The sequence below is a fragment of the Phocaeicola vulgatus ATCC 8482 genome, from assembly GCF_000012825.1.
Taxonomy (GTDB): Bacteria; Bacteroidota; Bacteroidia; order Bacteroidales; family Bacteroidaceae; genus Phocaeicola; species Phocaeicola vulgatus.
Window position 1 is genome coordinate 57,672 of record NC_009614.1, and the last position, 57,671, is coordinate 115,342.

The window sequence follows — 57,671 nt, forward strand, 5'->3', positions numbered from 1 at the left end:
GAATCACATTTCAAAGTGAGATAACCCGGAGTCTGGGAAAGCGAGTAAAGTCCGGTAGCAGGAGCACGCAAAGTCATCCATTCCATACCCAATGTTTGTCCGTCGAAACCGTCATTCATTTCAAAGTTTCCGAAGGTGGCAGATTCGTCACGCTTCACTCCTTCGCGGCGAACAATGACTGGCACCAGATCATCCCCCTGCGTCATATAGGGGAAACCATCCTCACTCCACTTAACGGGCATCATAAAAGTCTCACGTCCTAAATTCTCGAACGTGTTGTTTATGGGACGGCAAGCCAGAAAGACTGCCCACCAATCCCCTTCCCGGGTTTGAACCAAGTCGGCATGTCCAGCGCACGTCACCGGATTAGGACGCTCCGCATCCAACTGACGCTGGGTCAGAATAGGGTTGTTCTTCCACGGTGTGAATTTGCCCGTCGGAGAATCACCACGGAAAATCACTTCCGAATGCCATCCGGCTGTTCCACCCTCGGCAGACATCAAGAAGTAGTTCCCGTTTATTTTATAAAGGTGCGGACCTTCAATCCAGATGGGCTTGTCCTCCGGACGAGCTCCCTTGTTCACCAGAATCTTGCGCGGCCCCACCGTCTTGTCCGCATTCACATCAAATTCCTGCACACGGATGGTACGATGTCCGCTGTATTCAGGCTTGTTGTCCGGCGCGTCATCATTATTGACAAGGTAGGCCTTCCCATCTTCATCGAAAAAGAAAGAGGGATCAATGCCTGTCACTTCGGGCAACATAATAGGATCAGACCATTCGCCAAAAGGATCTTGTGTCTTCACAAAGAAGTTTCCAACCCCTACATTGGTAGTAACCATATAATAAGTCTTGTTATGCGGGTTGTAGGATATGGCCGGGGCAAAAATCCCTCCACTTACGTGTTGCCCCTCCATGTTGACTAATTGAGAAGGACGATTCAAGATATGCCCCACCTGCTTCCAGTTCACCAAGTCCTTGCTGTGGAAAAGAGGCACACCCGGATAATAAGTAAAGGTGGAAACAGCCAGAAAATAATCACCTTCACCATTGGTGCAAATGCTGGGATCGGAATACCATCCCGGCAGAATGGGATTATAAAAATAATCATCTCCCGGAAGCGGATTGGAAATATAGACATCATCCTCACCTTTATAATTAAAGTAATCGAAAAGAGCGACAGACTTTCCTACAACTGGCAAATCATTTCCTTTCTTGATCGAACTACATGAGGTAAAAGAGGAGCCCAGCACCCCTAAAGCGATCAGCACGCCCGACCATCTTTTCAGCTTTTGTTTTTGTTTCATTGTCTTTCTAGTATTATAATTGACCAATTCCTTTACGGATTTCAGACGCAAATATAGAAAGTGTCGCCGAATATAAATTCTCTGCATGATACACGCATCTTTCGTAGAGTTACATCTTGCTTCAAACGTGTTACATGAATCTTTACTTGCGTTACAATACACACATAACACATTATATTACAACAAATTACATTCACACCACCAGACATTATATTTGAAGAGCACAGATATAAACAGACCGTTTGCAAGTTCCGGACAATGAACATAATTTCTGCAAACGGTCTGTTTGGACAATGCCCGGCAAAGTAACCGGTCCAATCTGTCCGAATGATGTATCACTGATTTATTTTCAGACAGATTCTATGGTCTTTATTTTCCCTTCCGCATCATACTCCAATTCGCATACCTTTAGGCTACGCAACCAAGTGGTTCCCCCCGAAGGGACACAATCGTGATGAAACAGATACCATTTTCCTTTGTATTCTACAATGGCATGATGAGTAGTCCAACCTACCACAGGCTGCAAAATAACCCCTTGATAAGTGAACGGACCATACGGATTATCTCCTGTGGCATAGCAAAGCAGATGAGTGTCTCCCGTAGAATAAGAAAAATAATATTTCCCGTTGTACTTGTGCATCCATGAAGCCTCGAAAAAGCGACGCGCATTGTCACCGGCACTCAACGGATGTCCGTGTTCATCCAGAATAACCAAAGGCCGCGGCTCTTCGGCAAACTGAAGCATATCGTCCGAAAGTTTTACCACACGTGAAGGCAAAGCCGGTTCACCATCAGCCGGAAAAGCCGCCCACTCCAATGCCTTGTTGTTGCGATAACGCTGAAGCTGTCCACCCCATAAACCGCCGAAATACATATAATAGTTCCCATTACCATCATCAAATACCGCCGGATCTATACTGTAGCTTCCACGCATGGGATCGGGCTGGGGAATGAACGGCCCTTCGGGGCAATCGCTCACCGCCACGCCGATACGGAAGATGTCGTTCCGGTCTTTCAATGGAAAATACATATAATAGTTCCCGTTTTTACAGGCCACATCACAATCCCACAACTGACGCCCGGCCCAAGGGACATCCGAAACTTTCAGTACGACTCCGTGATCAGTCACTGTTCCGTTCATCACATCTTCTGTAGAAAAGACATGATAGTCACACATGTCAAAATGATCACCATTGTCATTCTCCTCCACTCCGCTCTCGCGATCATGAGAAGGATAAATGTAAAGCTTTCCGTCAAAAACATGTACAGCAGGATCTGCCATATAGTCTCCGGGCACCAAGTATCTGAATTTCTTTTCCATATCGTTACGTTATTAAATGTTATGTTTTCCTATCAGTTCTTCCACAAAAGGTTTCGGCTGGCAATCACGGTCGAACAATAAAGGGTAATCCACACGTCCGGGCACAGGGAAATTATTCTTCCATGAGTCACCGTCCGTCACCCCCCACACTGTCACACGGGTAATGATATCCGAATGTTTCAGGAAAAGACCGAAAAATTCCTTCATCCGGTTATTCCATGCCACAGACACAGAGTCGGGCAAACCGTCGGGATAGGGATTCAAGGATTGTTTATAAGACACCGTATCCGAAATATTGGCTCCCATCCGTGCCGTGGGCAATGCACTCATATCCCATTCGGTTACCATCACCTTTACTCCGGTAGCTGCAAATGCCAGTATACTGGCTTCAAATTCGGACACTGACGGATAATCCATTCCCATGTGTCCCTGCATACCTACCGCGTCGATGCGCAGTCCACGGTCTTTCAGCATCTTTACCAATTCGACTACTTTGTCACGCTTAGCCTTCCCGTCCATGCCATAATCATTATAGTAAAGTTCGGCTTCCGGATCCGCTTCATGAGCATACTGAAAAATAAGCGGGATGTACTCTTCGCCTAATATCTCGTAAAAAGGAGATTTACGCCAGGAGCCGTCCGATTCAATGGCTTCATTCAATACATCCCAGCCCTTTATACGCCCTTTATAGTGCGTCACAATAGTCTGGATATGTTTTTTTATACGCTCCTTCAAGATGTCGGCACTTACTGTTTTTCCTTGTTCGTCCACACAGAACCAAGGTGCCAGCTGTGAATGCCAGATAAGGCAATGCCCGATAACAGCCATATCGTTCTCCTCGCCAAAACGAACCAACCGGTCCGCTTCCGTAAAATCAAAACGGTCTTCCTCCGGATGAATCACTTCGCATTTCATGCAATTCTCGGCCACAATGGAATTAAAATGACGTTTTACCACTTTCGAGGCGTAAGTATCCTGACCTGCTGCCTGACGTACATTCAACGCTACCCCCATCAGAAACTTGCCCGAAGCTGCTTCCTTCAGCGAAGGACCCGGCTCGACCTTCCGGTCATTGCCGCAAGCGGCCATTAATCCGGCAATGGCAGCCAATAATGTCACATATCTTATTTTCATTGTATAATTTTTAATTATTATATTTTTGCATAAACATTCAACATCAAAGTGTGGAATAAGGCTGAGTTTTCATTAGTCAAAAAGACCGTGTAGTATGTTTTACCCCACACTTTATACATCAGAAACCGGATAGTTCAATGGGCTTTTGAGACCCCGCATTCGCAATGATGGCTCACGATGTACAGATGTTGTTTTAATAAATCATTCAGACTATGACTTACGTTGGTATTGATGTCAGCAAGGTGACTTTCGTTGTTGCCTATTCGTCTGTAAAGACAAACAAGACGAGAACATTCAAGAATACCGTAAATGGCGTTCACGAGTTCGTCCAAACTATTTCAGCATCCGAACATAATTGCGTGCTGGAAGCTACGGGCAATTACAGCGCGTTACTCGTTTACCTGCTTTCAGAGGCAGGCATTACCATCAGCCTTGAAAATCCGTTGAAGATAAAGAACTTCGCCCGTGTCATGCTCACCGTTACCAAAACGGATGAGATTGATGCACGCCTGATAGCACTTTACGGAGAGAAGATGCAACCTGCGCCATACAAACTTCGCAGTGATGCAATCCTTGTCCTCAAGCAGAAACGGACGGTGCTGCGCCAACTCAAGAAGCAACTTGTAGCCACACGCAACCTCAAAGGCTCGATGGAGGTCCTTCCATTCTTTGACCCCAAATGCAAGAAAACCATCGAAAAGACGATTACATTTCTTGAAAAGCAAATCAAAGAGATGGAAGAGGAACTCGCTTCATTGGCACAAGGTGAATACAAGAAACAGATGGACCTGCTCACCTCCATCAAAGGCATCGGTGTCACGCTGGCAGCTCCGCTTATTGTAGCCACCGGCAGATTCTCTTACTTTGATAATGCCAAGCAACTGACCCGCTACTTGGGCTTGTCACCTACTTACCAACAATCCGGTACGTCAGTCAATGTCAAAGGCCACATCAACCGAAACGGGGATTCAAGCCTCAGAAGCCAACTTTATGTAGCCGCATTCTCATCGCTCAGGTGCAATACCGAGTGTAAGGCATGTTTCGACCGTCTCAGATCTAACGGCAAGCCCGGCAAGGTGGTGGTTATTGCGGTCGCCAACAAACTTGTGAGGCAAGCCTTCGCTGTCGTCACGCAAGGGAAACCCTATGTCGATGGATTCAAATCCGAAAAGCCATAACAGCTCCTGCGGAGGGAACGCCATGCGGCAAGGGACTGAGCACACAGCCCCGACGAGCTTTTCATGCACGATAACTTGCATGATTATGCTAATTATCGTTAACCGTATTCAGTTTTTATATTATAGTTCATATTACAAAGTTTTTAAGGTAAATAACTTGTTCTTTTTCATTAATAACCGGCCTTACTGCGACGGTCAGCAAGTTCCGCCTGCATCTGTTCGTTGTATTTTTTTGTAATAGGATAGAAGCATAAGGCAGCTACTCCCATTCCAAATATCATAGCCGGAATCAGACTGGAGGAAAGTACAATCCCCCTTATAGCCGTACCGCTTTGCTCTGCCCCGATACCGGACACATACCCAAATCCTGAAAGCAGAAACCCTAGGATGGCCCCACCGATACCCAGCCCGGCCTTCAAGGCAAAAACTACACCAGCAAACACAAAACCTGTGGCGCGACGGTAATTTTTATATTCTGAATAGTCGGCTACATCGGCAATCATCGCCCACAACAAAGGTACAGTCGGCGCGTATGCCAGACTCTTCAGGAAATTCAATACAAACATCGTTTCCACATCCGCTTTTCCCGGAAAATAGAACAAAGCTGTAAAAATGGCAGTAAGTGAGAGGCAAACAATAAAAACGCGTTTCTTACCATAACGGTTTGCCAAAAAGCCGGACAAGAAAATCACCCCAAAGAACTGGACAAGTGCTCCCAACATATTAAATACTCCAAATCCTACCTCGTATGCCTTATCGGAAGAATTGACTACCAGCCCGAAAGCATTCAACACAGCATACCCCGCGCTGCCATCTGTTTCCATTGCCACTAATCCCAGACGGTCAAGAAAGGCATACAATGCTCCGGCATCCACATAATTCTCAAAATAATAGTTCATGGCACTACCCCACATGGCAAGCGTAATAAAAATGAAAAGCGTAAGTATGAACATAGCCCGCCAAGGAGCACTTCCAAATACATCCTTTATATCCTGAAGCGTATCTGTCTTTTGACTGGCAGGCGGCTCTATGCGCTCACGAGTTGAAAAGAAAGTAATGACCAGAAAAACGAACCCGATACAAGCGAACAAAGAGATAGTACATAACCAGCCATGCGCTTTGTCTCCACCATCCGAAAACTTGCTTACCAAAGGGAGCGTAAGTCCCTGCACCACAAACTGGGCAATGGTAGCCGCCACAAAACGAATGGAAGTGATACTGGTACGTTCCTTTATATCACCGGACATCACTCCGCCCAAAGAAGCATACGGCGTATTGTTAAAAGAATAAAGGCTCATCAGCAAGGTATAAGACAACGTAGCATACAATGCTACCAGCCCTTTATCTTCAATGCCCGGATTATAGAAAGCCAACACATAGAAAACCATGAAAGGCAACGCAGTCCAAAGCACCCACGGACGATATTTCCCGAAACGTGTCTTGGTGCGGTCACTCAATAATCCCACTGTAGGATCGACAAAGGCATCCGTGATACGCGCCACCAACATCACCGTACCGGCAATGGCACCTTCCAGACCGAATATGTCCGTATAAAACTTTGTCTGATAAATCATCATCATCTGGAAGACCAGATTAGCCGAGCAATCCCCCAGGCTGTAACCGATTTTCTCGGCCATCGAAACTTTTTGACTTTGTGTATTCATGGTTATTACATTAAAATATCTTCCATAAAAAGTAATTCCATCCATTGGCTAGAATTACTTTACGCCTATTGAAAACAAAAATGAGCTAAACAAAATGTTGTCCCTGCTCCAATCTTTAGAATCTTATTCCAGACGAAACAAAAGTACACAAAGCTTTATGATTCCTGTAATCACAATGATACACGCATCTTTACAGGCAGAACAGACGTGCTCCGCCTGTAACATTTTTCTTTGATGATGTTACATCAAGGTCTATTTACCTGATAATTAAACAGAACGGGGGGCTGCCCAACATTGAACAGCCCCCCGTTTCCCGACAAACAGCATTCAGCGTTTCTCGTAATACTTCACCCAGTCCACCCACATTTCCACAGGCAACTCTTTCGGATCCACAGCACCAACCCATGAGCCACCCAACTGCATATCTATCAATAAATAGTAAGGTTGATAGAAAGGGAACTGCCCTTCCTTGTCCGTATCAATGCGCGGATAAGTATAGGTATGACGATGATTGACAGCAAACACCAGACTATCCGGATAAATATCTACCGAATAGATATTGTATTCCTCAGGATTTATCTTATTGATGCCTCCGTGAGGCGGATTATCCTTTATACCTAATATATGCGTATAATATGAATGAGTAGTCTGATAAGCAATACGATCATGGTTCAACCGTTCCATAATATCAATCTCTCCTCCTTTGGGCCACTCCGCTTTTTCGGGAAGCATCCATATAGCCGGCCATGCCCCCTTAGCGGCTTGCAATCTGGCACATACTTCTACTCTTCCGCCCGTAAACAGTTTCTTTCCTTTGGTATATACACCACCGGTCAGATAAGGAGCCGTATCATTTTTCTGAGTATGATTGGCTATTCCACGAAGTATCAGATTCCCATCCTGCATAGCATAACATGAATCATAATAAGACATATAGTTGTTCCAATCGGATGTTCCGCGAGGTATCTTAGTCCATACCGATTCGTCAAAACTGTTTTTTTGATCAAAGTCCTCCACCCATACCAGCTTCCATTCTTTACTTTTAACCGATGTCTTACAAGCACTCATCAAACAAACCAGCCCCATGCAGGCCCAAACAAATAAAAGGCTTTTTCTCATAGTATTTAACGTGAGTTCGAAATAAGAATAAATATATTTCACTTATAATTAGAAACATAGCGATAAAAGTATTAAATTTATAGTGCTGAATTATAACATTTAAACGATTACCACTATGTTTCCAGAGTCTAAAGTTACAGAGATTTATTGTATGGCCGATGATTTTTGCAAGGAATTTACATTGCAACAGGAAAAATATATGATTAAGGATATGAAGACCATGCATCGTAACAAACCCAACCGTATGAGTGATGCAGAGATTATGGTTATTCTAATCCTGTTTCACTCCGGTGGTTTCCGTTGTTTCAAGCATTACTACAAGGAGTATGTCTGTAAACATCTGAAACACCTTTTTCCTCGTCAGGTTTCTTATAACCGTTTTGTGGAACTGGAGAAGGAAGTATTGCTTCCCATGACCATATTCATCAAAAGAGTACTGCTGGGAACTTGTACCGGCATCAGTTTCGTTGATTCCACTCCCTTATGTGTATGTCGTAACCAAAGAATCTTGATTCATAAGACATTTGAAGGGCTTGCCGAGCGTGGAAGATGTTCTATGGGATGGTTCTTCGGATTCAAGCTGCATCTGATAATCAATGACAAGGGTGAAATCCTCAATTTCATGTTCACGCCTGGAAACGTGGATGACCGGGAACCGTTGAAACAGGGTAGGTTTCTGGAAAACATCAAAGGAAAACTATGTGCAGACAAGGGATATATAGGTCAGGCTCTGTTTGAAAACCTTTTCCTTAATGGCATACAACTTGTTACTAAAGTTAAAAATAATATGAGGAACTCACTGATGAGTATTGCCGACAAGATTTTGCTAAGAAAAAGAGCCTTGATTGAAACGGTCAATGACGAACTGAAGAACATCGCACAGATTGAACACTCAAGACATCGTTCATTCAGTAACTTTATAGCCAACTCCTTGTCGGCTATCGCGGCATACTGCTTTTTTGAAAAGAAGCCCGCCATTGACGTAAAGTTTGTCAATGACGGACAACTTGCTATTTTTTGATTTTATTTCGAACTCACGTTATTTATTTCTATCTGATTAAAAAACAATGCCGTATCAAACGAAATATAATCTCATTCAATACGGCTAATTATCTATTAATAATGTATTTATTTCGCCAGGCTATAAACCACATCCATTATCTTCTGGCCTATTTCATCTGCCGCCTCCATGGTTGCAGCCTCAGAATACACACGGATAATAGGTTCGGTATTACTCTTACGCAAATGTACCCACTTGTCCGGGAAATCTATTTTCACACCGTCTATGTCGTTTATCTCTTCATCCTTATACAGTTCCTTCACCTTGGCCAGAATAGCGTCCACATCCGTTTCCGGAGTCAGATCAATGCGATTCTTGGCAATGAAATAAGGAGGATAAGTAGCACGCAGTTCACTGACTTTCTTCCCTTCATGCGCCAAATGGCTCAGGAATAAAGCAATTCCCACCAATGCATCACGTCCGTAATGACTTTCAGGATAGATTACTCCACCATTTCCTTCACCTCCAATCACAGCATGAGTCGCTTTCATCTTGGTAACCACATTCACTTCCCCTACAGCCGAAGCATTGTATTCACAGCCATATTTACGGGTCACATCGCGCAAAGCACGGGTAGAACTCAAGTTAGAAACGGTATTTCCGGGAGTATGTTTCAATACATAGTCTGCCACGGTCACCAATGTATATTCTTCGCCATACATTTTTCCATCCTCACAGATCATAGCCAGACGGTCAACATCCGGGTCTACAACGAAAGCCACGTCACAACCGCCTTTGGCCATCAATCCCATAATGTCCCCCAGGTTCTTTTCCAAAGGTTCCGGGTTATGCTGAAAATCACCGGTCGCTTCACAATAAAGCTTTTCTACATGCTTCACTCCCAACCTTTCCAACAATTCAGGAAGAATAATACCGCCAACTGAATTAACGCAATCTATAGCTACACGGAAATTGGCCTTACGGATAGCATCCACGTCTACCAGTTTCAAAGCCAAAACACTATCTATATGTTTCTGATTGTAGGTATTGTCTTCGCGATAACTTCCGATGTGGTCTATATCGGCAAACTCAAACGCTTCCGCTTCTGCTATACGCAGCACTTCATTTCCTTCTTCCTTATTCAGGAATTCTCCATGCTCATTCAGCAACTTCAAAGCGTTCCATTGTCTGGGATTGTGGCTGGCAGTCAAAATAATGCCACCGCACGCTCCTTCCATGGTTACAGCCAGTTCTGTAGTCGGTGTAGATGCCAGTCCGATATTCACCACATCAAACCCCATTCCCATTAAAGTACCGCATACCACGTTCTTCACCATCTCACCGGAGATACGTGCGTCACGTCCTACTACAATTTTATTACTCTTTACTGTGGTTGTTTTACGTATCAGCGTTGCATAAGCTGATGTAAATTTCACTATATCCAGCGGGTTCAAACCTTCCCCCACGTGCCCACCAATGGTTCCACGAATTCCGGATATTGATTTAATTAATGTCATCGTGCTAATTGATAAGTTATTTCATAGTAACAAGGATAGACAGAAGCAGAAGCGTCAGACTGTCCTTCACTGTGAGGTACAATCAGTCTGATCTTAGAACGACCGGAAATCTCCCTGCCGACCTTTATGTAATTGAATGGAATCAACCATCCTGAAGGTACATAAGGTGTACCCCAAACTGTATACATTATACCGGAGGTGAATGTAGCTGAAAAAGATTTTCCGCTTTTTGTCAGCATCATAGCATCCGGATAAACCATTTGAGAATTCCCATAGTCTGTATTCCAAGACAAAGAATCTATTCCATCCGAAGTAATCTGTTCCTCCACATACCGGACCAGAATCTCATAACGACCGTCTTTCAAACGCTCTCCGTTTCCCTCTTCCACAATCTGCATATAAACACCTGTTTCCGAGAAAAGGACAAACTGGTTTTCATCCACATTGGTCGTAGAATCCTGTTCCTGGAACTGTTCAAAGCTGATCACATTGATATCTTCCCGTTCAATAAATCGTTTGATAGCTTCTCTCTCTTCTTCTTTCATTTCAGCATAGGTCTTTCCATTATTGCAAGACTGGAAGACCAGCCCTAAAAGAAACACAGATGCGAACAATATACCTAATTTCTTCATTCTAAGTTCTGTTATTTTCGGGCAAAATTAATAAATAAGCCCCTAACTTTTATATTGTTTGTATGCAATTATACTAAAATAACTATTTTTTTGCCAGAAGCAGTTCCTCGTACTTCACCAAAGCCTGTTTAAACAGGTCGATGGCTTCATCCATTGTTCCATAAAACTCCCCACCGGATGCATTCAGATGACCACCTCCATTAAAAAACTCGGCAGCCACTTTATTACAAGGGAAAGCACCTACAGAACGCAGAGATACCTTTATCATATTCTTTTCCGTATCCTCACGCAAGAATACGGAGAAAATAATATTCTTTATGGAAAGTGGAATATTCACAAACCCTTCCGTATCTCCTTTTACATACTGGAATTTACTTTGCTCCTCTTTTGTCAGCCAAACCAATGCCGAATTGAACTGAGGAAATACTTGCATCTTGTCGTACAGCACATATCCCATCAGGCGTAAACGCCCTTCAGAATACGTATTATAAACTTTACGATAAATCTCATCCTTATCAATGCCTTTCGAAAGCAGTTCGCTGATAATGAAATAAATCTCACGGTCATTAGAATTATAAGTAAAGCCACCTGTATCGGTCATCATCCCCGTATAAATACATTCAGCACCTTCCTTGGTGATATCCTCAAAATACCCCAGACGGCATATCAACCGGAAAACCAATTCCGATGTAGAAGATATTTCAGGATGAGAAATAATGATTCTACAAAAGGCTTCCGGATTAAGGTGATGGTCAATCATCATTTTGCGTGCCGGCGACTGAGCCACAGCATCCGCCATCGCATCAATACGAGACAATGCATTGAAATCCAGACAGCAGATCACATCCGCCTCATTCAGCAGCTTATTGGCAAATTCAGTATATTTATCGTACCGGATTATATCCTTGGCTCCCGGCATCCATCTCAGAAAATCCGGAAAAGCATTGGGAACAATGACATTCACCGTCTTTTCCTGTGATTCCAAAAAATGCCATAATCCTAACGAGGAGCCAATGGCATCACCATCCGGTGACACATGGGTAACAATAACTATTTTATCAGCTCTTTCAAACCATTTTTCGGCATGGTCTATATTAGCCTGTGCAATTACTTTTGATAACATATTCAATCTTTTTCTTTTGAAATGGCAAATTTACAAATTAATTCTTTATTCACAGAAGAATACGGTAAGAACCTTTCGGAGACATATCAATATAATCCAATCCCAAACCTCTACACTCGTCCTTTAACAAATTCAATCTATACCCACCGAGCGAAGCATCCAGTATAACCTTCCTTATTTTAAATATTTTTTGTAATGGAGCAATTTTTCCTTTAAAACCTTTACACAAGTACATATAATCAATATCCAACAAACTATCAACCGATCTGCTCCGCCAGCGGTTATCCACCAAAACACATATATTCATACCTTTATAATGATAAATGCTATCCTGTTGCCAAACATCTTTTTGAGGGGAAACTTTTACTTGCGAATGGGCCAGGATTAACTGAAAAGACTCCTCTTTCATATAATATAGACAACCTGAAAATCCTATAAAAAGATTGATTCCACACAAAACAGTAATCAACGATTTCCGTGAAGGAGATAACAGATAAGATAATACCACAAACAATAATACATAAAGAATACCAACCTGAAGCAAAGACAAATGTATATCGCCGGAATGTGATACAGGCAAATCCCCCACCCATTGCATACTGTCATTCAGCAACCGCAACACCCCGTTCAATCCTTTTACCACCCATATATGCAATACCGTAAAAGGAGACAAGACAAAACTTGCTACCGTTCCATAAATTATAACAAGCACTAAAGGTGCCACTATCAGATTGGCCGGTAAAAAATAAACAGGAAAATAAGCGAATTTATAAATAACCACGGGAGCTGTCCCTAACTGTGCCGCCAGCGAAACTGCCACTATCCCCCAAATATAACGAGGTACAGGGTGACGCACCCGCCAATACCGGGAAATGACAGGATAAATAAACAAAATTGAAAGTACAGCCAGAAATGACAACTGGAACCCGGTATCAAAAAGATAAAAAGGATTGTAAAGCAGCATAAAGAATGCCGCTACAGACAAGGTATTCAATGACAAAGTCCGTTCTCCTGCCGCACGCGCCGCTGTCATTAACATACACATCACCACCGCCCGTATAACCGAGGGAGGCAAGCCCACTAAAAAAGCAAATGTCCATAACAACAACACAATAATGCCACACTTTACCCATCGCAGCAGGCAACTTCTATCCAGCGGACGCAATATCCAACACAATAATCCCCACAAAACAGCTATATGCATTCCTGACAAAGCCAAGATATGGCTCACTCCCGCCACTTGATAAGTTTCACGTAAATCCTCACTCAGTTCCTCTTTATAGCCAACAGTCAAAGCCGACAATACGGCAAATTCATCTCCCGAGAATCCCCACTTCCGATAACTGTCCAGTATTTTCTCTCTCCATACACCTGCCCGCTGTTTCCATGTCAATGCCGATTTCTTGCCTGTCCATTGCCAATACCCCGGAAAGATTACGGCCGTTCCGCTAATTTGCTGTCTGAAAAGATAAGCCGCATAATCAAATTCTCCCGGAATCACCTCTCTTTCAGGAGTCGAGATACGTGTATAAAAGTTCAAATGGTCTCCACATCGTAAATTTACAGAAAGACTATCTTTCATAATATAAACTAGTATCATACGATTAACAGGAACCATCCCCCTCTCAGACATTTCTTTATCTATCCGCAATTTACAGAGATATGTTTTGGCCTTTTCTTGCGGAACATCCACTATCACCCCTTGATACATATTCTTCCCTGATGACCATTCATAGTCCACCCGTTGCCATTTTTGCTGTAGCAACAATGCCCCTACACAAAATAGAAACATAAAAACCATGCCTCCAAATAACCATCGGGAAAGGTAGCCTTGCCATTTCATCAATACAATCAAGCCAATCAAGCACCCCAATATTCCCGTGCCAGAAACAAGCACAGGCAAGGCGCCTTGAAAAAAATGATCGGATACAAAAATTCCGGCGACTAGAGGTATAGTCAACCGGAACATGGAACAAAGCTTTACAGCCGCTATATTTCGCACTTTGTTTTTAAGCTCAAAGAGATTTCAACCGATGTATCATGTCTGACATATCAGGAGCTTTGAACACAGCATTTCCTGCCACCAGCACGTCCGCTCCAGCCTCTACAAGCTGTCTGCCGGTTTCCAGGTTCACTCCCCCGTCAACCTCTATCAATGCCTGCGAACCTGTATTCGTTATCAATTCACGTAATTCCCTCACCTTATCCAGGGTATGTACAATAAATTTCTGACCACCAAAACCGGGATTCACACTCATCAGCAACACCATATCCACGTCACGGATAATATCGGCCAACATAGCTACAGGAGTAGAAGGATTCAATGTGACAGCCGCTTTCATTCCGGCATCCTTTATCTGTTGCACCACTCTATGCAAGTGTACACAGGCTTCATAATGCACATTCATCATCATTGTTCCCAAATCTTTCACTTCTTTAATGAATTTCTCGGGATTAACAATCATCAAATGTACATCCAAAGGTTTTTCAGACAACTCGGCTACATATTTCAATACAGGAAAACCAAAAGAAATATTCGGTACAAACACACCATCCATTATATCAATATGCAGCCAGTCGGCATCACTACGATTTATTTGTTCTATATCTGCCTGTAGATTAGCAAAATTGGCAGACAACAAAGAAGGGGATATCAGAGGTCTATTCATGGTTCACTGTTCTTATTCTTTTTATACAGAACAAAGATAACCATATTTTATATAAGAACAGTGAAAAAGTTCATTTTATTTCGGCAAAGTAAACCGCACACCCAACTGTATATTAAAATTAAAAGGATGTTCCTTGCGAATCGTATTTACATTACTGCCGTCATCAAAGTAATAAACAACTCCCGGCTCCGCATAAATACCCAATTTCTCCGTAATCTTAAACTGCGCACCTGCCGCTGCGGACAAAGACCATTGCAAAGGTTTCACTTTGACATTTTCCTCCCCTCCCGAAAACTGTTCATCTTTTCCTGCATTTGATGTAGAAACACTGCCGATAATGCTCCGCTTTCCAGACACACATTTTTCTACCGCTCCACCTGCCGAGGCATACACTTCAAACCGCTTGTTACTCCATATATTCCGGTTCACTTTCAGAGGAATACCCACATAATGCAGTTTCTCTTCCCAACCATAATTGTTTTTTTCGGTTCCCGAACGTGTTTCGGATGAAAGCTGGGTATAAGTCACCCCGGTTTCTACAGCCCAATCATCACTTAAATCAAAACGAAGGGAAGCTCCAAAAGTAACAGGCATACGATATTTTATATCAGACTGCGCATCCTTTCCTTCCGACAAGTTATTGAACTGAACCAGCTTATCAATTTCAGCCCTTGTTTCCACTCCATAAGCGCTATTCATTGTTGCATTCCTTGTGCCATTAGGCAAAGGCAAATATCCATCCATACTAGTCGAGGATGAAAAGGTTCCATTACCGGTAGAAAGTCCTACCGACCAGTTTCTGTCCTTCTTTCTATGAGGAGCCACGTAAGCGTAATTCGTTTTGGCAGCCGAATAGGAAGATCTGCCGGCCTGTTTCTGCTGTTTTTGTTCCACTATAACAGATTCCTCTTTCTGCTCTTCAATATAATTTTCCTCTATTTGTATCTCTTCCACCTCTTTATTTAGCAAAACCTCCTGTTCGGCAGCCAATGCCTCTGCCTTAGCAACCCCACCAACTTTTACATGTTGTTTTTTCCCAGAGCGGGCAGCAGGAACTACCAAGGCCATAGGTTGCTCAGGAGTGATTGATCCCGGCACCAACTCATCGGGTTCGTGCATTACATTCAACTCTGCCGACTGTTTCTCCAAATAGTTTGCAGAAGGTGACTGCCAAAACCATACGGTCAATGAAGACACAACCACTAACAAGGCAACAGCTGCTACAGCCTGCCAGCGGCGCCACATCGGAATTACTTTCGGAACCGTATCCAGTTCCTTTTCCAACTGTTCCCAAAGATCAGCAGGAGCCGGTTCCGAATAGCCCTCCATCCGGGTGCGGAAATTTTTTATCCATTTATCTTTTTCTTTCATTCCTATATCCTCTTTCTATAATCATTTATTTTTTTCATCAATAAGGTTTTGGCTCTGTATAATTGAGATGATGAAGTATGTTCTGTAATTCCTAGCATTTCAGCAATCTCCTTATGTCCCTTTTCTTCTAATACATATAAATTAAAGACCGTTCTATATCCATCCGGAAGCTCTTTAATGAATTGCATTAAAACAGATTGGGGTATTTGCTCAAAATCATCCTCATCTCCATCTATCACATCGGGCAACTCTTCGACTATCACTTCCTGATTTGTAGAAGCTTTCTTGCGAAGATAGCCCAGTGCTTCATTTACCATAATACGTGTCAGCCATGCTTTCAATGACCCCTCTCCTTTATAAGTAAACTGACTGAATGAACGAAATATATTCAAAAATCCATCATGTAAGACATCCTGTGCCACTTCCCTATCACCTGTATAACGAACACAAACGGCCATCAATTGCCCGGCATAACGCTCATACAATTGCTTGCGTGCAAGGTTATCACCCTTGCCGCAACGTTCCACCAATTCTGTTTCATTCATTGTTTGTGACACTTCTTTATTGGATAAATGATAAGACTGCAAAAATACTGCATCCGGAAGAATAAAATTTTTGCTTAAGCAGATTTAACATTTTTACAAGCAGTAAACTTACTATCTTCGCATTTAAGCCATAGAAACAATTCTAGAAACAGAGAATATGAGAAAATATAAAGCGACAGTTATTGTTATAATTATGGTAATGCTGATTCCATTTATACAATCTTGCCTGGATGACTATGATGATGACATCTACGACATGCAGGCAGGAATGCCTTTTAACGCCGCTTTAGCAACCGTAGTGACCCCCAGCGAAATACCCGGTGAAGCAATGATAGAAAGCGATAATGATGGAGTAGCATACGTAGTGAATCCCGATAAATTAACACGTTTTGAAACAAATAATCCGGGGCAACGTATTTTTTATACCTATATAAATGCAGACAATCCGACCGGAGATGCAAGTAAGAAAGGACCTTTTATTTCTATAGATTACTTGCAGAAGATTTTAACCAAACGAATGGATACATTAAAAGAAAATGAGGAAGATATTTACGGACATGATGGAATCAACCTCATCACTCCCATTATGGGTAAGACACACCTGACCCTTATGTTCCAAATATTAGGTTTCAACTCTAATATCAAACATCGGATCAGCCTTGTAGCCACAGAAGGAACTGTTCCTGACGCAAACGGATATATGGCCGTAGAATTACGCCACAATGCCGAAGGTGACAGACAGGAATATCCGAGTTCCGGTTATGTATCCTTCCCTTTATTGGATGTTCCCGGATATAAAGAGGGTAAGCTACAAGGATTTAAAATAAAAATGAATACCATTAACAATGGCGAAGAAACCGTTACAGTAAGTTATAATAAAAGTAAATCTACAAACTTTCCGTTCATACAGAAAGGTATATCCAACACAAAAATTAAATGATTCTTAACAACTCCTTGTCTTATTGTAACGAAAAGGCTGTATCCGAAAATCTTTCGATACAGCCTTTATCATTTATTCTACCTTATTATTATCCGAAGTTCTGTAGCCTCTCAAAAAATCAGCCACATTCATACGTTTCTTTCCTGCCAGCTGCAAAGTAAGCACATTAATAAAACCATCTTTTACAGCCACCTGAAAATAGGTCTTCATATCCGTACGGATATCGCCTATATTCATCTCATGGGAAGCAAAAACTTTCTCCGTTTCATATATTTTTAAAACCTGACGTGTTCCATCAGCCACACACAGTTCGGTCCATGCAGCCGGATAAGGAGACAGCCCGCGAATAAAGTCATAAATCTGCTTCACACCTTTATTCCAGTCTATACGGCAAGTTTCTTTAAATATTTTCGGTGCCGGACGCAACTCCGTTTCCTGCCGGATCAAACTTTCCTGAGGAACAGGTTTCACACTTCCATTCAAAATAGCATCCACGGTTTCCAAAACCAAATCTCCCCCCAAATACATCAGCTTATCATGTACTATTTCCACATTATCCGTATCAGCAATAGGAACGCGCACCTGTTGGATAATCTCACCGGTATCTATCTCATGTTTCAAGAAAAAAGTCGTAATACCAGTTTCCGTATCTCCGTTTATCACCGCCCAATTTATAGGAGCAGCTCCTCTATATTGAGGTAATAAAGATGCATGCAAGTTAAATGTGCCCAAACGCGGCATATTCCATACTATTTCGGGAAGCATACGGAAAGCAACTACAATTTGTAAATCGGCTTGTAAAGACCGGAGTTCCTCTATAAAAGCCTCATCCTTCAATTTCTCCGGCTGAAGTATCCTCAGACCTTGAGAAACAGCATATTCTTTCACCGGACTAGGTTGCAGCACACTGCCATGTCGTCCCATCGGTTTGTCGGGCATAGTTATCACACCTACTACATTATAGCCTCCTTCAACCAATCTTTTCAGGCTCTCCACCGCAAAATCGGGAGTACCCATATATACGATCCGCAAATCTTTCTTTTCCATATACTTACATTATTTAATCTTCAGAGAAATCAACCAACACCTGCCGGTACGAATTAAATATTTTGGACTTGGAAACAAACCCTTTGTATTTTCCCTCTTCATTAATCACAGGCAGGTTCCAGGCCTTTGTATCATCAAACTTCTTCATCACTTCTTCCATTGAATCAGTAACATTGATCCGTGCCGGAGGAGAAATCATAAATTTTTCCACCTTGAAACGATGGTATAATTCCTGACGGAACATAATATTACGGATATCATCCAATACCACAATGCCCAAAAGTTCTCCATTGACATCCACTACCGGAAACAAATTGCGTTTAGCCTGCGAAATGACTTTAACCATTTCACCTAAATCCATATCAGGACGCACTTTCTCAAAATCAGTTTCAACCACACTGTCAATATTCATCAGAGTCAATACGGCCTTGTCTTTATGATGCGTTATCAATTCACCTTTCTTAGCCAAACGCATAGAATAAATACTATGCGGCTCGAATATCATAATGGTAAGATAAGAGCTGACAGATACCATCATCAGCGGAAGGAACAAATCATACCCGCCAGTCAGTTCTGCAATCAGAAAAATACCAGTCAGCGGAGCATGCATTACTCCCGACATCAATCCCGCCATTCCCAACAAGGCAAAATTTTTCTCCGGGATATAAGGACCTACATGCAGTTCATTACAGAAATGAGCGAAGATAAACCCGGTGATACACCCCAAGAACAAACTGGGAGCAAAAATTCCCCCGCAACCACCACCGCCATTCGTTGCACTGGAAGCAAAGACTTTGAAAAGTACAATCATGGCCAAATAAACGAGTAACAAATTATCGAACCCATAAAAGATAGAGTTATTCATTACTGTATTCCAGTCATGATTGGTTACGCCATTCAGCAATAAATTAATAGTATCATATCCTTCACCATACAATGGAGGAAACAAGAAAATCAATATGCTCAGCATTGCACCGCCTATAGCCAGCTTGATATACGGATTACTATATCGACGAAATATATTCTCCACAGAATTCATAGCCCGCGTAAAATACAAAGAAACCAACCCGCACGCAATGCCTAACAGAATTGCCGAAGGAATGCGCTCCATCAGAAACGGTTCATCCATATGGAACTTGAACATGGCATCGGGACCGGTAAGAATATAAGAAACAGTAGCTGCCGTGACACAGGAAACAAGAAGAGGCAACAATGATGCCATCGTCAGATCAATCATCAAGACTTCCAAAGTAAAAACCAAGCCTGCAATAGGAGCCTTAAAAATACCGGCCACAGCACCTGCCGCACCACACCCCACCAACAGCATCAGGGTCTTATGCTCCATCTTGAATACACTTCCCAAATTAGAACCGATAGCCGATCCGGTCAGCACAATCGGAGCCTCTGCACCTACGGAACCACCAAAACCGATAGTAATGGCACTGGCTATCACAGACGACCATGTATTATGCCGCTTGATGCGGCTTTGGCGACGGGATATGGCATATAATATTTTCGTCACCCCATGACTGATGTCATCTTTCACAATATAACGAATGAACAATCCGGTAAGAAAAATACCAAAAACCGGATACACCAAATACAACCAGTTGACTCCTGTAGAATCAAAATTTTCAGTCAGAAATTCCTTGATCCATTCTACTAGAAACTTCAGAAACCATGCGGCCAATGCCGTAAAAATACCAGCAAGAAAACTTAATATAAGAATAAAGTGTTTCTCTTTTATCTTCTTTTCGCGCCATAAGATAAAGCGCTGTAACCAACTTTTCTTATTTTCGTCTATAATTGCGTCCATTCCTTTTTTTACTCTCTAATAATCTTCACTTCTCCCCCTTTACCCAGTTTGATAATGCTGGATGGTTTGGGATGCCCCACTTCATCTTGTCTATACTCCACAATATAGTCTACAGCTTGTTTTACTTCTTCACTGATTTCACTGAAGTTGGCAGGTGAAGGCTGACCGCTGATATTGGCAGAAGTCGACACAATAGCTTTACGAAACCGGAAACAAAGTTGTTTGGAGAATTCCTCAGCCGTAACACGAATACCTACACTGCCGTCCTCAGCCAGCAAATTCTCAGCCAGATTACGTGCCCCATCATAAATAATAGTCAATGGTTTTGTGGTAAACTCAATCAAATCCCAAGCTACCGCAGGTACATCACTAACATAAAAATTTACTTTTACCGTACTGTCCACCAATACAAGCATCGCCTTACTGTCAGCACGCTTCTTTATATCATAAACTCGTTTCACCGCCTCCGGATTAGTTGCATCACAACCTATTCCCCAAATAGTATCAGTAGGATAAAGAATCACTCCTCCCTTCTGCATCACTTCACAGGCTCTCTTCAAATCCTCTCTAAAATCTCCGTTCATATCGTTTTTTATTATTTGGTTCTCATTTTAACAAGTTGCAAATGTAGCAAATCCTCTTGATAATGACGAGTTAAACCCGAAAAAAAGATACCTTGATTGTTTTCCGAAACAGTCAAGGCATCTTGTCCACACAATAAGGATACTAATTCTCCCTTTATCTTCTATTTTAAAACAAAGTATTCGTATCCTCCACCAGCCTGCCCATAGCCCAAGCCGCCCGGATATTCAGTTCTCTATCCAAAATCAACACATCGGCATCCATATCTTTCTGCAATGCCCCCTTCCGGTCATCCACTCCCATAATCCGTGCCGGAGTTTCAGAAGCCATCCGCACGGCATCGGCCAGCGGAATACCAGCTTTTACCATTGTCCGTACCAATACATCCATGGTTGCTATGCTACCTGCCAATGAAGAATGATCAGCCATTTTGCATACACCATCTTCTATAATCACATTAGGATCTGTTATTTCCATTCCATCAGCAGCGGCATATGCCAAAGCATCCGTAACCAAACAAGTTTTTTCCACTCCCTTCAACTTATAAGCCAACCGAAGAATAGTAGCAGGTAAATGGATACCGTCGGCAATCAATTCAATGGTCATTCCGTCTGTCAGATAAACACTTTCCACTGTCCCTTCGTATTTATATTCACGACATTTATGGAATCCCGGCATACCGTTATAGAAATGGGCAGTATGAGTAAACCCAGCTTCAAACGCAGCTTTTATCCCCTCGTATTCCGATTCTGTATGTGACACAGCCACTAATATACCTTTTGATTTCAAATAGCGGGCAAATTCCAACGCGCCCGGAAGTTCAGGTGAAGCGTCCCAACGCTTGATGCAGTCAGTACTTTCCAATAAAGAAGTATATTCCTCTTTATCAGGATTCTTCAATTTCCCGGCAAACTGCTCACCTGCTCTTTTCGGATTCAGATAAGGACCTTCTACATGCAACCCCAACACAGGACTGTCCTTCTCGTTCATCAAGGTTTCGCACACAGTTACCGCCTTACGGATTTCTGAAAAAGGAGAAGAAGACAAAGTTGGGAAAATACTGGTCGCCCCATGCTTCTGATGCGCTTTTACAGCTGCGCGAAACGCCTCTTCCGTACATTCATTAAAATCGTGACCACCACCGCCATGAGCATGCATACACACATATCCGGGTACAATATACATCCCTTTAGCATCAATCAATTTTGCACCGATCAGTGCCAGGTCACAGTTAGTCACTTCCAATATTTTATTATCCCGTATCAGTACAGAGCCTTCGTCCAGCCAACCTTGCGGAGTAAAAATCTTGCCGTTAATAATTTGAGTCAACATGATTAGCGAGTATTAGATAATATTTATTCAACGTTTTTTTGTAACAACAAAAGTAAACACTTCTATTGAAAAAGAAAAGTAAAACCTTTATTATCTTTTTTGTTTCTTCAATGAGAATATAGGCAAAAACAAAAATATTCCAAGTATAGACATAACTAACCCGCCTATAGTACCTGCTGCCAAAGGGAACCAGAAAGCCTCTTTTCCATCTCCCACCATAAAAGGAATAAATCCCAGAATAGTAGAAACGACCGTCAGAAAGATAGGCAGAATTTTCGAATTCCATGCCTTGGTGAAGGCACGTACCGGTAATAACAGAGGATACCTTTTTCTTATCGCATTATATTCATTTAGAATATAAATACTGGCATTTACTGTAATACCGCAAAGTAATACAAAAGAAGCAAATCCCCCCTGATCAAAATTCAGTCCGAAAAGATAAAACGTAAGGAATACGCCGATATAGGATATCGGAATAACAAAAATGATAGCCAAAGGCTGTTTCAAGGAATTAAACAAAATAGCCGTCGTAAAGAAAATAATGGCGATTACAATCAACAGCAATGCGTATTGCTTGTTATCTTTCTTATTCCATGACCAGTAATCCTGCTCATTTTCGGCTGTATATCCCATAGGCAATATCTTATTAAATTCTTCCAAGTCTTTCTTCAACAGTTTTTTTCCTTGTTCGGAAGAACCGATATATTCATATTGCAGACAAAGCCGGTATTGCTGGTTTTCTTTAGCGACTTTCTGAGGTGACTGTCCCTTCCGGACAGTAGCGAAATCAGCCAGTTTATAAGAACGGCCATCAATAAAAAAGGGTATATTGACCAATCCCCATACATCATATCGTTGTCCCTGAACCGATGAAAGTTTCAATTGCTCCGTCTGACTATCAAACAACACGTTACCACAATAAATATCCCTTCCGAAAACAGGGCGCAAAGCGGCGAACAGCTGCGTGGCTGTAATATGCTCTTTCGCCATCCTCAACCTGTCCAAATCCAGATAGAACTCGCTATAATCATCTTTCCACCAAGAGAACTCCGAATTTACCGTAACCTCTTTAATACGACGGTGTAATAACAACTTCTCTTTCAGCTGTTCTGTCCAATAAGAAAGTTCGTCATAATTATATCCATACAGTTTCACACGGAAACTTCCCGCACTCTCACGCACATCGTTACTGAAGCCCTGATCCTGCAAACCATATACACTCCAGCTACCACCTCCCAAAGTCAGTGCCTTACTGATTATATTAGCTTTCAAAGTATACGGGAATCCGCTCCGCTGATTTTCTTTTGTAAAATAAATCTGGATATTAGCCTGACGCGCATTATAGATATACGTCTGAAACTGCCTGATTTCCTTGAAATCGCTCAGATAAGTTTCCATCCTCTTAATCAGCACATTCATCTGCTCCAATGTACTGCCATTAGGCAACGTAGCATAAACGGAAAGCACCACTTCACCTTCATCACGATTGAAATAACTTCCCTCGTATACTTTTTCCGCAAAAAGACGGAGGCTGCCACCTAAAGCCTTGTTGATTACCGGCTTTACCTTATCCTTGAAGGTAGGATTATCAAATACCTTATTATAATATTCCACCCATTTACCTTCTCCTTCCATCTTCTCGGGCAGCATAAATACAGGCAGACCGAACCCCAGCAGCAATAATAGGCAAGCTATCACCCTGAAACGGCATAAATAATAAATCACCCCTTGATAGAAACGGGTAAAATAGACAGTCAACCGTTTCATAAAAGTGGGTCTGAGCAGAAAACGTCTTCTTTTTCTTCTCTTTTTCTTCTCCAAACCTATTTTATCAATCATGGACGGAACAAAGAATAATGCAACAAACAAAGATACTGCCAGATTGATAATGACCACCGCTGCAAAATCCTGCAAGTTCAGACGTATCTTCTCATCCAGAAAGAAAATAATAACCAATGCCCCGATAGTAGTCAGCGTGGCCGCCAGTACAGAAACAAACGCCTTCAGATTGCGGCGATGCAGAATATGGTCTGTCATCACTATCGTATTATCTATCACCAAATTCAATGAGATGGTAATACCCGCCAATGAATAAAGCTGCATTTCCAGACCAAATGCATAATAAAGAATGACGGCAACAGATATATTAACCGCCAGACTGGTCACAATCAGGAACAGATAACGCAGATTTCGTGTTATCAACGCTACAAACAGCAATAAAATCAATACGGTCAGTCCGGTACGGAAATAAATCTTATCCAATTCTTTCTGAATATATTCCGTAGCGTCATAACTGATATGTACCTCATAGCCCGGAGGCATCTTCTGTTGCAACTCACCCATAAGGTGCTTCACTTCCCCACTTAAATTTAATTGATTGGCAGTTTCCTCGGCCGTGATATACAGGTAGACAGAATTCAGCCCGTTTATCCGGTAATAACTTTGCGGTCGTTCTTCCACATGCCTTACCTTTATCAGTTTATCCAGCGTAACCATCGTTCCATCTTCGGCTTGCAGTTGAATGGCTCCCGGTTCAAATTCCATTTCTTTTTCAGTAGATGTACGTACCAGTCTGATCCACTCTCTGCCCTCCGCACCTTTTTCAATAGAACAGATCCCCAGAAACTCTTTTTCATAATGGCGGTTAATGGCCCGTTGCACAGCCTGCAGTGTGATTCCCAAACGTGAAAGCTGGTCACTGTCATACTCCAACTGCCACTCCATAGGTGTAGCTCCATTCAGTTCCACTTTATAAATCCCCTTCAACTGTCCCAATACCGGCTTGATATTCTCTTCCGCATACTGCTGAATCAAAATAGGATTGGCAGGCGCATTCAGTGTATAAGTAATAAAAGGTCTGGATGCCTTATCATCCGAACGTCGCGTACTGATTTGAGGATAACTCACCCCCTCGGGCAGCTGAGGCCAGGTCTGTCTGATGATGGTAGACACTTCAAAGCGGGTAACGTCAATATCCGCATGCTTGTCCAGTTCCAAAGAAATTGAGCCGCTGCCGTTATCCGAAGTAGAGTTCACCTTCCTGATACCCTTTACTCTGGCCATCATCGCCTCCAGTTTACTGGTAACCTCCGCCTCAATAACCCGTGACGAATTGCCGGGCATACTGAAAGAAACAGTCAGACCGGGCAAGGTACGCGACGGCGCCAGCTTAACCGGCAACAGCGGTACTAATACCACCCCTATCAGTGACAGGCAGACAAATGTCACTATCAAGGTAAACGAGGAGAGGTTACGCGGATTACTCATCGATAAATTCCTGTATTAAAATCAAACTTGTCCGCAAGGGAAAAACCGGACTCAAAATCGTGCAGCGTCAGTTTACGTATCTTATAATAATTCAACCAATAATTCTGCAAAGCCGAAATATAATTTTTCTGCGCCTCCTGCTGGCGGTTCAACGAAAGAGTAAGACTATTCACATCCGCCTTTCCGATGATAAAACGTTGGCGTGTCTGCTCGTATGCCATTACGGCAAGATCCAAAGCCTCCTCCGCACTCGCAATCAAACTCTGCTGAATATTAAAATCATTCACCGTCATAATCACCTCTTCCTCCACACTCAGTTCTTCCTGACGGGCGGCAATCCTCACCACATTCAGATTATTTCTCGCCATATTATATTTACCCTTTCTCACCCCCCAGTCAATCAAAGGAATAGAAACACTGACAGAAACCAAGTCCTGTTGCAAAGGATGTCTGTAGGCATCTCCCAGTTTATCCGCCACCTGGTTAAAACCCACACTGGCATTAAAACTAGCATTGAAACGGGATTCTTTCTTTGTCTTGTCCACATTCTGTTCCGCTTCCAGCACATTCTGCCGTTGTTCCAGGAAAGTAGGATTATTCTCTTTGGCCCGCATCAACGCATCATCTACGGGAATCATCTTTCCTGTGGGACGTCCCGGTATATCCAATTCAATCACGGTATTCTTATCCAGATTCAGAAAGGAAGCCAATGAAAACATAGCGCGTTTCAAAGCAATCTGCGCATTCTGCAACGTATTATGCGCATTCACTTTGTCCAGTTGCAATGTCAGCAAATCGGCACGTGATATGGCTGCTATCTTATGACGCTGGAGCCCGATGCTATAAAGGGTATCACTGGACGCCACATTCTCCTCCGCCAAGCGGTAATCCGCCTGTGCCATAGCTAACGCAAAGAAATAAGTCACCGCTTCTTCTGAAACCATTTCCGTGTTATAAATGAATTGCTTCTTCACCTTTTCATACTTCAACGGCTCTATTTTCCGGTCCCAACGAAAAGCATTATATCCCAACAGGCTCTGTTGATATCCCACACGCACAGGGATACTGGAATACTGTGTAGACTTTGAGTCACCGAAATTACGCATAAAGTCCAGTTCCGAATCAATATAGAAAGTACCGCCCGTCCAATCCAGATTCTGTTTGATACTCAATCCACCCGATGCGCTGAACATCTGTTGTTCACGATACACATCCATATCCTCATTCGAATCATAACGCTGGGTGATATAGCGATAATATTTAGCCGGAGTCAGATCCAGCGTAAGACTCGGCAAACGGTTCGCCTTGTAAGTACGATATTCCCAATATCCCGACAAATAAAGATTCTGATATCTGAAAGCGGACAAGGAACTATCATTCGCAATCTCTATCGTGCGTTGCAAATCCAGCTTCACCACCTGCTGCGCCTTTGCTCCGAGAGACAACAGCATACACCCCACCATCCATATGCTAATGTACTTCATTTTTGTCATGTTTTCTATAAATAAACCAATATATTAAAGGAATGATAAACAAGCTGACCAAAGTTCCCACCACCATAGAGCCAATCATGGCAATAGACAAAGGCTTCTGCATCTCCGACCCCATATCCGAGGTAAACAGCAACGGAACCATTGCAAAGACAGTTGTCAGCGAAGTCATGATAATCGCTCTCAACCTGCGCCTGCCCGCTGTATGAATGGCTTCCACCAAAGGCATCCCCGCTTTCCGTAATTCATTGATGGCATCCATTTTTAAAATAGAGTCATTCACCACAATACCACAAGTCACGATAATGCCTATGGCAGACATCAAATTCAACGTGTGACCGAAAACCCATAATGCCAGCAAAGCAAAAGCCGTATCAATAGGAATTTCCATCAAGACAATCAGCGGTTGCAGGAAACTCTCGAATTGCGCGCAAAGGATAAAATACATCAGCAACAAAGAAACAAAAAGAATCACAGTCAATTCCCCCATCATTTTTTCATTCGAAAAGAAACTACCCGAGAAATCCACTTCCCATTCCTTTTCCTCACTAACCACCTCTTTTACATTCCGCATCAGTTCCGGTGCATCCTTCACATCATAAAAACTTAAAGGAATATATTCTCCGTTCTTTCCCGCCGTAATACTCTTCAAATCTTCGGCGGGCACTACCGTCACCAGATTATTCAAAGGAATATGATTCACCTCTCCGTTACCATCCGCCATCGTCCGCACCAAAGTTTCACTTAATACACTATTTACACTCTTTTCCTCTCCGGCAATACTGATAGGCAGATATTGCTGATAAGAGCGTAAAACGGAAACCTTGTTTTTTTTGAAAGCCGTGCGGAGCACCCGCGTCAATTCATCATATGATACGTTATACAACAACAGTTTTTCTTTATTGATTATCAGATTCATCTGATTCCGGAAAGCGATGCCCGTCGGAACATTACCCGCCACCCGCGTAATTTCCTTTTCCAACCGCTGCAAATGCTCCGCATCCGGTGCCTGCGACTTATTCGCCGTATGGAGTTCCGCTACCACATCCGCTTCTCCTGTCACAAACAATTTTTCAAAGATTGTTTCGGGAGGTGAGAAAGTAACCACAGCCAACGGATATTTCTCTCTTATCTCCTTCTCTAATAATTCCTGCAATGAATAGATTCCGGATGGCTTTTCCGTCTTGAAATAAAGTTCCGCTTCGGTAGACGAAAGTTCACTGCCCCCGTTCAATATATAATCCTGCATACCCACATAAGCAGCATGCTCCGTTACCCGGTCGTCCACCTGTTTCATTAAATCATCCACCCGGCGGTTGTTCTCGTCCACATGGATATTCTCATTCCACTCTATCCTTGCCACCAGTTCATTCTGGTCAATCTGCGGCATACGCTCTTTTTCCATTACATAAAAAAGAAACACACACAGTGGAAGGGTTGCCAGCGTGCCGGTCACACAAAGCTTTTTATGTGAGAACACCCAGTCAATCCCTTTATCATAAAAGCTTTCCAGCCACTCATTTTTCAGCAGATTGTCAAAACGTCTGGAAAGAAATCCCTTACTGCGGATACCGACCTTATAAAACAACAGATACAATACGGGCAGCAACATAATACCCGTAATATAAGATATCATCAATCCCACCGTGATAGAAAAAGCCTGATCCATAAAAATAGCTCCGGCTATGCCACTCATAAATATCAAAGGCACAAATACCGCAATGGTTGTAAGGGACGAACTGAGCATCGGTGTAATCATTTCCGTCGTGCCCACGGCACACGAACGTTTCAGAGAATACCCCCGTTCACGATACTGCGAAATATTTTCCGTTACAATAATGGCGCTGTCTATCATCATACCTACTGCCAGAATCAAGCCCGAAAGTGATATCACATTCAGCGACACATGACAGAAATAAAAGAAAAAGAATGTGATTACAATAGAAGTAACCATGCTGATGCCGATAATCAACGGTGAACGGACATCCCCCAGAAACAGCACAGCTACAATAAAGATAAATAGAAAGCCCAAAGAAAGATTCTGCTGTAAATTTGAAATGGTGTAGTCCAGCAATTCCGTCTGGTTACGGCTCACGCTGAACTCAATATCCGGATACAGGGATGCAAAATAATCGGTTGTTTCTTTCAGCTTCTCTTTCATGACATCCATATTTTCATCGCTCTGCTTGATAATGGCCAGCGTTACCGCCCTTTTTCCTCCGGCTACGGAACGTCCCATCTCTTTTTGCGAAACAATATCTACTTTGCAGAGCTCTTTCAACTGCATAATACGTTCCCCCTTGCGGATATAGATATTCTTCACATCCTCCGGGGTACGAAGCAGGGTAGCTATGCGAATATTATATTCATAATAACCATCCCTCACCAACATGCTTCCCGGCTCTACATTATTGGCGGAAAGTGTATTCTCTATATCCTCCACACTGATACCCGTCATGGCCAGTTTATCTTTATCAGGAACAATTTGCAAAAGCCTTCCGGGCACTCCGGTTATATCCGCCATAGCCACTTCGGGTAACTGTTCGATGCGGCGTTTCACCACATTCTCCGCCAATTCGCACAACTCCAGAAATTGTTGCTCGTCGGTTTCCTGATAAGCACCGTCGTTTTTCAAAGTCATATTGACATAAAGTACAGGAATATCCGTTGCACTCGCTTTGATAGCCTTGGGACGCGTCACTTCCTTGGGAAGACTGTTCATAGCGGCATCTATCTTCTCATTCACCTCTATAAATGCCAGATCGGTATTCACACCAAAATCAAATTCCAGACGGATAACGCCCGCCCCGTCACGAGTTTCACTTTTTATTTCTCTCAGTCCGGCCACTTGCAGCAACTGCCTGCGCACAGGGGTAACCACCGTATTCTCCAATTCCCGTGCCGATGAATTCTCACCCGTCACCTGTATGGTAATCTGCGGTATGGCAATATCGGGCAGCAAAGATACAGGCAGCGAGAAGTAAGTCACCAACCCAACAATAAAGCAGGCGGTAAAGGCCATCAGCACCGCAATAGGACGTTGTAATAAGAACTTAACCATACTTTTAATTTTTAATCACCCTCACCGGTGCTTCATGAGCCAGATTCACATTTCCGGTAGTTATCACCTCCATACCTTCTTCCAGTCCGTCTGTGACAGTATATTCCTCCATATTCTCCAATCCCGTATGCACATAGTTCCACATAGCTTTACCCTCTTTCAGTGTAAATACCACCTGTTTGCCGGAACGTAGTACAACCGCCGTTTTGGGGATAACCAGTTGTTCGCCCACAGAACGCTTCACGCTTACCCTTACATTCATGCCGTCGAACAATTTATTACTCCCGTTCACTCTCGCCTTTATCCGTACCATTCCATTCTCGTCCACCAGCGGATTAATCTCACTGATACTTCCCTGGCGCACCCCTGCTGCCGATGCATAAGGAGTAATCTCCACCTTATCCCCCACTTTCAGCAATGGCAGCTCATTTTCAAGTACGGTGAAATCCACCTCCATATTTCCGGCATTGATTACCCGGCAGAAAGGCTCGGAAGTTTTGGGCATATTATATCTCTTTTCAAAGAGGTTGGCAATCACTCCATCGAAAGGAGCAGTCAACGTAGCTTGTTCCATATCATATTGAGCAGATTCATATTGAGCTTTGCTCTGCTCATACCCGCTTTTTACTTTTGCCAGTTCCAGCACATCAGCAGGTATCACCTTCAGATTATCGGGAGCATATCCTTGTCCTATCAACACATCCTGCATCTCCAGGGTAGCCTGTGCCAAACTATTTTTATTCTGTACCAACGTATTGTTCAACTTAAACAAATCCAATTGGGCTATTTTTTGACCTTTCCGCACTATATCCCCGTTCTTTACCCAGATATTCGCCACCACTTCCGAGGTACGAAAATACAGGTCGGCATAATCCTGTGCCGTCACTTTCCCGTTACTGATCAATTCATGATTGAAAACCTGCTTTTTCAGCGGCATCACCGTCACCTCATTGGGTAAAGAAGGAAGAACTGTTTCCACCCCTTCTTTTTCCGTTGTTTCCTTTTTTTCTCCCGAGCAGGCAGTGAAAGAAACGGCTAATAATAAGCCTGATGCAAATATGTGTAATTTCATGATCATATTTTGTGATATCTATAACAAATAAAAACTTTTTATTTTGAAAAAACTAATTTTCGGGTACTTTTTTCAATAGTTCCCGTGCTTTCCGTCTCATCTGCTTGATAGCGGTAGATTGAATTTTCGGTTCTTTCTCCAATACCGTCTGTACCATCTGCTCCAATTTGTCACACTGATAAAAAGCCGGTTCCGCATATAAATGAGCCAATAGATAATAAGGATAAATTCGTCCGGGTAACCGATGGACAGCACGCATGAACCAATATTCCGCACTATCATAGTGCTTCATTTCCTGTTCATTTTTCCCGATAATATTTAGTATCATGGGATCGCCACTCACTTTCAAGGCCTCTTTCAGTACCTTGTTAGACAGTTCGGGTTCATGCAGTTTATGCAAGGCATGGCCATACTCAAACATAAAGCGAGCATTCCCTTTCATTTCTTTCTGAATTTCAGCATAACTTTCTACTGCTTGCCGGTAAGCTCCCGAGTGGTAAAACATACGGCTTTTGGTCCATTGCTTACAAGCTTCTACAGTCTTGGATTTCTGCTGATATTTACAGAAACAGCCATAGCTTCCGATTAACAATAAAACAGTAAACAAAATGCGAGGCCAAACTTTCTCTAAAGGAAGAACACGGATACCGCAAGCTAATACTAATATAATCAAAGCCGAAACAAACGCTGGAAATTGTAGTGGATAAGAAGAAAACGCAAATACCGCTAAAGATAGCAATGCGCCGCATAGTCCATAGATGCCTTGTTTATGACCTATGTACATGCTCCCACCTAGTATCAACAACCCGATGCAAAGCACAGGTATTCCCCAGGCAATGGCTACTTGCAGATATTCATTGAAAACATATTCGGGAGCACCTGCCACAAGTTCCTCCGTTGCCGTATAATTTCCGGCTGCAAAATAATTCTCCTGCGCTTGTCCGTAAGCAGCCGGAACACTGTTCCATCCGCATCCTGTCCATGGGTGCTCACTGACAGCTTGGGCAGCAATTTTCCACATAAACAGACGGCCGTCTGCCGAATCCTTTTTCATTTGATAAATGCCACCCAATGCTATACCGCCCAAAATAAAGGTTACTATGGCAAAAGACACTGCCTGCTTACGATGATGCCTGATATAATGCTGAATTTCCATCTTATAGTGCATACCACAAACATAAATGGAAGAGACCGCCGCAGCTATCCATGCCGAGCGGCTCATTCCGGCAGGCAACACACAAAGAATCAATAGCATGACAGCTAAAGCAACATAATAAGGTATGGTTTTCTTACCCTCTTTCCGCTTTAACCATTCATACAGGCAGATAGGGAATATCATGGCAAGGTAGCCTGAATAAGGACCGGGATTATAGAATGAACCGGTCAAAGCATAGAGAGAATGGTTGGAATAGGTAAAGCCATATACCTGACGGATGCCCCACACGGCTTCCATTCCTCCGTATAGAATAAACACCCATGAAACGACAGCCGAAAGACATTCCTTAATCCGTGCCGGAAAAAGAAATATCAACAGGGCAAAAGCTGCCGATGAAAGAACTCCACAGGCATACATCCACCGCCAGTCATCCGCCAAAATATCGGATGACAGTGAAGACGTACTACAACACACCACGCTGAGACACAACGCAACCGGTATGCCTGCCACCAATGCTATTCCATATTTCAGCCATTTATTTTCCATTTCTACCACCAAACTTGTTTCCCGTCTTCGTATGTAAAAATCCGCTCTTCTTTTCCTTGAGTATGATTTTTTAACCACAATAAAGCGCCTTTAGGCACATCATCATAATGAAGTTTATTGTCGACTGCTAATTTTCGCCCTAAACTAATCCATTTCATATTCCAATAGAACAATTCATATTCATTATCGACACATATTTCATTACTATCATGTATTATTGCATTATTACTTCCATAATATGGGTATTTACGGTAAAGTATAATACTTTCTTTTTCTGTACTAGCACACAGCTCTTTTATGGTTCCATCTTCTAAAAGAATTATAGGAAACCCTATAGGTTTATTATTCAACCGCCCATTTTGGCTGATAAATGCTAAGAAAACGATCCCCTTTCCTTCGTTTAAATAAGTTCTTATTTGATTATCTCCCCATAAAATTCCTCTCCCGACTGATTCAAACAAAACACTTCCATTCATCACCTTTGATAAAGCAACAGGAACCCAGTCATGATTATTAAAAGTACAAAGACTGATTAATTGTTTATCTTTCTGTGAAGGCACTCTAAAGGTTAAATCAGAAAGAGGCATAGCATATTCGGATGTAACGTCACATAGTGGAATATCATATTTTTTCCTATAAATCTTAGAAATCTTGTATACAACTTCATTTTTTCCTTCAGGGCCATATCCCACTTCTATAAAATCACCAGTAGCATCTTTCACCACATTCCAACAATGCGAAGAACTCCTATTAGCCCATGCCGGAACATAATCAATAGAAGCAGGGATTCCAATGGCACGTAAAGACAAAGCTAAAAATGCCGCCATATCATCACAAGTACCCCAACGGGTCTGTAGCATTTCAGCATAAGACTGTTTATAAGGATATTTAGTCATTCCTATATTATAACGCATTCCACCTAATTTTATGATACGAAGGGCCAATTCTCGTGGAGACATTAAAGAATCCAATAAATGACCAAACTTTTGAAAACCTTCCTCGCGCCAATTCGATAATGGCTCATGGTCTATACGGTAAGGCAAAATATAATGACAGAATTCATCAAATGAACAGTAATCTTTTATTTTTCCATTCTCCCATATTTTAAAAGCATATTCAATATTTTTTATTAAATAATCTCCCGTTATAACTTTTATATCTTCAATCTTACTAAAACCTGCCAACTGTCGTTTAGAAATAGAATCAAATCCATGCCAAATCTTAGAATATCGCACATCCCAACTTATAGGATCATTTTGTGGGATAATCTTCAAAAAGTTCTTATATCTATCCAACGAATCATAAGGGAGTATTGAATATTTACCAGGCATATTTTCAATCAAAAAACAGGCAGCACGGTATTTCAAGCTATCATGTTTAAAATGCTTCAACACTTTTTCCAACTCCGCTTTATTATGTTTAGCCTGCTGCAAAGCAATATCCAAATGACTTACTCCATTCGTACAAGCAGAAAGAAGAATTACAAAAACAAAATATACACCACAAACTCTCATACTACTTTATCTTTTTAAATATCCTGTCCATACGTATTTCATCCGTCACTCCATTCTTAGACTTCCATATCAATGTCGCCTTTCCTACAATATATTCCTCCGGCAAAGGCCCCCAATAGCGCGAGTCCTGAGAATTATAACAATTATCACCACCCATGAAATAATAATTGTGCATAAAAACATAATGCTCCACTTCCCGCCCATTTAAATAAAAATGTCCGTTACTTGCTATTAATTTATCTTGTTGCTCCCATTCTATAAGATTGCGATAAAGCAAATAATGTTTATCATCCATCACAATAGTATCCCCACGGGAAGGAAGATAAAAAGGACCAAAATCTTTAATACTCCATTTTAAGATGGTATCACCGGGATAAGCAAAAAAACAATTTTCCTGTATCATTTTCTCCACATTCCTCGGTTTCTCCAAAAAATGCGCCAAACTGTTTTGTGAAACTATATTTCCTAATTCCTTATCATAACCTCTGACCCTATATCGGGTGTCCCTTATTTCAACAGTATCACCCGGCAATGCGATACACCTCTTTACATAATAAAGCATCAGGTTAAACCCTATACTGTCCCATCGTTCCGGATAAGGGAAATTAAAGACCAATACCTCATTGCGTTGAAATTCACTGAATCCCTTCAAACGATCGATGTGTAGCGGCTTATGTTGCCGGGCATCACCAAGGCTGAATATACGTGGTCCTTTCAACATTTTATTGACAAGCACATAGTCACCCGGTATCAGAACCGGCTCCATGGAGTCAGAAGGTATGGCAAATGAGGCAAAAACAAATATCTGTAATAACAACCAAATAATCATCATTAACAAACTCCCTCCGGTCACACAAACCAGCAAGTTATATAAAACGCCTATGTATTTCTTTATATACCTCATTTTAAATCTTAAAAGGTTGGAAATTTCTGCCGCCCGTTCTGCATAAAGAAAATATGTTCTTCACGCCCACGGGTCAGATCGCGCAACCAGAACAATGCATTGTCCGGCACAATCCAGTCCAAACAGGTAGTATCAGCCCGCTGTTTTCCCAAACTCTTCCATCCTTCAGTACCGGCATGACAGAATAACTCATAAGTATCACCCGGAGAAATAAAATTGTCGTCATTCCGGGGCATATACTCCAGACAATCTATTACTGAAGCCCCACCCAAATCAACAACAACCTCCCCTCCTTTGTCTAAAGACAAATAATAAGAAAGAGGATCACCATCCGCCACATGCTTTGCCAGCACATGTATATTTCCTTTTTCCGTAGGACTCCCCCAAACCGCTATCGGAGAAACAGCCTTTCCATTGGCATAAAATGTCATTTCTGCCAATTCCGCATATTTATCATTGTCAGCCTTATATCTTATGTAACGGCACTTAACCGGCTTATTCAGGAAGATTCTATTCCTTGCTATCACGGGAGTATCCGCTATCTCATATAATCTCTTTCCATCTTCAAAGTCTTTCGTCATACTTCCCTCAAAAGTACCTCCCACCACATGGCTCATAAAGCTGCGCAACCAACCATATACCGGATATTTTCTATACAAACGAACCTTTACTGTTTTCTCCCAATCCGGAAGAAACGTATTTATTTCTCCACCTGCAAACCAAAAGGGGAAGCCGGAAGGATAATAATTGCCTTTGGTATATTTCATGGGAAGATATACCAGTTCCGATTCTAGATTAGGTATTTCCATCTTGCCGCTTGCCGAACGTGCACAGGCACAACTCCACCAATGCGCTTCGTGGAAATGGGCCAGATAACAAACCTCATCATCAGGAATACCGGTAAGTATGCGTAACGTATCCGGATAATATGCATAACTGACATCTTTCATATAAGGGTGATAGAATAAAAGCGGCATTGATTTCCAATCATCTCCCAGATGTGCTGCCTTTTCTTCTTGAAAACCATACATGGGCCTGTAAACCTTGCCACGTTTATACCCTCCCGTATCCCTACTCCCCCTTACAGCCTCCGAAGCTATATACCAAATAGGTACATCGCGCCCTGTCGTGTCACGAACAACATTCCACACATGTCCCCCTCTGGCATCCGTATCTTCCATACAAGGAATGCCGACAGCCCGAAATGCATAAGTCACTATATCCGCCGCATCCACGCAACTACCATATCGATGGCTGAATAAATATCTGGGACCGATATGAGGCAGTTCAAAGTCTTCACAATAAATAAAGACAGGTTCTTGTAGATGCCTGCTTACCAAATTCGCGGCCTCCACCACATCACTGCCTTTATATATGGAATCTAATAAATATCCATATTTCTTTTCATAAAGTTCACGCCATTCTTCCAGCGGTTCATCCCCTATACGATAAGGCAACAAGTATTCACAAAAATCTTCAAATGAAAGAGAACGGTTCCATGGACGTTTCTGCCAATTATCAAAAGCACGGTCTATATTGTCTATCAAGTATTCGGCTGTGATAATATGGGCATCATATATTTTAGGAAGATTACGATAGGTATAATGCCCCCAACGTCTGGCATAAGTCTGGTCTATTTGTCCGAAAGGACTATAATAAGTACGTACACGCTTCACACTATCCATTTCACCTCCCTGTTGGTAGGAATAGCAATGAGGCATATTCCGTATCAAAAATTTAGCCGCTTCCAATTTTAAAGAATCATAGGTATAATGCTGAAGCAGTATCTCCAATTCCAAACGATTAGAAGTAGCAAAATCTAAAGCATGTTTCAATTGTTTCTGCTCAAAAGAAGAGTGGGCACAAGAGATACATACTAATGAAAAAAGGACAAGGAGTCTTGCTAAGAACATAATATTATTCATTTGTTAATTTGGTGGAATAGTATAATTTACCCCTGCGAAAACATAAATTAAAACTAAACTCAAAACACACCTTATTCTTCCCGCTATCTGATACAATCTAAAACACAGGAATTAAATTATGTACCTGAGTAAAACTACATTTCAACCAGTCTGAAGAATCAGACTCAATTGATATTTTTAGTTTCAATAATTAGTTACTTCATCTTATTTTCAGAAAAGGAGAGAATAAGGATTCACACTTACAATAAAATAAAGATACTATATTTGTCATCGTACTTTACTAAATAGTTCATTAAATTCAAGTGCTACTACAGAAGGATTTAAATTTTCCTCAAAGGATTCCACATCCTTATTTTCCCATATATACCCCAAACAATATAATTTATTATCATTAGACAAATACTGAGTATTAAACAAATAGGATTCTGCAGAAATTCCACCATCAATTTTGATGATAACTTCCTCTTGCAAATTCTTACTAATAATCCAATAATAAACCTCTGGGATTCGTTCACCTTCATTGTTCAATAAAACATTTAAAAATATATAATCATGATTTTCCAGATAATTTATAATAGATGCATAGTTAGAACGCTGCAATTCTTCTATAACTTCCATGCCCGATAATTCATGTAATTTCTTAGGCAGCTTATAATTAGGAAAGTCCATAGCATATGATAAGTCCAATTTCCCATTTTCTATCGTATACAAATCATGATTTAGCGACTCATGAAACGTCAACCATTCTCCATTTCTTCCAAAATTATTCTCTACCATCGGAAGCATATTAGACTTTTGATGAAGATAATATGCCACATTGGCGATATTTTCATCTGTACAAATCATTTTAGCATCGCCATACGTGGTGTTGTTACCTACATAAAACCAATAATTCTGCCTATCATCTATGGCAAAAGAAAACGCAGGATAAGTAACCTCCTTCTTGTCTAAGAAATCTCCCCCAAAAGTATAACAAAAAATTCCTCCATCTGATAGGACCTCTAAAACTTTACTTTTCTGATTAACAACGACATCATAGACGCTAGTATATTCACCAGGGCCATTTCCCCTGTGTCCGATATAACCGGAAAACTGTCCATCACTAGTAAAGCTAAGTATAGATGATTCTGAATTTTTTGAATATACAATCCAACCACTGTCAACTTTAATTATAGATGAATTACGATCGACCATACTAGAATCTGAAAAACTGAGAACGGTTATATCCTTACTCAAAGTCAATTTGCTTTGCTCAAGTGTGATTGCTTCAGTTTTATTAAAAATATAATCAAATGTTTTTTTATGTTTTACACTACATGAAACAAAAAGAAATGGGAAAAATATTAATATCAACTTTTTCATTATATAGAATTTAAAGTTAAAATAAGCTCCAATCCAATGGAGTATATGAATTGGAGCTGTTTCAAATTTATATCATAATACTCTCATTTTATCTGCACGGCCTTCGACAACTTTCTGCAGTTCGTCTTGAAGTACACATATAATTCATGTTTAATGGTGCACAATACCCCATAGTTTGGTATCTATTTGTTGTCGAAGATTCACCACTAGCCAACGCTTCCACATTAGCCAAAGCCAAATCAGACATTACATCCGATTGCTGAGCATTATACACATTCATTCCTGCTATCAAAGCAAACGCAACAACCAAAGTTGCCTTCAAAATATTCTTCTTCATCTTATTTCTAGTAAAAAAAATTATTATTATTCATATTTTCATCTTATTCTCGGAAAGAACTCCACCGCAGAAAAAACAAAAATACCGCTTGCTTATTCTGATTATTTACACTACTTTTACATCGGACTTAACCTCCTTTTCTTTTAGGAGAGAGCCACAGGGTGGAAAGAATCGACTTTCGGCAAAGAAAATGAATTTCTTTCCATCCGCTTTTTACTCCCATTGATTCATACTTCATCCTTTATTCAGCATTCCCCGTTACCTTCAAACGAAGTGGAGAATTATCTGCATTGCAATAAATGGTAACCGTCTTACTGAAATGCTCAGCCTTTTCGGCTTCATAAATCACGGTCAGTTCCGCTTTTTCTCCCGGACGAACACCCTCCTTATTATAGTTTACCTTGGTACATCCACAGGAAGTGATGACATCGTATATCACCAGTACATGCTGTCCCGTATTGGTCAGTGTGAACTTGCGTTCCTGCTTCTCCGACTGAGGAAATGAACCGAAGTCTATGCTTGTTACGTCCAGACTGACTTTCGTTATCGGTGTTTCCGCTTTTACAACTTCACCACCTGTCAATACTTTCAAATAAAGTTCCTTCACCTTTGGATTGTGAACAGGATTGCCTATAGCCGCCACCCTGTTGTCTTTATCCAATAGAAATGTCTGGAAAGTCATTTCATCCGGAAAGTGGTTCAATCGGTTAAAATCGTCCTTTTCATCGAAACAAACAGGATAGACAAATGCATCACGACGGGTAATATAACGCAGTTCTTTCATATCTTTCGGATGGAAATAGAAGACAAAGGGAACCGGACGGTTCAACGTTGAATCAACTTCCTGCATAAACAGCTTCCAGCGAAGCAATTGTAACTTACAACTAGTACAGCCTACAGAATCGATATAAGTCACTACCTTATAATCCGCATCCGCTAAAGAAAAGTCCACTGTATCCTTCCCTTGAATAGTAAAAAAGGAATGGGCAGGAAAGAGAATTTCTTTCCCTTCCCATTCCTCAACCAAACGAGCGATTTTATCTTTTTCTGATTCCTTGCAGGAGGAAAAAAGAGCAAAAACACATAGTAATAGACAAAGGTATCTCATTGATTAATCCAAGCCAAAAGGTCTAATTACGCACTCTACTTTTTCTCCAGTACTGCAAGTCACATTCCCACTACCCAGACATATATCACGTCCAAATTCTCCTGCAGCCAATGCTTCCACATTATCTAAAAGAAACTCACTCTCTACCGGCTTTCCGGATTGCTTTTCCCAAGCCATTACCGCCATTAGCATAACAACGGTAAATAATACAAATACTTTTTTCATTGGTTTATCATTTTTTGTGTGAAGGTAGAGAACATCTATCGGGCACGCAAATTTTTTCCCTTAAATTGATCTTAAGGTGACCTTAAAGTTTTCTTAAGATTCAAAAAATCCCCATTTCATCGGAAGGATTATTTTAATGCCCTGATCTCCAAATCATAAGGTTCATCCAATTAAATCATATTCTTTCTTTAACTTATAAGTTCCTTTTTTATAAATATGCGTATCTTTGCAATCTCTAACATGAACAAGAAACATGAAAATACCGACAAACTTATTCAAGTTTAGCTTTATTGCATTGGGATGGATTGTATTCATCCTGCTATGTTATGTTGCTTTTAAAGATGAAAAGGCAAATGCTCTGATAACAATGAAGGACAGCCTACGTGAAGCAATCAATATTGATTATCAGGAACGATTAAACAAAATACTTGTTAGTTATCGCCCTTTAGGCAGAAAGGTAAAAGGTGTCCAAATAGAATACGGTGATAGTCTAGAAATCATTTATTTTGAAGACAGCACCCATGAGTCACTGGCTACCCAACTGGCCAACCAGTATGTGATGACAAGGATTATCCCCGTCAATCCAGACAATTTCAATAAGATCTTCCAAGAAGAATGGGAAAAGAATGGAGTTTCCGCCGCTAAGACGGGAATCATTTACCGCTACAACAAGAAAAAGGTATTCAGTGACAATGATTCAATCTCTTTCCAGAAAGCTCTTGTCACCCCTGTACAAGCAATAGACGCTAAAAGAACCGCCGGCGTACAGGCATGGGCTATGATTCATTGGACAGAAATAGTAAAACATACCACTCCAAAAGTGTTATGGAGTATCATTGCTTATTTCATTGTCTTGATATGGGTGTCTCTGTCATTTCTGAAAAAACCACAGGAAAAAGAAACTCCCGCCAATCCGGACTGCATACCATGTGAAGAAATTCCTGACAATCCGGACTACATACAATTGGGGAAAATGACTTTAAAGTTGGAAAGCAAGAAACTATATATTGGCGACCGGCTTTGCCACATAGCACCGGCAGATTTCAATCTGCTGGAACTGTTTATCAAAACGCCCAAGCATCTTTTGACTAAAGAAGATATTAAAAATGCTTTCTGGCCGAAAGATAACAATCCCGAAAATAAAATATATAGTCATATCTCCACACTTAAATCCTCACTCAAGGACTTTCCCGAATATCAGATAGTGACAGAAAAAGGAGGATACCGACTGGTTATCTCCTCAAACGAATGAATAGCTCCTATTTCCAATAATAAGCATACATAAGGTATACAATCTTACTTAAAATCACCAACCCACCGCAGCAGGAACAAAGCATTTCTCACAGCGGAACGAGTTGTTTCATTAAGGTGGAATAATTTATTTCATCAAGGTAAAACTAAATATTCCACCATATAAAACTATTTGTTCCACCATATAAAATTAATTGTACCAAACAGTGGAACACACTGTAATACACGGGAAACAAAGAGATTCTCGTTACTATATTCTGATTCATTCATTATAGGCCACAGGACAATGCAGTGCAGGACAATAACACTGTGACAGACTTTTATCTGTCACACTCTCCGTCACGCTATCTGTCACATCTTAACAACCTGTTTTTCAGCAAAATAATTAGTACTGTGACAGTGTGACAGATAATTCTCACTTTTAAACTCTATGAAAGCAAACTTGAAAATCATCCATATTCCTTCACCCTGAAGGATTTTTTTTGGCTGAAGCTTTCCGGGTACAAATCCGTCATTATAATCAGCTAAGAACTAACATCTTACATAAGGATGAAGGATTTGAAAGAAAAAACGCATGAATTCTAAATTGGTATAAGCAGACAGTCCAGCTCATAAAACACTAGAACCTTTTTAAAAAAGGCCCTGTTCTTTTTAAAAAAGATCCGGTTCTTTTCGGAAAACGAACTTATGTTTTTCCAACCATACACTACAATAAATTATCCGCCATTATAGGATAACACGGTGATTTCTTTTCAAAACTTCCTCTATTCCAATTCAAGGGGAAATTTCACTATCTGCTCGTCAGCATTGACATCCAAACCGAATAACATACCGGCAGCCTCATCTACATAAATACCGGCAATAGGACGATCCAATACATAGGTTTTCACCACATCGCCCTCGTGGGTGGATATACGTAATATTTTACCACCCTGCTGATAGGCATCGGCCAACTTCATAATATCCTTAAATTTACGACCGTCATAAATGGTATAAATGTATTGGTCAGTCACCTGCACATCATAATAACAGATTCTCCCCGCCGGAAGTCCATACCCTTCAGGACTCACTTTAAATTGGGGTTCACCATCCCCACCCAATTCTCCTATATGCTTTTGTGAAGCCATGCTATAAATATCGAGCCTATCTCCAAACTGAGTGACAGAAACCAATATCTTCTTATCAGGACTGAATGATACAAAACTGTTCCAGCCTTGAGCCACAGCAGGCGCACTTTCTCTCAACAGTTCCGGATCGGACACAGGTATCTGCTCGGATTTACGAAGCAATTCGCCGGAAGAGAGTGAAGCCCAACTGAAACGGTTCTCACCGGAATAATCGGGGATAACAACAGTAGAGGCATCCTTCAAATCAAAATCAAGGGAACGGAACAAGCGCTTATCCAACAAAATATCCTTTTCCTGTTTGGGAGTTTTCCCCCCGGCTATACCGCTATATTGATACATCCTGCCCTTGCCGTCATCAAGCACCCACACCGTGTCCTGCCCTGCAAAACGGATATTCGCCGCATAAATGGACTCACCCGGACCTTCCCCACGCTTTCCAAAAGAAGACTGATATTGAAAATCGGGATAAGTAAATACATGATAATAGTAATCGGCATTGTGCAAATCCAATATCACCGCCTTGTCACCCTGTACACGCATACGATAGGCATACCGGAACAGAGCCGTATCAATGGGAACAATCTCCCCTTTCAGAACTTCTCCCTTCCGCACCGCTTCTTCTATGATTGACTCACTGGATACCTGCTGTTGGTGGCGTTGCCCGGTACACGCCACCAACAAAGGGAATAAAACGCATAATAGTTGTTTGTTTTTCATTTGATTTCTATATTTACTTATCTGGCACAAAGTAAACAAACTATTCATAAAAACAAGAAGAAACGACCTTAGATTTACCTTAAATCTTCATTTTAGATTCGTCATAGACATCTCTTTTTCACGAGTAGATTTTCATTTCTTCCCATTTCATCGAAGTTCAGATACTTTGCCATTTACTAAGTGCAAACATTTCAAAACAGCTCGGACAGACATACCCATAGAACAAGAAATACATCACAATAAATTCCATTTTCCACAAAATAGGTTTATATGATGAAAATCACTATCTTTGTTCTATGAATAGATTGGTTATAGTAGGATGTGGACGACTTGCTGAAATTATAACAAACGCAGTTGTCAAAGGAATGTTGCCCGACTATGAGTTAGTAGGCGTATATTCGCGTACAGCATCAAAGGCCGAACACATTGCGAATAAAATGAGGCAACACGGAAAAATGTGTGCAGCCTGTCACACTTTAAAAGAACTGTTGGAGTTAAAACCTGATTATCTGGTGGAATCAGCCTCGCCTGCCGCAATGAAAGAACTGGCCTTACCCACCTTGGAAAACGGAACTTCCATTATCACCCTATCCATAGGAGCTTTGGCAGACACCTCTTTTTATGAGAAAGTCAAAGAAACGGCCAAGGCAAACGATACACGGGTTTACTTGGTATCCGGGGCCACCGGAGGATTTGATGTATTAAGAACCACCTCTTTGATGGGAAATGCTACAGCTCGTTTTTTCAATGAAAAAGGACCTGATGCTTTGAAAGGCACATCGGTTTACAAGGAAGAGCTGCAACAGGAAAAACGCATTGTCTTTTCCGGCAATGCAACAGAGGCAATAAATGTTTTTCCAACCAAAGTAAATGTATCTGTCGCAGCCTCATTGGCTTCCGTAGGACCGGACAATATGCAGGTATCCATACAGTCCACCCCTGGATTTACAGGTGATACTCAAAAAGTGGAAATCAAAAATGAACAAGTACACGCAGTAGTAGAAGTGTACAGCGCCACATCAGAGATTGCAGGATGGTCTGTAGTGAACACCCTGCTCAATATCACTTCACCCATTGTATTCTGACAAATTGGCCAGCACCTTCTCGCTCAGGCGGTCAAACGCCTGGCGGGTACGGCCGGTTGATACTTGCATACAACGCACATGCGGATGGGTAAGCAATGCCGTACTCCCCAATGCTCCTAATGTATCACAAAAACAAAGATTATCTTCCTCCAACCATCGGGTAAACGAAGATTCATCCCACGCAGGTGACAATCCTGTGTTAAATAGTATCTTCCTATTTCCAAGTGCCTTGAACTCCGCCTCATGCAACAAAACCGTATTCTTATTCAAGCAACAGCATACCACTTCACTCCATGTCAAAAGTTCATTCAAAGGCATAAAACGATAACCTTTCGCACCGGCTTCTTTTTTTTCACTACGGGCATAATAAGCTATATCCGCACCAAAAAACTTCATTGCATCCGCTATCATACCACCAGATTTTCCTAAGCCTACAATACCCACTTTCAAGCCGGTAATCTCCCGGGGAATCCCTTCCCACGGCTTCTGACCGAATCCATGAAGACAACGCACCAGTTCGCTGACTACATATTCTATTACCCCTTCATCACCATAGTCACGAATACCTGTCACCGTAATACCGCGTTCATTAGCATAACGGATATCCACATTCGCACTTTCGGGAGAGTATAGTGAACAACACATACCGATATACCGGACATTCGGACATCTCTCTAAAATATACCGGTTTATTTGTGATGTATAACTTAACAATACAGCATCCGCATCTCCGATCCGAGCAATAATCTCATTATCCCCCGCCGGAATATCAGAGTACATAACAACCTCATCTGCAAAAGAATATAACGCTTTTTCTGCTGACAGAACCAGACTGACAGGTTCTATTGCTACAAGTTTCTGAAACATAGTATTTTTAATTTGACTGGTAAAGATAGTAAAAAATGCGGCAAAGAGACTTTTTTCATCCAAGATTGTTTATTTTTGCATCCAAAACGAAAAAATTAAAAGAATAATGGGAGCAGGAAAATGGATTGGTGGTATTCTGGGATTCATGACTATGGGACCACTGGGAGCTTTGGCCGGATTTGCCTTAGGCTCATTGCTGGATGGAAACAACGGACTTTTTGGCAATACATACGAAAAAGGACAGGCGGAAGCCGGAAACTATGACGAAGGCCAGCGGAATAGCTTTTTATTCTCCATGTTGGTTATGGCGTCTTACATCATCCGTGCAGACGGACGCATCATGCACAGCGAAATGGAATATGTACGCCAATTCTTAAGAATGAATTTCGGCGAAGAGGCAGTCATCCAAGGAGAACAGATTTTGCTGAATCTTTTTGAACAGCGCAAACAGATGGAGCGTCAAAACCCGATGGCATTTAAAAATACCATCCATGAATGTGGTGCACAGATTGCCGCGAACCTGCCTTACGAACAACGGCTGCAATTGTTGGACTTTCTGGTAAACATAGCCAAAAGTGACGGAAGCGTATGCTCTGAGGAAATAGCAGCATTAAAAGAAGTGGCACAATGCATGGAACTGTCGCCCAAAGAAGTGGAATCCATGCTGAACTTAAGCGGAAACTCATTGGAAGAAGCTTACAAAGTACTTGAAATTGACCCGTCCGCCACCAATGAGGAAGTACGTACAGCCTATCGCCGTCTGGCATTAAAACATCACCCTGACCGTGTTGCTACATTGGGTGAAGATGTGAAAAAAGCGGCAGAAGAGAAGTTCCAACAAATTAATAACGCTAAAGAACGAATTTATAAAGCCAGAGGAATAAAGTAAAAAAGAATATTTCGTGAAAACAAGAAGGAGGTGTGTCCATCCCTTAGGGATTTTTGACCACCTCCAACAACAAATTAAAACTCACTGGTAAAATGGAACTTAATATGCTTGAAGTCCATTTGTGCCATTTGAAGTACATAATTGCTATCAGCCAAGAATACATCCCTTCCTTCACGATCCTTGGCCATATACTGATATTTACGTTTTTTGAAAGCTTCCAGTTCTTCCGGATCATCACTTTCCACCCAACATGCCTTGTATAGGCTGATAGGCTCCCATCGGCATTTTGCATTATATTCATTTTCCAGACGATACTGGATCACTTCAAACTGCAACTGCCCTACCGTACCGATAATCTTACGTCCATTAAACTGATTGATAAATAACTGTGCCACACCCTCATCCATCAACTGGTCAATACCTTTAGCCAATTGTTTCTGTTTCATAGGGTCAGCATTCTCAATGTATTTAAACATCTCGGGCGAAAAACTGGGAATTCCACGGAAATGAAGTTTCTCACCTTCAGTCAGCGTATCACCGATCTTGAACGTTCCGTTATCCGGCAAACCGATGATATCTCCCGCCCAAGCCTCGTCTACTGTTGTTTTACGCTGTGCCATAAACTGAGTGGGAGAAGAAAAACGCATCGTCTTGTCATGACGTACATGATAATAAGGAGTATTACGGGAAAATTTGCCCGAACAAATTTTACAAAATGCAATACATGAACGATGATTAGGATCGATATTAGCTGTGATCTTAAAGACAAATCCGGTAAATTTCGGTTCATCGGGTTCCACCTCACGTTCTTCTGTCTTGGTAGGACGGGGGCTCGGAGCAATTTCCACAAATGTATCCAGCAGTTCCTGTACACCGAAGTTATTCAATGCCGACCCGAAAAATACAGGAGCCATCTCGCCTTTCAGGTACTCCTCCACATTGAATTCAGGATAAACACCGTCAACCAGTTCCAGTTCTCCGCGCAATTTTTCAGCCAAAGGAGCACCGATCTGGTTGTCTAGTTCTTCCGTATTGATATCAACCTCCACTTTTTCTGTTACCACCTGTTTGGAAGGTTGGAAAAGATTCAGTTTATGTTCATAAAGGTTATACACACCTTTGAAACGGGGACCGCTTTCAATAGGCCACGTCAGAGGACGTACATTGATAATGAGTTCCTCCTCCAGTTCATCCAACAAATCAAACGGATCTTTCGCCTCACGGTCCATTTTGTTGACAAATATGATTACCGGAGTATTACGCATACGGCATACTTCCATCAGCTTACGTGTCTGCGTTTCCACACCTTTCGCACCATCCACCACAATAATGACACTATCTACGGCTGTCAAAGTACGATAAGTATCCTCGGCAAAGTCCTGATGGCCCGGAGTATCCAGAATATTGATTTTATAATCATTGTAATCAAACTCCATCACAGAAGTGGTCACAGAAATACCACGCTGCTTTTCAATGTCCATCCAGTCGGATGTGGCGGTCTTCTTTATCTTATTACTCTTTACGGCTCCGGCCACCTGTATCTGTCCGCCAAAAAGTAACAATTTTTCAGTTAGAGAGGTCTTACCGGCATCCGGATGCGCTATAATCGCAAACGTCCGTCTTCTTTCTATTTCACTATTCATATTTTATTATGCATTTAATTCTTTGATACATGCTTCCAGACTCTCTTCCCAATGAGGAATCTCAATGTTATAAGTAGTTTTAATCTTGGTCTTGTCCAATACGGAATAATGGGGACGGGGAGCCTTTGCCGGATATTCATTTGTATGCAGGGGACTGACCTTACAGGTCGTGATACCGGCAATACGATGGATAGCCTTGGTAAAATCATACCAGGAACATACTCCTTCATCACTGAAATGATAAACTCCCGGAACCACTCCCTTATAAATGGCTGTAAAGATAGCACGTGCCAGATCACGGGCATATGTCGGTGTACCAATCTGATCAAAGACCACACCCAAAGTTTCCTTTTCCTTTCCCAGACGGAGCATCGTTTTTACAAAATTATTCCCAAAAGTGGAATAAAGCCATGCGGTACGGATAATCATTGTTTTTTTGCAATACTCCAATGCATTCGTTTCACCGGCCAGCTTGGTCTTGCCGTAAACAGAATTGGGACAAGGAACATCCCCCTCATTATAAGGAAGATGTTTCGTGCCATCGAACACATAATCCGTTGATATCTGAATAAACTCACCCCAGTTGGCTTCAGCCGCCTTCGCCAGATAGCTCACTGCGTTCTTATTCAGCTTGGTGCATAACTCTATATCATCCTCTGCCTTATCTACCGCCGTATAGGCCGCACAGTTCACTATGACATGAATATTATTCTCTTTTACGAAAGTCATCACCGCCTGCTCATCACAAATGTCCAATTCGGCTACATCCGTAAAAAAACAAGTATATTCCTTGTATTCAGCCGATAACACACGCATTTCATTTCCTAATTGACCGTTGGCACCAGTCACCAATATATTCTTCATTTCTATTTCATTTATTAGAATTCCAATTCTCCTTTTTTATCCTCTATATAGTAGTTTGACAACATAGCCAGCAATGTCGAGATTGCTTCTTGTGCCTTTCTTGTTTCCTCACTGATTTCTTTCTTTTGCAATTTCAACAATAAGATACCATAAAGCGCCTCAAAACAAGTTTCCAGTTCAGGCTCCTCTTTATCCGCACCTTTAGCGCGTAACTCTACAATATAAGGCAATACTTTATAATAAGCAGAATTATAATAAGGAAACTTAGGGGAACGCAATAACTGCAAATGAAGGTCGGTAAGCCAAGTTATAATGTTTTTATTAATCTGCAAATGGCCTTTTTCCATAATCCCTTCATGACGCATCATCTCAATCAAATCCATATACCACTGGGTGAGTTCCGCTTTCTGCTCTTCCGTTAACGGATAAGGAGCTATGATGGTGCTTTTTATCTTTTCCATATCACAGCCGTTGGCACGGATTAAATCCTCTATCTGCCACATATATATAAGATACTCGGCTATATTCTTTTCTTTTAACTGCTTGGAAACGAACATACTTTTTAAATTAAAATTGATAATTAAAAAATTAAAAAACCAACGTATGATACACAAGATATGTTTCTTTGTCAGTACATCGTTTTTCCTAAAATAGTATAAATGAAACCTGCGACTGAAATCAGCATCACTACAATACCAATCACACGGTTCAAAATCCAAATGCCGCGTAAATTAAAACGGGTGCGTACTTTATTGACAAAATACGTAATTCCGAACCACCAGAGAAGAGCCCCCAATACAATAGCCAAATACCCTACCAATTGAAAGCCTATGGGACTGCCCGGCATCACAAAAGAAAAACGGGCAAACAAACCTATAAACAGGAATATAATGAGGGGGTTGGAGAGAGTCACAAAAAAAGCAGTAACAAAATTATGAAGATAACTGCCCGGGGTAGAAGATACAGGACGGATAGACTGGACAGGATTACTACGGAAAGTATAAATACCGAAAAAGAACAGCATGATACTGCCGATAATTTGTAACAAAACTTGGTTCTTTGCCAAGAAATCATCCATAAAACTCATGCCATAACCTGTAATCAAGGCATAGCCTATATCACTAAGGGCAGCTCCCAGACCGGTAACAAATCCATACCATCGTCCCTTGTTCAGTGTGCGCTGTATACAAAGTACCCCAACAGGACCTAACGGCGCAGAAACCACTACACCGACGATAAGCCCTTTCACCAATAAATCGAGTATGGTTACTTGTTCTATCCAATTCATGCTGCAAAGATGCTACTTTTTTACGAAAGTACCTATATTTACGCTCAAAATTCTTTCATACCCCGTCTCTTTTATATAACTTTGCACCTTATTAATAGACCCTTGATATTAGAACTAGTTTTCAATTAACAAAACAACTATAAAAGTGCTATGATTCTATTTTTCAGAACACCCACTAAAAGTGTAATAGCAACAGAAGTCAGCCAGGAACTGGCTTCTGAGGATATTCAGAAATTAAGCTGGCTTTATGGTGAAGCCACTGTAGAGAACGAAGAGAACCTGAAAGGTTGCTTCATCGGACCGCGTCGGGAAATGATTACTCCCTGGAGTACAAATGCTGTAGAAATCACTCAGAACATGGGTCTTACAGGTGTCTTACGCATTGAGGAATATTTCCCTGTAAAAGACGAAAACGCCGAGTACGATCCTATGCTGCAACGTATGTATAAGGGATTGAACCAGGAGATTTTCACAGTCAACATCAAACCCCAGCCGATTGTTCACATCGAGAACCTCGAAGAATACAATGAAAAAGAAGGTCTGGCACTTTCCCGTGAGGAAATGGACTATTTGCTGAAGGTTGAAAAAGATTTGGGACGTAAATTAACCGATTCCGAAGTATTCGGCTTCGCACAGATCAATTCCGAGCATTGCCGCCATAAGATATTCGGCGGAACATTCATTATTGATGGTCAGGAAATGGAGTCTTCCTTGTTCCAGATGATCAAGAAAACGACTGCTGAAAATCCCAACAAGATTATTTCCGCTTATAAAGATAATGTAGCATTTGCCGAAGGACCGATAGTAGAGCAATTCTCTCCGGCCGATCATTCCACTTCCGATTATTTCATTATCAAAGATATCAAGACTGTTATCTCACTGAAAGCCGAAACACATAACTTCCCGACAACCGTAGAACCATTCAACGGTGCATCTACCGGTACCGGTGGTGAGATCCGTGACCGTATGGGCGGTGGCAAGGGCTCATGGCCCATTGCTGGTACTGCCGTTTATATGACCTCTTATCCCCGTACTGATGAGGGACGCGAATGGGAAGACATCCTTCCTGTCCGCCAATGGTTATACCAGACTCCGGAACAGATCTTAATCAAGGCTTCCAACGGTGCTTCCGATTTCGGTAACAAATTCGGTCAACCGCTGATTTGTGGTTCTGTACTGACATTCGAGCACCAGGAAAACGGCGAGAAGTATGCATACGACAAAGTGATTATGCTGGCAGGAGGAGTAGGTTACGGTACTCAGCGCGACTGTCTGAAAGGACATCCCGAAAAAGGAAATAAAGTCGTTGTAATGGGTGGTGATAACTATCGCATCGGCTTGGGTGGAGGTTCGGTTTCTTCTGTTGAGACAGGCCGGTACTCATCGGGAATCGAACTAAACGCCGTCCAACGTGCCAATGCGGAAATGCAAAAACGTGCCTATAATGTAGTCCGTGCATTGTGTGAAGAAGATAACAACCCGATTGTTTCCATTCACGACCACGGTTCGGCCGGCCACGTGAATTGTTTATCCGAACTGGTAGAAGAAAACGGTGGATTAATTCATATGGACAAACTACCTATCGGTGACCAGACTTTGTCTGCCAAAGAAATTATCGCCAACGAATCTCAGGAACGTATGGGATTGCTGATTGACGAGTCGGCTATTGAACATGTACAAAAAATTGCTGATCGCGAACGTGCGCCGATGTATACCGTAGGTGAAACAACCGGAGACGCCCGCTTTGCCTTTGAACAGGCCGATGGGGTACGTCCGTTCGATCTGGCAGTAGATCAGATGTTCGGTTCTTCTCCGAAAACCTACATGGTTGACAAGACCGTAGAGCGCCATTATGAAAATGTTTCATACGAAACTTCCAAATTAAATGAATATATCCGCCGCGTACTTCAGCTGGAAGCTGTTGCTTGCAAAGATTGGTTAACCAATAAAGTAGACCGTTCCGTAACCGGTAAAATCGCTCGCCAACAATGTCAAGGTGAAATTCAGTTGCCTCTGAGCGATTGTGGTGTAGTAGCTCTCGATTATCGTGGCGAAAAAGGTATAGCAACTTCTCTAGGCCATGCTCCCCAAGCCGCCTTAGCCAATCCGGCCGCAGGCTCTGTTTTGTCGGTAGCCGAAGCACTGACTAATATCGTATGGGCCCCGATGGCGGAAGGATTGGACAGCATTTCCTTGTCTGCCAACTGGATGTGGCCATGCCGCGCACAGGAAGGTGAAGACGCCCGCCTGTACACTGCCGTAAAAGCCCTTTCCGATTTCTGCTGCTCATTGCAAATCAATGTACCGACCGGAAAAGATTCTTTGTCTATGACTCAGAAATATCCTAACGGTGAAAAGATCATCAGTCCGGGAACTGTCATCGTTTCTGCCGGCGGTGAAGTTTCGGATGTGAAGAAAGTGGTTTCTCCTGTATTGGTAAATGATGAAAAGAGCACTATCTACCATATTGATTTCAGTTTTGACAAGTTACGTCTGGGAGGTTCTGCTTTTGCACAATCACTGAACAAAGTAGGTGACGATGTACCGACTGTACAAAATCCTGAATATTTCCGCGACGCATTCCTGGCTGTACAAGAATTAGTAAATAAAGGTCTGATTATGGCCGGTCACGATATTTCTGCCGGTGGTCTTATTACTACACTGCTTGAAATGTGCTTCTCGAATATGGAAGGTGGTATGGAAATCAGCCTGAACAAGATTAAGGAAGATGACATTATCAAGATATTGTTCGCCGAAAATCCGGGTATTGTTATCCAAGTAAAAGATAAGCACAAAGAAGAAGTGAAAAAAATCTTGGAAGACGCAGGCATAGGCTACGTAAAATTAGGTAAACCGACTGAAGAACGACATATCCTGGTAGAAAAGGGAGATGCGACTTACCAGTTCGGCATAGACTATCTGCGCGATGTATGGTATTCTACCTCTTACTTGCTAGACCGCAAGCAGAGCATGAACGGCTGCGCCAAAAAACGTTTCGAGAACTACAAGAAACAACCTTTGGAATTTGTATTCGACAAATCATTCACCGGCAAACTTTCACAATTCGGCCTTAACCCCGACCGTCGTACTCCGACAGGTATCAAAGCGGCTATTATCCGTGAAAAAGGAACCAATGGCGAACGCGAAATGGCCTACATGCTCTATTTGGCAGGATTTGATGTGAAGGATGTAACAATGACCGATCTGGTCAGCGGACGTGAGACATTAGAGGACATCAATTTCATCGTATTCTGCGGTGGGTTCTCTAATTCGGACGTTTTAGGCTCTGCCAAAGGATGGGCCGGAGCTTTCTTGTTCAATCCCAAAGCCAAAGCTGCATTGGATAACTTCTATGCACGCAAAGATACATTGTCATTGGGCGTATGTAACGGATGTCAGCTGATGATAGAATTAAACCTGATTAACCCAGACTTCACCAAGAAAGCGAAAATGCTGCACAATGATTCACATAAATTCGAATCCAAGTTTGTAGGTGTTACTGTTCCTATGAATAGAAGCGTCATGTTCGGTTCGTTAAGCGGAAGCAAGCTTGGCATCTGGGTAGCCCATGGAGAAGGTAAATTCTCATTGCCATATCATGAAGATAAATACAATGTTGTATTGAAATACTCATACGATGAGTATCCCGGCAATCCGAACGGTTCAGATTACAGCGTAGCCGGTCTGGCCAGCCCTGACGGTCGCCATTTGGCCATGATGCCTCATCTGGAACGCTCTTGTTTCCCATGGCAAAATGCTTATTATCCGGCTGATAGAATAAAGAACGATCAGATTACTCCATGGATGGAAGCATTTGTCAATGCTAGAAAATGGATTGAGATGAACAAAAAATAAAAACGATTTGTTATATTTACTAAAAAAGCGGTGAGTCATACTGATTACCGCTTTTTTTGTATATAACAGATTTTGATATGTTAAGGGAAATTACGAACTTTGTAAGGATTTTGCCTCCTAATAATATGAGAAGAATTCTTTTACTTATATGCCTTTTTGTTATTTTGGTAACACCTGCCGTTGCTCAACTATACCAGTATCTGGATACTCAGAATGGTTTGAGCAGCCGTAGAGTTTTATCTATACGAAAAGATAAAAAGGGCTATATGTGGTTTCTCACTCACGAAGGAATAGACAGGTACAACGGAAAACAATACACACACTATAGCTTAACAGCCAACGGAAAACTATTGAACTTTTTTCCTAACTTGAACACTTTGCAAACAGATACGGCAGGAGTGGTTTGGGAGATAGGAAAAACCGGTCATCTATTCAGGTACAATTCCTTACAAGATAAATTTGAACTAGTTTGCGATTTTGCCAGTAAGGACAAAAGCAACAGCGGACTGCCGCTCACCGCTTCATTTCTTGACTCCAAAGACAACAATATATTGCTTTGCACTAAAAACAAACAATATCTTTTCGACATAGATACCCATGAACTTATTCAACTGGAAAGTCCTATCAAGGAAGAAATCACATATATTGCAAAATCTACGAACAACCAATATTTTCTGGCATCCAGCCACAAGATTTACTGTGCAAAACTGAATCATGGCCGATTAGAAACAATCAAGCATCCGGAACTGGATAATTTTCATATAGTGAACTACATCTATTTTCATCCGGAAACCCAAATGCTAGTAATAGGTACCTTGCTGGATGGTATTTATCTATACAATATCCATAGCCGCCAACTGATTGATGTACACAACGGACTACAAGACATTAATGTCAACTCTATCATAGCAAGTAAAGAAAATGAAAACGAGGTGCTAATAGCAACTAATGGCGCAGGCGTATATAAATTAAACTTGGGCACTTACGAATTGACAAATTTTCTAAATGCCGACCACAACCATTCCAATAAAATGAACGGTAATATCATTAATGATATCTATATTGATGATGATCAAAAATTATGGATGGCAGTCTATCCTATAGGAATTACTGTGTATTCCGAGAAATATCCCGGATATAAATGGATACAGCACTCTTACGACAATCCCAACTCACTGATAGATAACCAAGTGAACTATATATTGGAAGATTCTGAAGGAGATATTTGGTATGCGACCAATAATGGCGTATGTTGCTACCGTCCTTCCACCAAACAATGGACGAATTTATTATCAACTTATCAGCATGACACACCTAATCAAAATCATGTATTTATCTCTATATGTGAATCCCGGCCAGGAATTATTTTAGTAGGAGGATATATGTCGGGAATGTACAAAATAGATAAGAAAAACATGACCACACAATATTTTATTCCCCAGACATTAAATGATGACACCATAAAACCGGATAAATATATTCGTTGTATTTATAAGGATTGGGATAATCTGATTTGGGCCGGAGGATATTACAATTTAAAAAGTTATGATATGGATACAAAGGAAATGCATTGTTATAAAATGGATTTCCCTATCACCTATATCACCAATAAGGACGCCCACAATTTATGGATAGGAACTATCAATGGATTGTATCAGTTCAATAAGGTCAATCAAGAGCTCAAAGCGGTGAATCTAGACTCCGAACTAGGCTGCATAAATACTATTTATCAAAGTAAAAAGAACATCACTTTCATTGGTACACATGGTTCCGGTATATGGATTTACAACAATTATACAGAAAAAGTAACTAATTACCATGTCAATAATTCAGCTCTGATATCTAATAATATTCATTGCATACTGTCTGCTCTGGAAGACGATTTGATCATTAGTACAGAAAAAGGGTTGACCCGTTTCAAAACAAAAGAAAAAATATTCTCTAACTGGACAAAAGAACAAGGGTTGATGTCTACCAGCTTTAACCAAGCTGCCGGAGTACATACACGCGATAAAAAATTTATTTTCGGATGTGGAGACGGAGCCATTGAACTGGCAGATACCGTCACGCTGCCTCATCAATTCAAATCCAAAATGGTATTTGATAATTTCCGACTGCTCTATCAGAAAGTAATGCCCGGTGAAAAAGGTTCCCCTTTAAAAGAAGAAATTGATGATACCCGGCATATCATACTGAATTACGACCAGAATATTTTTTCATTGGATGTGTCTTCCATCAATTATGATAATCCCTCCAACATCGTCTATTCCTGGAAACTGGAAGGGTTTTATGATGAATGGACTTCACTCACGAACGATAACCGCATACGTTACACTAATATCGGTCCCGGTAAGTATAAATTAAGAGTGAGAGCCATCCTGATGGATGATCACCATTTGTTAGAAGAACGTTCACTTTTCATAACCGTAACCCCACCTTGGTGGGCTACTTTTTGGGCAGGCATTCTTTATCTGATCATTTTTATACTGGTCGGAGTAATTGTCTTACGTTATTTGTGGCTTAGGAAAGACAGAAACAATTCAAAAGAAAAAATCCGGTTCTTTATCAACACGGCGCATGATATACGTGCACCGCTGACTTTGATAAAAGCTCCTTTGGGAGAGATTCTTAAAAACGAAAACCTGTCCGAACAGGGAAGAATCAATATCAACCTAGCTATACAAAATACAGACAATCTGTCTGAGTTAGCCAGTAATCTGATTAATTTTGAAAAAGAGGAACTGTATACCTCCACTGTATATGTATCCCGATACGAATTGAACAACTATATCAAAAACTATTTGGAACAGTTCAATTTATATGCCCGCAAAAGACAGATAAATATCATATTTGAAACTAATTTCGAAAGCCAGGAAGTATGGCTGGACAGAAACAAGATGGATTCCATTATCCGTAACCTGATGACAAATGCCTTGAAATATACCTGTCAGGGGGGCAATGTCACTGTGCAAACTCAGAAAAATAAAAGTCATTGGTTCATCACTATTACAGATACAGGAATCGGGATCCCCGCCAATGAACAAAAGAAAATGTTCAAAAGCCTATTCAGAGGGAATAATGCCATCAATCTGCAAATCACAGGAAGCGGCATCGGCATGCTGCTTACCTACAAACTGATAAAAAGCCATGCCGGCAAAATATCAATGAGCAGTATAGAGAATGTAGGAACTACCTTCAAACTGGCATTCCCTATCAAAAGTCGGAAATACAACTACCGTATATTCAAAAAAGCTGATGTAATTGACCCGCTGCCTGTCATCGAAGGCAATCCGGAAGAACTGGTGAAAGAGATCAAAAACAAGCCGGTCAAAACACATGCCGCTTCCATTCTGATAGTGGAAGATAATATGGAATTGCGTACTTTCCTATTGCATACACTATCGGAAGATTATCATGTGTCTGATGTAGGAAACGGGCAAGAAGCACTGGATTTTATCAAAGAGCGACAACCTGATCTGATACTGTCGGATGTAATGATGCCTATCATGAATGGAAACAAAATGTGCAATATATTGAAAAGTAATATTGAAACCAGTCATATACCTATCATATTGCTGACCGCATTGAACGATAAAGAAAGTATTATCAAAGGCTTACAGACCAAAGCCGATAAATACATAGTCAAACCATTTGACATGGAAGTACTGAAAGCAAACATAACCAACGTTCTGGCGAACAGGGAAATCATGAAAAAGCGTTTCTCACAATTCAAATTCAATGCAGACGAGGTATCAGATGATCCGACGGTCAGTTTGGAACAGGAATTTCTTTTAAAAGCTACCGACATCATAAAAAGTAGT

At 41.5% G+C, this 57,671-nt stretch carries 42 protein-coding genes (2 of these 42 cut by a window edge); 8 read left to right on the plus strand and 34 right to left on the minus strand.

The features are described 5' to 3' along the window. From BVU_RS00205 to BVU_RS00215, 3 genes are all read right to left on the minus strand, one after another. Window positions 1–1,307, minus strand: the 5' portion of a protein-coding gene (locus BVU_RS00205) for a glycoside hydrolase family 43 protein (protein ID WP_008782291.1). Its footprint begins 430 nt before the window's first position; the window shows 1,307 of its 1,737 coding nt (coding positions 1–1,307); it begins with the start codon at window positions 1,305–1,307; its stop codon lies beyond the left edge, outside the window. A 349-nt stretch (window positions 1,308–1,656) separates the two neighbouring features. After that, window positions 1,657–2,628 (minus strand): glycoside hydrolase family 43 protein, encoded by a 972-nt coding sequence (locus tag BVU_RS00210; RefSeq protein ID WP_008670185.1) that lies wholly within the window; start codon window positions 2,626–2,628, stop codon window positions 1,657–1,659. A 12-nt stretch (window positions 2,629–2,640) separates the two neighbouring features. Then, window positions 2,641–3,762, minus strand: a complete 1,122-nt coding sequence (locus tag BVU_RS00215; protein WP_008670188.1) for an endo-1,4-beta-xylanase — start codon at window positions 3,760–3,762, stop codon at window positions 2,641–2,643. A 212-nt stretch (window positions 3,763–3,974) separates the two neighbouring features. On the opposite strand from BVU_RS00215, the gene BVU_RS00220 reads away from it, so the two are divergent. Next, window positions 3,975–4,940 (plus strand): IS110 family transposase, encoded by a 966-nt coding sequence (locus BVU_RS00220; protein ID WP_011964601.1) that lies wholly within the window; start codon window positions 3,975–3,977, stop codon window positions 4,938–4,940. A 170-nt stretch (window positions 4,941–5,110) separates the two neighbouring features. Here BVU_RS00220 and BVU_RS00225 read toward each other — a convergent pair whose 3' ends face one another. Together BVU_RS00225 and BVU_RS00230 are read right to left on the minus strand one after the other, a co-directional pair. Continuing rightward, window positions 5,111–6,604, minus strand: coding sequence for an MFS transporter (locus tag BVU_RS00225; RefSeq protein ID WP_008782290.1), 1,494 nt, complete (start codon window positions 6,602–6,604; stop codon window positions 5,111–5,113). Window positions 6,605–6,931: 327 nt separating this feature from the next. Then, window positions 6,932–7,723: a glycoside hydrolase family 16 protein gene (locus BVU_RS00230; protein ID WP_005851178.1), complete on the minus strand. Its 792-nt coding sequence runs from the start codon at window positions 7,721–7,723 to the stop codon at window positions 6,932–6,934. 115 nt (window positions 7,724–7,838) lie between these two features. On the opposite strand from BVU_RS00230, the gene BVU_RS00235 reads away from it, so the two are divergent. Next, the gene (locus BVU_RS00235; protein WP_016270147.1) at window positions 7,839–8,744 is read left to right on the plus strand and encodes an IS982 family transposase; all 906 of its coding nucleotides are present in this window, start codon (window positions 7,839–7,841) and stop codon (window positions 8,742–8,744) included. 107 nt (window positions 8,745–8,851) lie between these two features. Here the strand turns inward: BVU_RS00235 and glmM are convergent, their stop codons facing one another. The 7 genes from glmM to BVU_RS00270 all read right to left on the minus strand — a co-directional run bounded on the left by glmM (window position 8,852) and on the right by BVU_RS00270 (window position 16,580). Further along, on the minus strand, window positions 8,852–10,240 hold the full coding sequence (gene glmM, locus BVU_RS00240; RefSeq protein ID WP_005842943.1) for a phosphoglucosamine mutase: 1,389 nt from the start codon (window positions 10,238–10,240) through the stop codon (window positions 8,852–8,854). Next, window positions 10,237–10,872: a DUF4827 domain-containing protein gene (locus tag BVU_RS00245; RefSeq protein ID WP_005842946.1), complete on the minus strand. Its 636-nt coding sequence runs from the start codon at window positions 10,870–10,872 to the stop codon at window positions 10,237–10,239. Before BVU_RS00245 ends, glmM begins: the two co-directional genes overlap by 4 nt. Window positions 10,873–10,954: 82 nt before the next feature. Beyond that, window positions 10,955–11,995, minus strand: a complete 1,041-nt coding sequence (locus BVU_RS00250) for a DHH family phosphoesterase (RefSeq protein WP_005842948.1) — start codon at window positions 11,993–11,995, stop codon at window positions 10,955–10,957. A gap of 49 nt (window positions 11,996–12,044) precedes the next feature. Continuing rightward, window positions 12,045–13,964 (minus strand): ComEC/Rec2 family competence protein, encoded by a 1,920-nt coding sequence (locus BVU_RS00255; RefSeq protein WP_032946439.1) that lies wholly within the window; start codon window positions 13,962–13,964, stop codon window positions 12,045–12,047. Between the two features lie 46 nt (window positions 13,965–14,010). Beyond that, window positions 14,011–14,664 (minus strand): ribulose-phosphate 3-epimerase, encoded by a 654-nt coding sequence (rpe, locus tag BVU_RS00260; RefSeq protein ID WP_005842952.1) that lies wholly within the window; start codon window positions 14,662–14,664, stop codon window positions 14,011–14,013. Window positions 14,665–14,739: 75 nt separating this feature from the next. Then, entirely contained in the window at window positions 14,740–16,035 is a 1,296-nt protein-coding gene (locus BVU_RS00265) for an outer membrane beta-barrel protein (RefSeq protein WP_005842954.1), read from the minus strand. A 2-nt stretch (window positions 16,036–16,037) separates the two neighbouring features. Beyond that, on the minus strand, window positions 16,038–16,580 hold the full coding sequence (locus BVU_RS00270) for an RNA polymerase sigma factor (RefSeq protein ID WP_005851170.1): 543 nt from the start codon (window positions 16,578–16,580) through the stop codon (window positions 16,038–16,040). A gap of 157 nt (window positions 16,581–16,737) precedes the next feature. On the opposite strand from BVU_RS00270, the gene BVU_RS00275 reads away from it, so the two are divergent. After that, window positions 16,738–17,520, plus strand: a complete 783-nt coding sequence (locus BVU_RS00275) for a NigD-like protein (protein WP_011964603.1) — start codon at window positions 16,738–16,740, stop codon at window positions 17,518–17,520. Between the two features lie 72 nt (window positions 17,521–17,592). Here the strand turns inward: BVU_RS00275 and fmt are convergent, their stop codons facing one another. The 16 genes from fmt to BVU_RS00350 form a co-directional block, all read right to left on the minus strand. Next, window positions 17,593–18,567, minus strand: a complete 975-nt coding sequence (gene fmt, locus BVU_RS00280; protein ID WP_005851165.1) for a methionyl-tRNA formyltransferase — start codon at window positions 18,565–18,567, stop codon at window positions 17,593–17,595. A gap of 13 nt (window positions 18,568–18,580) precedes the next feature. Continuing rightward, window positions 18,581–20,383, minus strand: coding sequence for a chloride channel protein (locus BVU_RS00285; protein WP_005842960.1), 1,803 nt, complete (start codon window positions 20,381–20,383; stop codon window positions 18,581–18,583). An 8-nt stretch (window positions 20,384–20,391) separates the two neighbouring features. Beyond that, window positions 20,392–20,967: an L-threonylcarbamoyladenylate synthase gene (locus tag BVU_RS00290; protein ID WP_005842961.1), complete on the minus strand. Its 576-nt coding sequence runs from the start codon at window positions 20,965–20,967 to the stop codon at window positions 20,392–20,394. A 166-nt stretch (window positions 20,968–21,133) separates the two neighbouring features. Then, window positions 21,134–22,297: an N-acetylglucosamine-6-phosphate deacetylase gene (nagA, locus tag BVU_RS00295; protein ID WP_011964604.1), complete on the minus strand. Its 1,164-nt coding sequence runs from the start codon at window positions 22,295–22,297 to the stop codon at window positions 21,134–21,136. Between the two features lie 90 nt (window positions 22,298–22,387). After that, a complete protein-coding gene (locus BVU_RS00300; RefSeq protein ID WP_005851161.1) occupies window positions 22,388–25,564 on the minus strand; it encodes an efflux RND transporter permease subunit in 3,177 nt (1,058 codons plus the stop codon). Further along, window positions 25,561–27,048, minus strand: coding sequence for a TolC family protein (locus tag BVU_RS00305; protein WP_007839821.1), 1,488 nt, complete (start codon window positions 27,046–27,048; stop codon window positions 25,561–25,563). The genes BVU_RS00300 and BVU_RS00305 overlap by 4 nt, the downstream gene beginning before the upstream one ends. Continuing rightward, window positions 27,035–30,115 (minus strand): efflux RND transporter permease subunit, encoded by a 3,081-nt coding sequence (locus BVU_RS00310; RefSeq protein ID WP_011964605.1) that lies wholly within the window; start codon window positions 30,113–30,115, stop codon window positions 27,035–27,037. Before BVU_RS00310 ends, BVU_RS00305 begins: the two co-directional genes overlap by 14 nt. Window positions 30,116–30,119: 4 nt before the next feature. After that, window positions 30,120–31,187 carry an efflux RND transporter periplasmic adaptor subunit gene (locus BVU_RS00315; protein WP_011964606.1) on the minus strand — a complete coding sequence of 356 codons (1,068 nt, stop codon included), beginning with the start codon at window positions 31,185–31,187 and terminating at the stop codon, window positions 30,120–30,122. A gap of 52 nt (window positions 31,188–31,239) precedes the next feature. Then, window positions 31,240–32,889 (minus strand): O-antigen ligase family protein, encoded by a 1,650-nt coding sequence (locus BVU_RS00320; RefSeq protein ID WP_011964607.1) that lies wholly within the window; start codon window positions 32,887–32,889, stop codon window positions 31,240–31,242. A gap of 2 nt (window positions 32,890–32,891) precedes the next feature. Further along, on the minus strand, window positions 32,892–34,403 hold the full coding sequence (locus BVU_RS00325) for a transglutaminase-like domain-containing protein (RefSeq protein WP_011964608.1): 1,512 nt from the start codon (window positions 34,401–34,403) through the stop codon (window positions 32,892–32,894). 1 nt (window position 34,404) lies between these two features. Next, on the minus strand, window positions 34,405–35,307 hold the full coding sequence (gene lepB / locus BVU_RS00330; protein ID WP_011964609.1) for a signal peptidase I: 903 nt from the start codon (window positions 35,305–35,307) through the stop codon (window positions 34,405–34,407). A gap of 8 nt (window positions 35,308–35,315) precedes the next feature. Next, window positions 35,316–37,220 carry a hypothetical protein gene (locus BVU_RS00335; protein ID WP_032946443.1) on the minus strand — a complete coding sequence of 635 codons (1,905 nt, stop codon included), beginning with the start codon at window positions 37,218–37,220 and terminating at the stop codon, window positions 35,316–35,318. Between the two features lie 279 nt (window positions 37,221–37,499). Further along, on the minus strand, window positions 37,500–38,594 hold the full coding sequence (locus tag BVU_RS00340; RefSeq protein WP_011964611.1) for a 6-bladed beta-propeller: 1,095 nt from the start codon (window positions 38,592–38,594) through the stop codon (window positions 37,500–37,502). Between the two features lie 88 nt (window positions 38,595–38,682). Next, window positions 38,683–38,931 carry an NVEALA domain-containing protein gene (locus tag BVU_RS21125; RefSeq protein WP_008670225.1) on the minus strand — a complete coding sequence of 83 codons (249 nt, stop codon included), beginning with the start codon at window positions 38,929–38,931 and terminating at the stop codon, window positions 38,683–38,685. 241 nt (window positions 38,932–39,172) lie between these two features. After that, window positions 39,173–40,039: a DUF1573 domain-containing protein gene (locus BVU_RS00345; protein ID WP_005842974.1), complete on the minus strand. Its 867-nt coding sequence runs from the start codon at window positions 40,037–40,039 to the stop codon at window positions 39,173–39,175. 3 nt (window positions 40,040–40,042) lie between these two features. Next, entirely contained in the window at window positions 40,043–40,264 is a 222-nt protein-coding gene (locus BVU_RS00350) for an NVEALA domain-containing protein (RefSeq protein WP_005842976.1), read from the minus strand. 253 nt (window positions 40,265–40,517) lie between these two features. Between BVU_RS00350 and BVU_RS00355 the strand changes: the two genes are divergently transcribed. Then, window positions 40,518–41,516 carry a winged helix-turn-helix domain-containing protein gene (locus tag BVU_RS00355; protein WP_005851092.1) on the plus strand — a complete coding sequence of 333 codons (999 nt, stop codon included), beginning with the start codon at window positions 40,518–40,520 and terminating at the stop codon, window positions 41,514–41,516. A 763-nt stretch (window positions 41,517–42,279) separates the two neighbouring features. Here the strand turns inward: BVU_RS00355 and BVU_RS00360 are convergent. After that, the gene (locus BVU_RS00360) at window positions 42,280–43,359 is read right to left on the minus strand and encodes a BF3164 family lipoprotein (protein WP_005842980.1); all 1,080 of its coding nucleotides are present in this window, start codon (window positions 43,357–43,359) and stop codon (window positions 42,280–42,282) included. Window positions 43,360–43,655: 296 nt separating this feature from the next. On the opposite strand from BVU_RS00360, the gene BVU_RS00365 reads away from it, so the two are divergent. After that, on the plus strand, window positions 43,656–44,444 hold the full coding sequence (locus BVU_RS00365; RefSeq protein WP_008670229.1) for an aspartate dehydrogenase domain-containing protein: 789 nt from the start codon (window positions 43,656–43,658) through the stop codon (window positions 44,442–44,444). Here the strand turns inward: BVU_RS00365 and BVU_RS00370 are convergent. Then, window positions 44,427–45,311, minus strand: a complete 885-nt coding sequence (locus BVU_RS00370) for an NAD(P)-dependent oxidoreductase (RefSeq protein WP_008670231.1) — start codon at window positions 45,309–45,311, stop codon at window positions 44,427–44,429. The genes BVU_RS00365 and BVU_RS00370 overlap by 18 nt on opposite strands. Window positions 45,312–45,417: 106 nt before the next feature. Between BVU_RS00370 and BVU_RS00375 the strand changes: the two genes are divergently transcribed. After that, window positions 45,418–46,200 carry a TerB family tellurite resistance protein gene (locus tag BVU_RS00375; protein WP_005842987.1) on the plus strand — a complete coding sequence of 261 codons (783 nt, stop codon included), beginning with the start codon at window positions 45,418–45,420 and terminating at the stop codon, window positions 46,198–46,200. Window positions 46,201–46,274: 74 nt separating this feature from the next. Here the strand turns inward: BVU_RS00375 and BVU_RS00380 are convergent, their stop codons facing one another. From BVU_RS00380 to BVU_RS00395, 4 genes are all read right to left on the minus strand, one after another. After that, entirely contained in the window at window positions 46,275–47,843 is a 1,569-nt protein-coding gene (locus BVU_RS00380; protein ID WP_005842989.1) for a peptide chain release factor 3, read from the minus strand. Between the two features lie 6 nt (window positions 47,844–47,849). Continuing rightward, window positions 47,850–48,707: a dTDP-4-dehydrorhamnose reductase gene (gene rfbD, locus BVU_RS00385; protein ID WP_005851079.1), complete on the minus strand. Its 858-nt coding sequence runs from the start codon at window positions 48,705–48,707 to the stop codon at window positions 47,850–47,852. 14 nt (window positions 48,708–48,721) lie between these two features. Further along, complete coding sequence (locus BVU_RS00390; RefSeq protein WP_032946433.1) at window positions 48,722–49,264, minus strand: DUF4924 family protein; 543 nt, start codon at window positions 49,262–49,264, stop codon at window positions 48,722–48,724. A gap of 71 nt (window positions 49,265–49,335) precedes the next feature. Beyond that, entirely contained in the window at window positions 49,336–49,995 is a 660-nt protein-coding gene (locus tag BVU_RS00395; RefSeq protein ID WP_005842995.1) for a LysE family translocator, read from the minus strand. Window positions 49,996–50,145: 150 nt separating this feature from the next. Here BVU_RS00395 and purL point away from each other — a divergent pair, with 150 nt between their 5' ends. Next, the gene (purL, locus tag BVU_RS00400; protein ID WP_011964614.1) at window positions 50,146–53,850 is read left to right on the plus strand and encodes a phosphoribosylformylglycinamidine synthase; all 3,705 of its coding nucleotides are present in this window, start codon (window positions 50,146–50,148) and stop codon (window positions 53,848–53,850) included. 77 nt (window positions 53,851–53,927) lie between these two features. Continuing rightward, window positions 53,928–57,671, plus strand: partial view of a hybrid sensor histidine kinase/response regulator transcription factor gene (locus tag BVU_RS00405; protein WP_011964615.1) — the 5' portion only. The gene runs 273 nt beyond the window's last position; only the first 3,744 of its 4,017 coding nucleotides appear in the window; it begins with the start codon at window positions 53,928–53,930; its stop codon lies off the right edge, out of view.

Excerpts from the sequence above, each read along its gene's own strand:
- BVU_RS00210 (WP_008670185.1), bottom strand. The coding sequence starts at position 2,628 with ATGGAAAAGAAATTCAGATACTTGGTGCCCGGAGACTATATGGCAGAT.
- BVU_RS00215 (WP_008670188.1), bottom strand. The coding sequence starts at position 3,762 with ATGAAAATAAGATATGTGACATTATTGGCTGCCATTGCCGGATTAATG.
- BVU_RS00220 (WP_011964601.1), top strand. The coding sequence starts at position 3,975 with ATGACTTACGTTGGTATTGATGTCAGCAAGGTGACTTTCGTTGTTGCC.
- BVU_RS00225 (WP_008782290.1), bottom strand. The coding sequence starts at position 6,604 with ATGAATACACAAAGTCAAAAAGTTTCGATGGCCGAGAAAATCGGTTAC.
- BVU_RS00230 (WP_005851178.1), bottom strand. The coding sequence starts at position 7,723 with ATGAGAAAAAGCCTTTTATTTGTTTGGGCCTGCATGGGGCTGGTTTGT.
- BVU_RS00235 (WP_016270147.1), top strand. The coding sequence starts at position 7,839 with ATGTTTCCAGAGTCTAAAGTTACAGAGATTTATTGTATGGCCGATGAT.
- glmM (WP_005842943.1), bottom strand. The coding sequence starts at position 10,240 with ATGACATTAATTAAATCAATATCCGGAATTCGTGGAACCATTGGTGGG.
- BVU_RS00245 (WP_005842946.1), bottom strand. The coding sequence starts at position 10,872 with ATGAAGAAATTAGGTATATTGTTCGCATCTGTGTTTCTTTTAGGGCTG.
- BVU_RS00250 (WP_005842948.1), bottom strand. The coding sequence starts at position 11,995 with ATGTTATCAAAAGTAATTGCACAGGCTAATATAGACCATGCCGAAAAA.
- BVU_RS00255 (WP_032946439.1), bottom strand. The coding sequence starts at position 13,964 with ATGTTCCGGTTGACTATACCTCTAGTCGCCGGAATTTTTGTATCCGAT.
- rpe (WP_005842952.1), bottom strand. The coding sequence starts at position 14,664 with ATGAATAGACCTCTGATATCCCCTTCTTTGTTGTCTGCCAATTTTGCT.
- BVU_RS00265 (WP_005842954.1), bottom strand. The coding sequence starts at position 16,035 with ATGAAAGAAAAAGATAAATGGATAAAAAATTTCCGCACCCGGATGGAG.
- BVU_RS00270 (WP_005851170.1), bottom strand. The coding sequence starts at position 16,580 with ATGAATGAAACAGAATTGGTGGAACGTTGCGGCAAGGGTGATAACCTT.
- BVU_RS00275 (WP_011964603.1), top strand. The coding sequence starts at position 16,738 with ATGAGAAAATATAAAGCGACAGTTATTGTTATAATTATGGTAATGCTG.
- fmt (WP_005851165.1), bottom strand. The coding sequence starts at position 18,567 with ATGGAAAAGAAAGATTTGCGGATCGTATATATGGGTACTCCCGATTTT.
- BVU_RS00285 (WP_005842960.1), bottom strand. The coding sequence starts at position 20,383 with ATGGACGCAATTATAGACGAAAATAAGAAAAGTTGGTTACAGCGCTTT.
- BVU_RS00290 (WP_005842961.1), bottom strand. The coding sequence starts at position 20,967 with ATGAACGGAGATTTTAGAGAGGATTTGAAGAGAGCCTGTGAAGTGATG.
- nagA (WP_011964604.1), bottom strand. The coding sequence starts at position 22,297 with ATGTTGACTCAAATTATTAACGGCAAGATTTTTACTCCGCAAGGTTGG.
- BVU_RS00300 (WP_005851161.1), bottom strand. The coding sequence starts at position 25,564 with ATGAGTAATCCGCGTAACCTCTCCTCGTTTACCTTGATAGTGACATTT.
- BVU_RS00305 (WP_007839821.1), bottom strand. The coding sequence starts at position 27,048 with ATGAAGTACATTAGCATATGGATGGTGGGGTGTATGCTGTTGTCTCTC.
- BVU_RS00310 (WP_011964605.1), bottom strand. The coding sequence starts at position 30,115 with ATGGTTAAGTTCTTATTACAACGTCCTATTGCGGTGCTGATGGCCTTT.
- BVU_RS00315 (WP_011964606.1), bottom strand. The coding sequence starts at position 31,187 with ATGAAATTACACATATTTGCATCAGGCTTATTATTAGCCGTTTCTTTC.
- BVU_RS00320 (WP_011964607.1), bottom strand. The coding sequence starts at position 32,889 with ATGGAAAATAAATGGCTGAAATATGGAATAGCATTGGTGGCAGGCATA.
- BVU_RS00325 (WP_011964608.1), bottom strand. The coding sequence starts at position 34,403 with ATGAGAGTTTGTGGTGTATATTTTGTTTTTGTAATTCTTCTTTCTGCT.
- lepB (WP_011964609.1), bottom strand. The coding sequence starts at position 35,307 with ATGAGGTATATAAAGAAATACATAGGCGTTTTATATAACTTGCTGGTT.
- BVU_RS00335 (WP_032946443.1), bottom strand. The coding sequence starts at position 37,220 with ATGTTCTTAGCAAGACTCCTTGTCCTTTTTTCATTAGTATGTATCTCT.
- BVU_RS00340 (WP_011964611.1), bottom strand. The coding sequence starts at position 38,594 with ATGAAAAAGTTGATATTAATATTTTTCCCATTTCTTTTTGTTTCATGT.
- BVU_RS21125 (WP_008670225.1), bottom strand. The coding sequence starts at position 38,931 with ATGAAGAAGAATATTTTGAAGGCAACTTTGGTTGTTGCGTTTGCTTTG.
- BVU_RS00345 (WP_005842974.1), bottom strand. The coding sequence starts at position 40,039 with ATGAGATACCTTTGTCTATTACTATGTGTTTTTGCTCTTTTTTCCTCC.
- BVU_RS00350 (WP_005842976.1), bottom strand. The coding sequence starts at position 40,264 with ATGAAAAAAGTATTTGTATTATTTACCGTTGTTATGCTAATGGCGGTA.
- BVU_RS00355 (WP_005851092.1), top strand. The coding sequence starts at position 40,518 with ATGAAAATACCGACAAACTTATTCAAGTTTAGCTTTATTGCATTGGGA.
- BVU_RS00360 (WP_005842980.1), bottom strand. The coding sequence starts at position 43,359 with ATGAAAAACAAACAACTATTATGCGTTTTATTCCCTTTGTTGGTGGCG.
- BVU_RS00365 (WP_008670229.1), top strand. The coding sequence starts at position 43,656 with ATGAATAGATTGGTTATAGTAGGATGTGGACGACTTGCTGAAATTATA.
- BVU_RS00370 (WP_008670231.1), bottom strand. The coding sequence starts at position 45,311 with ATGTTTCAGAAACTTGTAGCAATAGAACCTGTCAGTCTGGTTCTGTCA.
- BVU_RS00375 (WP_005842987.1), top strand. The coding sequence starts at position 45,418 with ATGGGAGCAGGAAAATGGATTGGTGGTATTCTGGGATTCATGACTATG.
- BVU_RS00380 (WP_005842989.1), bottom strand. The coding sequence starts at position 47,843 with ATGAATAGTGAAATAGAAAGAAGACGGACGTTTGCGATTATAGCGCAT.
- rfbD (WP_005851079.1), bottom strand. The coding sequence starts at position 48,707 with ATGAAGAATATATTGGTGACTGGTGCCAACGGTCAATTAGGAAATGAA.
- BVU_RS00390 (WP_032946433.1), bottom strand. The coding sequence starts at position 49,264 with ATGTTCGTTTCCAAGCAGTTAAAAGAAAAGAATATAGCCGAGTATCTT.
- BVU_RS00395 (WP_005842995.1), bottom strand. The coding sequence starts at position 49,995 with ATGAATTGGATAGAACAAGTAACCATACTCGATTTATTGGTGAAAGGG.
- purL (WP_011964614.1), top strand. The coding sequence starts at position 50,146 with ATGATTCTATTTTTCAGAACACCCACTAAAAGTGTAATAGCAACAGAA.